Origin of the sequence: Nonomuraea sp. PA05, from assembly GCF_008086045.1 — a bacterium.
Lineage (GTDB): Bacteria > Actinomycetota > Actinomycetes > Streptosporangiales > Streptosporangiaceae > Nonomuraea > Nonomuraea monospora.
This window is the reverse complement of sequence record NZ_VSEY01000003.1, coordinates 323590-378720: the sequence shown is the minus strand read 5'-3', so window position 1 is coordinate 378720 and position 55131 is coordinate 323590. Positions and strand designations below refer to the sequence as shown.

Below are 55131 nucleotides of genomic sequence, written 5' to 3'. Positions count from 1 at the left end.
CGCACTCGACGGCGCGCGATCGCGTGATGGACCTGCTGACGGCGGCGCTCACCCGGTGCGCGGCGGTGGGCGCGTTGAAACTCGAGCCGCGAACCGCCGCTCAGTTGATCCTGGCGGCCAACGTCGGGACCGCGCTGGACCACATCGCCCGGCCCGCCCAGTTCGACGACCCCGCGCTGTCCCACCGCATGCGCGACGCTGTGTTCTCACACGTACTCGCCACCACGCCCGCTCAGCACGACACCGACCCTTTGCGGACCGCCGCGCTACGCCTGCGGGCGCAACTCCAACTCGGCGCTACCGACGCCCTCGAACCGGTCGAAACCGCGCTCCTCCAACGCTGGCTGGAGCGCATCACAAACCCCTGACCGGCGACGCACCGTGCGGACCCGGCTCCAGGTTCCGCCGTCTGCGCACCCGGATCTCCGGCTAGTGAGGCTCGATCAGCTTCGTCAGCCCGTCGAGCAGCGACTCCAGCCCGAAGGTGAAGAGCCGGTCGAGGTCCATGTCGAACTCGCCCAGCTCGTCGAGCACGCCGGCGAAGGCCGGGCTGGTGGCCTTGACGCCGCGCAGGAACTCCTCCTGCCCGGTCATCCACTCCTCGTCGGTGACCCCGGTGGCCGCCCTGGCCTGCTGCTCCAGCTCGATGTGGGCGGCGACCCCCTGGACGAAGCTGTAGATCAGGATCACCACGTACATGCGGGTGCCCGCGTCGAGCCCGGTCGCCTGCAGCGCCTCCAGGACGAACTCGGAGTGCTGCAGCAGCGCCGCCGACGGGACCGGCCTGGTCAGTGGCGTCGCCCCCGCCATCCACGGGTGCGCCCGGTAGGCGGCCCACTGCACCCGCGCCGAGGACTCCAGCCGCTCCCGCCACCCCTCGGGGCGCTCGGCGGGCAGCGGGAACTCGGCGAAGGCCGCGTCCACCATGAGCATGACCAGGTCGTCCTTGCCGCCCACGTGCCGGTAGAGGGACATGGTGGCCGCGCCGAGCCGCCCGGCCACGGCGCGCATCGTCAGCTCTGACAGCCCTTCCGCGTCGGCGATCTCGATGGCCGCCCCGATGACGCGCCGCCGCGTCAGCTCGTGCTCCGCCGTCGTGCCGGGGCGGGGCTTGGCCGGGGTGCCCGGCCGCTCGGCCACCACCGTGCCGACGCGCGGCTCCGCCACCACGACGCCCTCACGAGCCAGCAGCGTCAGCGCCTTGGCGGCGGTCGCCAGGGCGACGTTCCAGTCTCTGGCGAGTTGCCTGGTGGAGGGCACGCGCTCGCCGGGCCGGAGCCTGCCGTCGGCGACGCGCTGCTTGATGTCGGCCGTGATGCGGGCGTGGGGCGGGGTTTCCATGCGACCTCCTGTACTAGTACAGATCTTCTCACTATACCGTTGCCACTTGCTGTATGTACGACGTACATTCAGTCCTGCGTACAACGTCAACAACTCGGGAGAGTGACATGAAGGTTCTGGTTTCCGGCGCGAGCATCGGCGGCCCCGCCCTGGCGTACTGGCTGGAGCGGAACGGGTTCGACGTGACGGTGGTCGAGCGGGCGCCCGCGCCCCGCAAGGGCGGCCAGGCCGTCGACATCAGGGGCGCGGCGCTGACCGTGGTCGAGCGGATGGGCGTGCTGGAGCGGATCCGCGAGCTGCGCACCACCATGCGCGGCATGTCCATGGTCGACGCCGAGGGCAACGAGATCATGCGCAGCGAGGAGGAGACGCTCAGCGGCGGCCGGTTCGACAGTCCCGACATCGAGATCATGCGGGACGACCTCAACCGCGTCCTCCTGGACGCCTCCACCGCCCGCTACCTCTACGGCGACTCGATCGCCACCCTCGGCGAGGACGGCGAGGTGACGTTCGAGTCGGGCCTGCGCGAGCGCTACGACTACGTCATCGGCGCCGACGGCCTGCACTCCAACGTGCGCAGGCTCGCCTTCGGCCCCGAGGAGCAGTACCTGCACCACCTCGGCACCTACGTCTCCATCTACACCGCCGGGAACTTTCTCGGCCTCGACCACTGGCAGACCTGGTTCAACGCGGGCGAGGCGGGCGGCGCGCTGTTCAGCGACCGCGACCCGAACGAGATGCGGGTCAACCTCGGCTTCAGGTCCGACGTGATCGACTACGACTATCGCGACGTCGAGCAGCAGAAGCGGCTCATCCAGGAGCGCTGCACGGAGGTGTGGGAGGCGGACAGGCTGCTGGAGGCCATGTGGAAGGCCGACGACTTCTACTTCGACTCCATGGCGCAGGTGAAGATGGAGCGCTGGACGAAGGGGCGCGTCGCGCTCGTGGGCGACGCCGGCTACTGCGCCTCGCCGCTGTCCGGCCAGGGCACGAGCCTCGCGCTGGTGGGCGCGTACGTGCTGGCGCAGGAGCTCGGCGCCGGCGGCGCGGACGCCTTCGACCGGTACGAGGAGCGCATGCGCCCGTTCGTCGCCGCCAACCAGGCGCTCGCCCACGAGAACCCCGGCCAGGGCGCCTCGCCCGAGAGCGTCCAGCGGGCAGCGAACAGCATCACACTCACCTGACAGGTACGAACCGATACGATTTGCCGCCATGGGTATCAGACTCACGATGGCCGCCCTGGCGGCCACCGCTCTGACGTTGTCCGCAACCCCCGCCGCTCTCGCAGCGGAGGCCGGGCTGACGGACGAGGTCACGATGACCCTCGGCAAGGACGGCACCCTGCACGTGGTCGAGAAGATCAGCGGCGCGTCCGGGCAGCTCAAGCGGACGTTCATCACCCGGACGCGGTACGACGACAGCAACGACCGCCTCTACCGGATCTCGAACGTCAAGGGCGGCACCCTCTCGGGCGACGTGCTCACGGTCACGGGCCAGACCGTCGAGTACGACGTCAAGGGGGCGGTGACGACCTCGGGCGGCGTCGAGGAGCTGCGCTGGTTCGCGGTGAACGGCTGGAACCAGCCGGTCGCCAAGGCCACGGTCAAGGTGAACGGCCCCGGCCAGGTGCAGAACCTGTCCTGCTTCGCCGGCGCGCTCACCTCCGCCATCGGCTGCACCTCCGCCTCCATGGACCACGCCGCCACGCAGGCCGACTTCGAGCAGGAGAACATCGCCCCCGACCAGGCCCTCACGGTCGTCGTCGGATACCCGAAGGGCTCCAGCGAGGGCGAGCCCATTCTGGAGAAGCGCTTCTCCCTGTCGGCCGCGTTCACCCTCGACACCGTCACCGGCGGCGCCCTGGCCGGGCTGCTGGTGCTGCTGCTCGGCGGCGTCGGCCTGCTCTACTGGACGCGGGGCCGCGACGCCCGCGTCGCCGGTCACGAGGGCGGCAAGGTCGATCCTGTGCAGAACGGCCACTTCAGCCCGCCCGACGGGGTGCGTCCCGGCCAGATCGGCACGCTCGTGGACGAGCAGGCCGACGTGATCGACGTGACCGCCACCATCGTGGACCTGGCCGTGCGCGGATACCTGCGCATCGACGAGCAGCCCAGGCAGACCTACGACGCCCCCGACTGGCTGCTGGTCCGGCAGCCGAACGCGCCCGTCAACGCGCTGCTGCCGTACGAGCTGGCGCTCTACCAGGCCATCTTCGACGGGCGTGACATGGTGCTGTTGTCGCAGCTGTCCGGCTCGTTCGCGGCCCACCTCGGCAAGGTGCGCGACGCGCTCTACGCCGACGTCGTCAAGCAGGGCTGGTTCGCCCGCCGGCCCGACACCGAGCGCACCCGGTGGACCATCATCGGCGTGGTGCTCATCGGGGTGGGGCTGCTGGCCACGGTGGCGCTGGCCTGGTTCACCACGTACGGGCTGCTCGGTCTGGGCGTGGTCATCGCGGGCGGCGCGCTGGCCGTCGGCGGCCAGTACATGCCGGCCAAGACCGCCAAGGGGTCGGCGGCGCTCGCGCACACCATGGGGTTCAGGCAGTACCTGTTCTCCGGTGAGCTGGGCGACGTGCCCGAGCAGCACCGGGTGGAGCTGTTCTCCCGGTACCTGCCCTACGCCGTGATCTTCGACGGGGTGGAGCACTGGTCGCGGGTGGTGGCCTCCGTCACGGGCAACGGCCACCAGGCCGACAACCTGTACTGGTACCACGGGCCGGCGGAGTGGGACCTGTCCAAGTTCGCCGGGTCCATGCGGACGTTCACCACGACGACGTCCGGCGCCATCTCCGCCACCCGCCAGTTCCGCTCCCTCTAGCGTCTAGCCGCGCAGGCGGAAGCGCTCGGCGAACGCGCACAGCTCATCGGGCTCCGTGGTCGAAGGGCTGACGACCAGGCGGGTCACGCCCTGCGCGGCCAACTCCTCGACGCGCCCGTCCGGCATGTCGATCGCCCCGAACCTGGTGTACTCCAGCGCGTCCGGGTCGCGTCCCGCCCCGGCGGCCGTGGCCCGGGCCAGCTCCCACAGCTCCGCCACCTCCTCGGGGCGGAGCCTGCCGCCGGGATAGAAGCCGTCGCCGCGCAGGCCCGCCCTGCGCGCCGCCGCCCGGCTCGAACCGCCGACGTGGATCGGCAGCGTCGTCGCCCCGTGCGGCTTGGGATAGCTGCACAGGCGGTCCACGTCGAAGAACTCTCCCGCGTGGCTGACCCCGTCCTCGCCGCCCGCCCAGAGCAGCCGCAGCACGTCGATGGCCTCGTCGGCGCGCCTGCCCCTGGCGGCGAAGTCCACGCCCATCGCCCGCGCCTCGCCCGGCAGGGCGCCGAGGCCGACGGTGAGCAGCCGCATCCTGCCCCTGGACAGCACGTCGATCGTGGCCAGCCGCTTGGCGAGGGTCACCGGGTGGTGGTACGGCAGCAGCAGGACGCCGGTGCCGAGCAGGATGCGCTCCGTGTGGGCGGCGACGAAGGTGAGGGCGTCGAGCGGGTCGGCGTACGGCAGGGTCGGCGGCAGCTCGAAGGGGCCTATGGCGGCGCCCGGGTACAGCACGACGTGCTCGGGGACGTACAGCGACTCGAAGCCGCACTCCTCGGCCAGGCGGGCGAACGCGACGAGCTTGCCGGGGTCGACTCCGTGGTGGGGCGTGCTGTAACTGATTCCGAACTTCATGCGCCGCGATGTTAGAAGGTTGACGCTGGCGTCAAGCCATGAACAGGTTGTTTAAAACATGTTGTTGACAACGATGCGCGTTCTACAGCATCGTGATCCCATGACTTCCGACCCCTTCAACCCCCCGCAGCCCGAACAGGCCCGCGCGCAGCGCGTGTACGCGTCCCTGCACCGGATCGCCGAACGGCACGCGGCCACCGACGAGCAGCGCACACGCCAGATCCACCCGTCGGCGCTCGCGCCGCACGAGGCGGTCAGGCTCGTCACCTTCCTGCTCAGCGGGGCCGCGCGGCCGGACGACGGCGAGCCGGAGGTGGACGCCGCCGACATCACGGCGGCGCTCAGCCTCGTCCCGCTGGTCCGCGGGGAGATGGACGCGCTCGAAGCCACGCTGCTCCAGCTCGCCCGCGGGCGCGGCATGACCTGGCAGGAGATCGCCTTCGGGCTCGGCCTCGGCACGCCGCAGGCCGCCAGGCAGCGTTACGAGCGGCTCGCCGAGCGCGTACCCGACCAGGAAGACTGATCGCGGGCCTCAGCGGACCCGCAGCTCGCCCGGCCGCCACTCAGCGTGGGTTCAGCGGACCCGCAGCTCGCCGACGGGCCGCCCGCCGCCCAGCACCGCGCCTGAGGCCAGCTCGGTCAGCTCGGGGGCGTCCAGGCCCAGGGAGCGCAGCGCCGCCACGGTGACGGGCACGCGGGCGCGGGCGCCACCGTCCTCGATCTTGACCGTGCCCGCGCGCCCGTCCTCGAAGACGAACGCGTCGAACGCCTCGGCCCCCGCCTTCAGCATCAGCCCGGGCAGCGCCCGCATCAGCTTGGCCTCCGCCCTGTCGGTGCCCGAGGTCCACTCGGGGTAGGTGCGCATGGCGTCGAAGATCTTGCGCTCGTACGAGTCCTCCGACGACATCGGGAACGCCCGGAACGCCTTGGTCACGCCCAGCATCGACACGAAGAACAGCGGCGCCCCGCACCCGTCCACCCCGGAGGCCGCCACCCGCTCCCCGGTCAGCTCCTCCACCGTCTCGCGGATCGCCCGCTGCAACGGATGCGCCGGCTCCAGGTAGGTGGTCAGCGGCCAGTCGTTCGCCACGCAGGTGGCCAGCATCGCGGCGTGCTTGCCCGAGCAGTTCATGTAGACCCGCCCGCGCTCGGTCACGGCCCGGTCGAACGGATAGTCCTCGGGGCACCGCAGCGCCGACTCCTCCAGCCCGGCGCCCGCCAGGATCTTCCGCACGCCGTCCACGTGAAAGGGCTCACCGGAGTGCGAGGCGCAGGCCAGCGCCAGCAACTCCTCCTCAAGCCGCAGCCCGGCGCGCAGCATGCCGAGCGCCTGCAGCGGCTTCATCGACGACCGTGGCGAGGCCGGCACGTGCACCGCGCCCCTCGTCTCGACCGGGCGGCCTGCCGCGTCCACGGTCAGCATGCGAGCCTGATGCGTGGACTCCACGAACCCGGACCGGACAACTTCCACAACCAACGACATTTCACGTTCCCCTTTCGACATGAGTGTATGAAGCGTTTGGTCCTGGTCCAGAATGGGATGCCATGCGAGCAGTCGTACAGCGGGTCAGTTCGGCGTCCGTCGAGGTGGACGGGCAGGTGGTCGGGGCGATCAGCGAGCCCGGCCTGCTCGTCCTGGTGGGCGTCACGCACACGGATACGCGCGCCGAAGCGGCGCGGCTGGCGGCCAAACTGTGGGGGCTGCGCGTCCTGCACGGCGAGAAGTCCTGCTCGGACGTTTCCGCGCCGCTCCTGGTGATCAGCCAGTTCACCCTGTACGGGGACGCGCGCAAAGGACGTCGGCCCACGTGGCAGGCGGCCGCGCCCGGGGACGTCGCGGAGCCGTTGGTGGACGCCGTGGTGGCGGAGTTGCGGGGGTTGGGGGCCCGGGTGCAGACCGGGGTGTTCGGGGCCGACATGAAGGTCGCCCTGGTGAACGACGGCCCGATCACCCTCGTCCTGGACATGTGACACCCCGCCCTGGTCGCGGGCGGGGTGGCGGCTTCAGCGGATGCGGCGGCGAAGGGACGGGTCGATGCTGACGTTGCGGCCCGCGTCCGGCGGGACGATGACCTCCTGGGAGGCCGCCACGCCGCCGGCGAGCAGCGGCGCGTCCACCGGCACCGTGCGCTTGACCACGGCCAGCGCGATCGGCCCGAGCTCGTGGTGACGGGCGGCCGAGCCGACGACGCCCACCTCCTGGCTCTCGAAGATCACCGGAGCGCCGTGCACGGGCAGGGTGTCGACGCTGCCGTCGAGGTGCAGGAAGACCAGGCGCCGCGGCGGGTGCCCGAGGTTGTGGACGCGGGCCACCGTCTCCTGCCCGCGGTAGCAGCCCTTGGTGAGGTGCACCGCCCCGCCGATCCAGCCGACCTCGTGCGGGATGGTCTTGTGGTCGGTCTCGAAGCCGAGCCGGGGCCGGTGCGCCTCGATGCGCAGGGCCTCGTACGCCCACAGCCCCGCCAGCGGCTTGCCCAGGTGGTCGGCCAGCTCGGCCCGCGGCACCAGGAGGTCCTCCGTGGCCGTGGAGAGGACGGCGAGGTCGTCGGCGCGGGAGACCTCGACCCGGAGCATGAAGCGCATGCGGTCGAGGTAGTCGACGAGGCTCTGCGCGGTGCCCGGCTCGACGTGGGCCAGGATGCTCTCGCCGTCGTCGGTGAGCGTGAGGTGGTGCTGGACGCGGCCCTGGAGATCGAGGTCGAGCGTCTGGGTCCACTCGCCCGGTTGGAGCGTGTCGAGCTTCTGCGAGGTGAGGTCGTTGAGCCATTTCAGGCGGTCCACGCCGGAGACGCGGATCACCTCGCGGTTGCTGCGGTCGACGACCGCCTCTCCCTTGACCAGTGCGCGCTGTTCGGCGAACAGATCGCCGTAGTGCGCGGCTACGTCGGAGTCAGGGGCGTCCGCCGGAACGGCGCCGGGGAGGTCGAGCAGAGGGCTACGCATGTCTTCCAGGCTATCCGCACCGCCGCCGGCGATCGGCACAGGCCGGTGGTCAGCGGCAGTTGCGGCAGCGGCCGAAGACCGTCAGGTGGTGGACGTCGGCGACGAAGCCCAGCTCCTCGTCCAGCCCCTTGACCAGCCCCTCCGCCAGCTCCGGCCGCACCTCGAACACCTCGTCGCACCCCCGGCACACCAGGTGCACGTGGTCGGCCTCGGCGGCCAGGTGGTAGGTGGGGGCGCCGTGGCCGAGGTGAGTGTGGGTGACGAGGCCGAGCTCTTCGAGCAGCTCCAGCGTGCGGTAGACGGTCGAGATGTTGACGCCGCGCGCCGTCTGCCTGACCTTGACGCAGATCTCCTCGGGCGTGGCGTGCTCCAGCTCCTTGACCGCCTCCAGCACGAGCTGGCGCTGGGGGGTGACCCGGTAGCCCTTGGCGCGGAGTTCCTCATGCCACTGCGTCTCGGTCATGCCTTCGATACTACGGCCCGGCGATATTCACTTGCCCGTTTCGCGCGGGACCGCATAGCTTCTTGAGTACGCGGAAAGGAGGTGGTCCGAATAATGGTTAGTCATAGTCGGGCTAGCGAGGTGGTTGTCCGCTGACCTCGCGGACTGTTGTCTCGTGACGTGAAGCGACTACGAGGCAACCACCGGGGCCCCTGGCAGCCGGAGGGCGGGACGTCGATCCCGACCATGGTCCATCCGGCCCGTCTCCTACGGCGGAGTGTTGCCTGGGGCCCTTCTCAATTTCCTGGTCAGTGTTCGCCGCGCGCGGCGATGCCGAGCTTGTCGCACGCCTCGCGGTAGAGGAGCACGACGGCCTTGCGCACCTGGGCCCGCTCGGTGAGCGTCTGCCCCCAGGGCACGCGCACCCGCTCGCCGCCGTCGATCGTGAACGTGATCGCTTCGGCGTCGACGTCGCTGGTGAGCGCGGTCCGGGCGTCCGGCCGGCCGCCGAGCCCGCGGACGATGATCAGCCCGTCGTCGGCGTGGTCGTCATTCATGTGCCGCTTGATCGCCTCGACGGCGTCAGCGGTGAACGGCGTGCTCATACGATCAGGCCACCTTCTTCAGCTCTGCCGACATGTGGTCCGTGAGCGGGTGACCCACGGCCGCCATCTCGTACGCCCACATCAGATTGCCGTTGACCAGGCCGTACAGGCGGTGGCCCGCGGTGTACTCCTTGGCCGAGGCGGTGCGTGCCACCACGTCGGTGCGAAGCTCGATCTTGTGGAAGACGACTTCGCCGATGTAGATCTCGACGATGCCGGTGGGGTGCGAGAGCACGACCTCGATCTGCCGTTCGGGCAGGGAACGCCAGTAGCCGGACTCCGTCGCCAGCGGCCGGACGCGGTTGCCCGCGTCGTCGAGCAGCCAGGTGCGGCTCACGTAGGTCAGGAACGGTTTGCCGTTGTGGCCGAACTCGATCTCCTGGCCGAAGTTGAAGCTCTCGATCGTCGGGTAGCCGCCCACGCCGGCGCCTTCCCACCGCCCCAGCAGGAACGCGATCGGCTCCAGGTCGGGGTGCACCTCAGGTTCTTCCATGGTCCCCAAGCGTAGTGGCGTGCACCGCCCGTGCGGCCTCCCGCGCGGCTAGGGTGACGGACATGGCACGTTCACTGGTGATCAAGGTGACCGCCGGAGCCGACGCTCCCGAGCGCTGCAACCAGGCGTTCACGGTCGCCGCCGCCGCGCTCGCGAGCGGTGTTTCCGTCTCCCTGTGGCTGACCGGCGAGTCCTCGTGGTTCGCGCTGCCGGGCCGGGCCAAGGAGTTCGCCCTGCCGCACGCGGCGCCGCTCACCGACCTGCTGGACGCCGTGCTGGCGGCCGGGCGGGTGACGCTGTGCACGCAGTGCGCCGCCCGCAGGAACATCACCGTGGACGACCTCATCGAGGGGGTGCGCATCGCGGGCGCGCCGGCGTTCGTGGAGGAAGTGACCACGGAAGGCGTGCAGGCGCTGGTCTACTGACCCCGCTCAACGCGCCGGAGCCTCTTGAACAGGCCTCTGACCGCGGTGTACGCGGCCGAGCCGACCCGCCCCACGAAGGGTTCGCGCTCCTCCTCCGCCGTGGGCCCGGGGTCGGGGTGCGCGGGCTCCACGCAGCCGGCGCGGCACGCTTCGAGCTGCGCCGCGAACGCCAGGCCGAGGAAGAGCGCGATCGAGCTGAGGAACGACCACAGCAGCAGGGCCACGACGGCGGTCAGCGGCCCGTAGGTGTCGCCGAACGTGCTGTTGTACTCGGTGTAGAGCGCCAGGGCCAGCGTGAGCAGCGTCCATAACCCGAGCGCCACCAGCGCGCCCACGGCCAGCCACGTGTGGCCGGGCTGCCTGCGCCTGGGCGAGGCCCTGAAGAGGGTGACCGTGGAGGCGAGGGCGAGCAGGAAGCCGAGCGGCCAGCGGACGAAGGCGAACGCCTGGCGCGCCCCGTCGCCCCAGCGGAACGTCTCGGCCAGGGCTGCGCCGAGCTCGCCGCCGCCCACCAGGACCGTGAACCCGGTGATCATGCAGATGCCGGCGGTCAGCGCGAGCACGACCGCCCTGGCGTACTTGCGGTGGAACGGCCGGTCGCGCTCGACGCCGTAGATCCGGTTCGCGCCCCGTTCGAACTGCGCCATCGCGGTGGTGAGAGCGGCCAGCGTGGTCGCCAGACCGAGCCAGAGCGCCAGCTCGTCCCTGGTGCCGCGCCCGCCGTCGAGCACCTCGGCGACGGCCTGCGCGCCGCCGCCCGGCGACAGCGCGCTCAGCGTGAGCCGCAGCACCCGGCCCAGCTCCTCCTGGTGGGTGACCGCGCTCAGGCCGACCACGGCGATGGCGCCGGGGATGATGGCCAGGCAGATCTGGAACGCCAGGGCCCGCGAATGGCTCATGCCGTCGCCGTACCTGAACCTGACGAACGAGTCGCGCACGAAGTGCCAGACGCCGTACTTGCGCAGTGTCTCCCACGCGTCGTCGGCGGACAGCTCCTCGCCGCCCATCGTGCGCGTCTGGGGGACGGTCACCGTGGATCCCACGGCGGACTTTCTACCCCAAAGTGGTGCACTCCAGCCACCGGGGGTGGCCGGAGCGGACGTCAGGGCTGCAGCACCGTCGTCAGGCGCTCCTGGCGCAGCGCCTCGTAGCGGGAGTCGTCGAGCGGCGCCAGCTCGCCCGCCCGCCACGACAGCAGCAGGTCGGCCAGCGCGGGGTTGCGGGCCAGCGCGGGCCCGTGCAGGTAGGTGCCCACGACGTGGCCCGCGTAGCAGCCCTCGAACCCGTCGCCGTTGCCGACGCCCTTGACCGTCCGCGACAGCGGGCGGACGCCGGGGCCCAGGTGGGTGACGCCCATGTGGTTCTCGAAGCCGGTCAGCGTGGGCAGGTTGAGCGCGGCGTCCACCTCGGCCACCAGCTCGCCCACCGCGCGCGCGGGGCCGCGGACGCTGGAGATGTCGAGCAGGCCGATGCCGTCGACCGGCTGGCCCTCCTCACCGCCGAACGTGCTGCCCATGATCTGGTAACCGGCGCAGACCGCCAGCATGGCCGCGCCGCGCGCGATGGCGCGGTGCAGGCCGCCGTCCCTGCGCAGGCGCTGGGCGGCCAGGATCTGCGGGCGGTCCTCGCCGCCTCCGATCAGGTAGATGTCGCCGGTCTCTGGGACCGGGTCGGCCGAGCGTACGTGGATCGTCTCGGTCTCGATCCCCCTGCGCTGCGCCCGCTGCTCCAGGACCAGCACGTTGCCCTGGTCACCGTACGTGCTCAGCAGGTCGGGATAGATCCAGACGATGCGCAGGGCGCTGTCAGACGGCACGGCCGAACTCCGATCGGATCTGCTGGAAGGCGGTGTAGTTGGCGATCACGTCCACCCGGCCGGGCGGCTGCATGGCCAGCGCCTCCGAGAACGTGCCGCACTGCGTGAAGGGCACGTCCGCCACGTCGAGCCGCAGCGCCAGGTCGAGGCGGCGCTCGCCGGTGACGAACACGGGGCGCCCACGCAGGATGCGGTAGTCGACGTCCCACAACCACGAGGTGTCGCGCCCGTCGGGGCCCTGCGCATTGACCGAGAGAATGATCGGGAACTGCGGGTCGGCGACGTCGAACGCCTCCAGCCAGCCCGCCGGGTTCTTCGACAGCAGCAGCCGCGCGTACCGCCCGTCGCGCTCGACGGTGGTGTAACGGCCGGCCACCGAGGTGACCTCGCGCAGCCGGGGCAGCGCCCGCTCGACCGGCACCCCGAACGTGTCGGCCACCGCCAGCGCCATCACCGCGTTGGAGCGGTTGGCCTGGCCCGGGAGCTGGATGTCGAGCATCCAGCGCTGCCCGCGCGGGTCGATCGCCGAGTCACCGTCGACCACCCACTGCGGCTCGGGACGGTGAAACGTGCACTCCCGGCACGCCCAGTCGGCGTCCTTGCGGTCGAGCGGGCCGCCGCACTCGGGGCAGCACCAGGAGTCCTCCTTCCACCGCTGGCCACCGGCGACCCAGGTGACCGCGGCGGCCGTGGAGGCGCCCCAGGTGACGAGCGGGTCGTCACAGTTGGCGATGACGTGGGTGGGCTTGCCGGAAAGGGCCCTGCGCCACTTCTGCGCCAGCAGCCAGATCTCGGCGGCCCTGTCCATCTGGTCGCGGCTGAGGTTCATCAGGCAGACGACGCCGGCGCCGGTCGTGTCGAGCACCTCCGGCAGGTACTTCTCGTCCACCTCCAGCACGCCGTAGGGGGCGCGCTTCTGCTGGGAGAGCGCGGAGACGTGGCCGGCCGGCATGTTGGCGCCGAACGCGTTGGTGGCCACCTCGCCGAGCTCCAGCAGCGCCGACGTGATCAGCCGGGTGGTGGTGGTCTTGCCGTTGGTCGCGCTGACCAGGGCCAGCTTGCGGTCGCGGGCGAGCTGGCGCAGGAGGTCAGGCTCCAGCAGCAGGCCGACCCGACCGCCGATCACCGAGCCGTCGCCACGCCCGGTCATCCTGGACAGCGTGGCGGCGCTGCGGCCCAGGGCACTGGCGAGCTGGGCCCGCAGAGGAAGCTGGGTCATGTGCAAGGATCCTAGTCGGCGTTGGCCCCAAGTCTGGAGACACGCGCGAAAACGCACCCCTTTGCGATCACGTGCCCGACGGCTCGGAGAAAGCGATCTCCGGGGAGCCGCCCTGCTCGAACGGCAGCACGAAGCGGCGCGGCCACGACAACACGCTCTCCAGCCACCCCGCCCCCATCGTCTGCCCCACGTGCCTGATCCTGGACGCCGACTCGACGCCGATGGCGACGGTCGCGATGTCCCGCTGCACCCCCTCGTGCTCGTCGTCGCCGAGGATCACCCGCCAGGCCAGCGCCCGGTTGTGGTCCACCTCCATCGACAGCGGGTGGTGGCGCAGCGCCTTGGCGCGGTGGCCGAGCAGCTCGGGCTCGACGGAGCCGGTGCCGGTGCCGCCCGGCTGGCGGAACAGGGCGTACTCCATGGGCGGCGCGGGGCTGCGCAGGTTCGGGGCCGGCTGCCCGTACGGGAAGAGCCTGTCCACCTCGTGCAGCCAGCGCACCTGCGGGATGACCCACGAGGCGCCGGGACGCTCGCCGCCGCTGTCGGCGCCCGCCAGCAGCCGGGTGGCCGTCTCGGCCGCCTTCTCGGTCAGCAGGACGGGGTCGAACCACGTGCGCAGCGACCAGGCGCGCCGCTGCACCGAGCGTTCGACCAGGGTGGCGAGCAGGCACTCGCGGCGGCGCGCCGGCAGGTCGGCCCAGCCGGCCGCCAGGGCGCGCGGGACGCCGGGCAGCGGCCGGTTGCCGACGAAGGCCAGCACCACTGTGTCGCACCAGATGCGCAGCCACGCCCACTCGGGCGCGCCCGCCAGCACGTCGGCCTCGCGCAGCTCCACCAGCGTGCACGCCTGCCCGGTGCGGCACTGCGCGCCGCACGCCGCGGAGCGGCGGCCCCGGATGGGCGGCGGCGGGCCGGGCAGCGCCTTCTCCCTGGACTCCCCGAGCGGTACGCGCACCCGCAGCGGCCGGTCCATCCCGTCGGCGAACACCGCGGCCGAGCCCGGCTGCAGTGAGACGACGTGGCGGGACTGCTCGTCGCTGAGGTTCATGGCGGCCCCGACGAGCTGCCTGTCGTCCTCGGCGGGCAGCCGGTGCACGACCTTCAGCGCCGTGTTCTTGACGACGTCGGAGACGAGCTTGGTGGGGATCTGCTCGGCCACCACGATGCCCTCCCCGTACGCCCTGATCTCGGCGAGCATCCCGGCCAGCAGCTCGACGGCGTGCGTGGAGGCCCGGCCGTGGCCGCGGTCGCGCAGCAGCCGGTGCGCCTCCTCGATCACGATGACGTGGCGCAGCTCGGCGGAGCGCTCCCGCCTGGCGCGCATGCGCAGGTGCTCCACGATCCTGATGATCAGCGTGCCCATCAGGAACGCCTTGTCCTCGTCGTTGGCCACGTCCTCGATGGCCAGCACGACCTGGCGTTCGAGCAGGCCGCCGATGTCGGCTGGGTGGCCGCCCTCGAAGAAGCGCCCGGCGGAGCCGACGCGCAGCGAGCGCAGCCGCAGCGAGATGAAGCCCTCGACGTCGGCCTGCACCTCTCGGCCGTAGCCGATCTCCTTGATCACGTCCATGGCGTGCTGCTGGAGCTGTTCGAGGGTGGGCACGCTGGGCGGCACGTTCGAGCCCGGCACGGCGCCGCCGGTGACCACGTCCCAGCCGGTCGCCTCGTAGACGCGCTGCAGCGCCAGCGACATGATCTGCGGGAACGGCTCCTCGGCGTCGAAGGCCGCCATGAACAGCGCCCTGACCATGTCGATGTGCGCCTGGACGGGATAGCCGGGCTCGGGCTCCAGCGGGTTGACGCTGAACGGCACGCCGTCCGGGGCCGACGGGTTGATCACGGTGACGGGCTCGTCGACGCGGCCGGCCATCGCGGCGTACTCGGACTTGGCCGGCTCGATCGCCAGCCACGGGATGCGGGCCCTGCTGAGCTGCTCCAGCAGGTGCCGCACGGTCTGCGACTTGCCCGAGCCGGTCGCGCCGGTGACGAACGCGTGCCGGTTCAGCGTCGCCAGCGGCACCCGGAACGAGCCGACGCCGCGGTCCTGGCCGTCGAGGATCTCGCCCAGCTCCAGCTCGCCGCCCTCCGACTCCGACGTCACGTCGAAGAAGCCCGAGTCCAGCACCCGCACGCCGGGCACCTCCCGCCTGGGCAGCCCGGCCAGCGCGGCCAGCGCCCCGGCGGTGGCCGCGAACGGGGCGGCGGCGCCGTCCGCCGGGTCCTGCATGGTGATGGCCAGGGCCTCGGGCAGCGAGTACGCGGCACCGTGCGAGCTGCGCAGCCGGTACGGGTGATGGCTCATCTCGACGGACCCGACGAGCACGGGCGCGATCTGCCGCAGCTCGTCGGCCGTGGCCCCGCCGGCCAGCACGCGCACGTTCCACAGCCCCGCCTCGCGGAAGGCGTCCAGCTCCTGCATGCGGCGCTCGGCGCGCTCGGCGTCGAAGCGGGAGCGCTCGGAGGCGTCGCCGTACTGCCGCAGCACGTTGAGCTGCGTACGCAGGTGCGCCACCTCGGCGTCCAGCAGGTCGGTCGGCTCGGCCACCACCAGCCAGGCGAACGGCCGCGACATCAGCGTCACCAGCGTCGACTCGAACAGGGTGGGCCGCTTCAGCTCGTCGGGGTCGAACTCGCGCCCCCTGTTGCCCAGCGGCGGTGCCTGCCGCCCCGGGCACGGCGTCCACACCAGGTCCGCCAGGTCGGCCAGGTACTCCTCGTTCAGCCGCACCCCGCGCGCTCCCCCCGGGAACAGCAGCGGCTGCGGCCCGCTCGGGTCGTCGGGCACGTCCGTCGACCTGCGCGGCTGGCGCGGTGGCGACAACGGGCCCGCGTTCGTGATGAGTTCGATCGGCGCCCCCGAGCCCCGCGACAACCATCCGATGACAAATGGCCGGTCGCGCTGCGCCGCCGACAGCACCGCGGGAAGCACGGTGACGAAATCCCACTCCGCCGACGAGCTTCGCGAGGGTGCTGCGATCGACTGAATTCGATACCAGGGCCCGCTCAGCGAGACACTCGGCTGCATTTCAATCCCCCACAGACGGTTCTTTGTTAAATTCCGCCAACCGTCAGCTCGTCACGTTGACATTGACCATGTCATTGCCTGCCCTTGCGCCAGTCCAGGCGTGGCGGTGGTGGCCCGAGGTTCGGCGGCGGCTCACCGTTGCCGTCGCCGGCCGGCGGGTCTAGCGCCATGACGGCCTCGCGCACGTCCTCCAGCTCGCCGAGCGTCGTCTTGGGGAAGGTGAGGATCGCCGGGTTCGCGTCCGCGAGGCGGACGCGGCGGCCGTCCGCGGTCGCGTCGGTGACGATCACGGACGTCGTGGGGAGCTGCTGGAGCTGGTGCGGCTCGACGAGGAACTCGCGCGAGCGTTGCAGCACCCGCTCCTTCTCGGAGATCTTGTCGGCGGTCCTGCCCCACTCGGTGGACTCGGTGATGTCCTCCGCCAGGTCCGCGTGGTCGCCGTCGCGCGCCTCCCGCTCGTCCTCGACCTGGCAGATCGTGGAGGTGTAGCCGCCGTCGAGGCCCGGCAGCGACTCGCTGATCGTCTCGGTGAGCTGGGCCAGCTCCAGCCGGTGCTCGGTGCCGACGTGCTCGCTGGCGACCCGCGCGTCCTCGGCGTTGCCGAGCCGCATGAACGCGACCGCCGCGTGCCCCCTGCCCAGCCTCTCGCGCACGGTCGGGGTGAGCGAGCGGTAGGTCAGGACGAGCCCGGTGCGGGAGGTCTCGCAGGCGTCCATCAGGCGGTCCAGCACGTCGCCCCTGAGCTTGTCCGCGCCCGCCACGATGATCGTGTGGTACCAGGGCCGGTCGGAGGACGGCGACTGGCGCAGGATGTGGGTCAGGGCCGTGGCCACGTACGTGCCGAGCACCCGGTTGCCGAACACGCCGGCCTGCCGGTCCATGCTCACCACCCGCAGCCTGGCGGGCGGCAGCCGTACGGCCTGGGTGCCGAGCGTCTCCAGCTTGCGTAACTGCGACTCCAGCGCCCAGGCCCGCTCGATCACCACCCGGTCGCTCACGCCGCGCCCGAACAGCGTGCCGATGCGTTCGAGCTGGGTCGCGGTGATCAGCCCGAACCTCAGGTCGTCGCGCGGATCGCCGACCTGCGCCAGCGCCCGCAGCGCGGCGGTGACCTGGCTGATCGTGGCGTTCTCGCCGAGCACCTCCAGCACGCGCTCCAGGATCGCGTTGTCGAAGCTGAGGTCGCGGGTGCTGCGCTGCTCCTCGCTGACGCTCACCACGTGGGCCAGCACGTCCGCGAACGCCTCGGGCTTGAGCGTGGCGCCCAGGTCCAGCCGGGGCAGGTCGACGGGCAGCACCCAGACGAGCGGGTCGTCGCCGCCCTTGCGGGCCAGCTCGATGAGGTCCTTGGCGATCGCGCCCTCGGACAGGTCGAGCACGGTCAGGTGGCCGCCGCTGTAGAGCCGGGTGGCGCCGAGCAGCGTCACCAGCGCGGACCAGCCCGGCAGGGTGCCGCCGGCCACGTCGATGCGGTCGATCTCGTCGGGCACCGCCACGGCGTACCAGGTGAGCTGCCTGTCGTGGCGCTCCTTGGACTCCTGCCAGTCGCGGTAACGCTGGGCGTGCTCCTCCTGGGCGCGGAACAGGTCCTTGTCGCGTTCCCGCTGCTGCCGCTCGTCCCTGGCCTGCTGCTCCAGCACCCGGTACTTGACCGCCCTGTCGCCCTGGAGCAGCGCGTAGCTGAGGATGGCGGCCACGCCGCCGGCGGCGAGCAACGCGACCAGCGCGAACGACCACGCGAGGTAGCCGGCCAGGGCGGCGGCCAGGATCACCACGGACATGGCCAGCATGAGCAGGCGCAGGAAGCGGACCGGCCGGTTGAGCATGTCCTCCTGCATCCGCTCGCGGCGCATCAGCTCCTGCTCGGCGGGGTCGGGCTGCTCCGCCGCCGCCTCCTCGACGGGCGAGGGGCGTTTGGGCGGCGGGCCCGGGTCGGGATGCAGCAGGATGTACTGCCAGCCCAGGTAGATGCGGTCCGCCTGGAGCTGGGCATGCTCGGGATGCACGTCCGTCACGTGACCCTCCGGCCGCCGATATGTCATGAGGAGTAGGGGTCAGCCCTTTCCGCTCCGTGACAGCGTATGAGTTGCAAGCGCTATAGCGGCAGGGTTTCTCGGCAATTCGACCGGCCCGATGGGAGCATTGCGGCAGATGGGACAAGCGAGACCTATTACCATCCTTACCCATGACGGAACCCTCCGGCGGCAGCACTGACAAGCCCAGACGGCCGGTGGTGGTGCCCGCGTTGGCTCTGGTGACTTTCACCGCCGTCGGCATCACCGCTCTCCTCGGCGGCCTGAACGAGGCCCCCGAGCAACCGGACCCGCTCAGCGAGGGCGCCGTGCTCGATCAAGGCCTGTACTCCACCAAGTTCGTCGGCTCCCGCGTGAAGATCGAACCGGCCCAGAACGACTGGGACGAGGAGAAGCGGTTCGTGGAGCTGGTCTTCAACGTGACCAACAACTCCGACGAGACCCTCCTCGTCGGCCTGCCCCCCGAGAAGGTGGAGCAGGCCTTCTCCTCCACCTTCTTCGCCGGCTCACTCGTCAAGATCGACCCGGCCTTCACCCACGAGGACGCCGGACCGTTCGCCTACGCCCTGAGCAAGGGCGGCGAGACCCGGCAGCTCCACCCTGGCGTGCCCACCGAGGTCATCCTGCGCTACAAGCTGCAGAAGGGCCAGCAGCCGCCCGCGAAGATCACCCTTGACGTGGCCTCCTTCGAGTTCACGGCCCAGTTCAACAACAACGTCGAGGCCTGGCGGATGATCGCCAAAGAGGTGGGCGAGAAGCACCTGCCCGAGATCAAGGCACGGGTCACCATGTCGGTCAAGAAGGGCGACCCGGCGTGACCGCCACCGAGCAGAGATCAGCGGTCGCCGGGCCGGCGCGGCGCGGCAGAAGAGCCGCCAGGCCGCGCGGCGGCGGCTCGTGGCTGCTGAACGCCGTCGCCGGGCTGGTGCTGATCAGCGGCGCCATCGGGCTCCAGACCCTGCACATGACCGAGGGCGAGCTCTCCGACCCGCTCACCTACACCGGCGCCAAGGGCCAGGACGTGGACGCGCGGCGATTCACCGCACGGGTGGACTCGTTCTCGGTCGCCAAGGCCATCGAGAGCTCCAGCAGCACCATCGGCACCGACAACCTGTTCCTCATCGTCATGGTCTCCGCCAAGTCCAGCCTCAAGCCCTACCACCTCAGCGAGGCCGTGCTGCTGACCGCCGACGGCAAGAGGTTCGACAACACCGACCGGGTCGACAACTCCGTCCTGTTGTCCAACACCTGGGTGCAGCCGGACATCTGGGTCAGCGGACGGTACGTCTTCGAGGTGCCGGCCTCCGCGCTGCCGGGGGCGAGCATCGTCATCGGGCTGCCGGGGGAGGCCATTTCGGAGGCGTACCTGCCGGAGGTCGAGGTGGATCTCGGGCTGGACGATGAGGGGGCGCGGAAGCTGGCCGCCTCGCCGGAGGCTGTCTACTCGGTGAAGAAGTGAGCGGGATATGAGTGGCAACGACGAGCGTGACTGGTTCGCGCCTCGCAGCGATCAGCGGCCCGAGGAGTACCCGCCAGCGTCCCCTTCCGGTTCGGGTCCGGGTTCCGGTCACGGTTCCGGTTCGGGCTCCGGCTCTGGTTCCAGTTCGGGCTCCGGTTCGGGCTCCGGTTCGGGCTCGGGCTCCGGTTCGGGTGAGGCTCCCCCGCCACCGCCGCCGCCGAGTCCGGTTCCGCCGCCCGGCCTGGGGCCGGCTCCCCATCCGGGCGGTCCGGCGGCCGAGCGGGGCACAGGGCTGCCCCGCCGGGGGCGACACGGTCGTGCGGTGCCACCTCCTGGTCCGCCTTCTGGTCCGGAGGGTCCGTACGGGGGGCCGTACGGGCAGGAGGGACCGTACGGGCAGGGCGCGCCGCCACCCTCGTACGGGCAGGAGGGGCCGCGTGGGCCTCACCCGCAGGGCGCGCCGGGTCCTGCCGGGATGCCGCCCCGTCACGGGGGCCCGCCGCTTCCGGGCGCTGGGCCGCAGGGGTTCGGGACGCCCGCGCACCGTGGGCGGTATGCGCCTTCCGATCAGCAGGTCTGGCCTCCGGCGCAGCGTGAGACCGCCGGTGGTGCGACGCAGCCGATCCCGGCCGTGCGGCCGTCCGCTGGGCCACTGCCTGGCACGATTCCGTTCGGCGCACCGCAGCCACCCGGCCACCAGCCCCCTGGCGCCCAACCGCCCGGCGCGCATGGCATAGGCACGCAACCGCCCGGCCCGCAGCCCTCAGGCCCGCATGGCCTGGGCGCCCAGCCGCCCGGCCCGCAGCCCCCTGGCGCGCACGGCATAAGCGCGCAGCCGCCCGGCCCGCAGCCCCCTGGCGCGCGCGGCATAAGCGCGCAGCCGCCTGGCGCGCAGCCCTCGGGCGCGCACTCGCGGGGCGTGCATGGCATGGGCGCGGCCGCCCTGGGCGCACAGGTGGGCGCCCAGCCTCCCGGCGGCGCTCTGCCGCCCAGTGTGCAGCCCCCCGGCGCGCACTCGGCGGGCGCGCATGCCATGGGCGCACACCCGCTGGGCGCGCAGCCTCCCGGCGGCGCCCTGCCGCCCGGCGCCCTGCCGCCCGGCACCCAGCCGCCCGGCGCCCTGCCGCCCGGCACCCAGCCGCCCGGCGCCCTGCCGCCCGGCACCCTGCCGCCCGGCGCGCAGCCGCCCGGCGCGCAGCCGCCGGGCGCCCCCGAGCAGTCGCCCGCCACACCCGACGGCACCGCACCCGACAGCACCGCGCCCGGCAGCACCGCGTCCGGCAGGGCCGCGTCCCCGCGTCGTTCCAGGCGTCGCCGTACCGCCCTGATCGCCGCGGGCGCGATCCTCGCGTCGCTGCTCACCACCGCCGCCCAGAGCTACGACGGCTACCTCTTCTACGAGATGAAAACGGACAGCCGCAAGGACACCAGGCACACCATCGTCGCCGCCGGCCAGGCGGGCCAGGCGCACAACATCGAGTACAAGGCCACGATCACGAAGACCGAAGCCCCCGCGGGCAGCAAGCTGCGCGAGGGCGTGACCTGGCTGAAGATCGTGATCACGAAGAAGCTGCTGAACGAGTCCAGCGCCACCATGACGGGCATCCCGTCGGAGTTCAAGCTGACGGACACCAAGGGCCGCACCTGGGCGGTCGAGGCCCAGGCGGTCGGTGATCCGCCGCAGGACGACAAGCTTGAGCTGGGCAAGGAGTACAGGATCGAGGGGCTGGCGATCGTGCCGTCCCCGGTGGCGAACGAGGTGGAGCTGAGCTTCCGGCCGAGCACCTACCGCTCGGACACGCCCACGGAGGACCTGTTCGACCGGGAGGCGATGGAGAAGGCCGAGAAGGACGACGTGGTGCTGGTGTTCAGACGTCGTTGAGAGCGACGTCCGGACGAACGGTGAGGGCGGTGCTCAGACGTCGTTGAGGGGCTCTCCGCGCAGGCGGGCGCGGGTGGCGGCGAGGTCGTACGTGGCGGCCAGGAGCGCCATGGTGAGCACGGTCACTACCATCTTGTGCACGAAGGCGAGCGGCGGCCCCTGGTAGACCCACACCCACTCGGCCTCGCTGCCGATGAGGTAGCGCAGGCCGCGCTCGCCGTACTCGCCGGCCACCAGCACGCCCACGTAGCACAGGCACATCATGCCGAACAGCGGCGCGCCGGCCTTGAAGACCATGCGCAGCGAGTTGGCCAGCGGCAGCCAGCGGTCCCGGAACCCGCCGGTGACCTGGTCGAAGGACTTCTGCGTGATGTCGTGGCTGCTTTCGAGGCGGTCCACGCTCTTCTCCAGCTTGGTGCCCTTGAGCAGAGTGCGGGCCTCGTCGGAGTAGGCACCGAAGACGAGCATGGCGACGGTGAGCCAGGCCAGGGGGACGGCGACGGCGTCGAGGAACAGCGGCCAGACGTCGCCCAGCCAGCCGGTGATGCCGTCCCAGACCGGCACCTTCTGCTGTGCCTCGGCCCAGACCTCCTGCGTGCCCTCGACGACGCTGCGGTGCGACACCCATTCGGACCGCGCGTCGGCGAAGGCGACGGTGGCGTTCAGCCCGTAGAAGACGAAGGCGAACTCGGAGAAGGCGGCGGCGAAGCCGTAGAAGCCGCTCTTGCCCTTCTCGACGAGCTTGGCGAACAGCATCTTGAGCGCGAACATCACGGCCATCGCACCGAGCGACACCCGCCAGTCGAGGCCGGACAGGCCCTCGCCGAACTGGCTCTCCTCGCCGAACCAGGCGGCGGAGGTCAGGTCGTAGAAGTGATGGAAGATGTCCATCTGGTAGATGTCGCGGGCGTCCTCCACGTGGAAGCCCCACGCGAGATAGAGCACCGCGAAGGCGGGGGCGACGCGGTCGAGGGTGCGGAAGAAGCGTTCGTCGGCGACGCCCTCGTCGGCCCTGGCCCGCAGCTCCCAGAGGGCGCCGCGCAGGGTGTAGAGCATGCCGGTGGTGACCGTCATCGCCGCCATGATGATGAGCGTCAGCAGGGTCATGACGCCCACGAGGCGGATCTGCCGCCAGTCGCCGTACGCCACCTCGACGGCGCCGTACAGCAGCACGAAGCGTGCCAGCTCGCCGACGGCGAACCAGCAGATCAGGGGCAGGGCGCACTTGCCCGCCAGGCGGAGTGCGTGCAGGGGCAGCGAGTACGGCGACGGCAGCTCCTGAGCCGTCGCAGGCCCAGGTCGCGGGGGTGCCGTCACACCTGACGATCCGGACATCTGTGGAATCGTATCGGTCTGTCCCTTGGAGCGCAGCCGCAACCTGGCAAAAGCGCTACGCTCCGCAGATCGATCATGAGCAGGCGGCGATCATCGGCCCGAGCCCACACGTTGGTTGGATGTGCGGCAAAATGGCTCTATGGAGCCGCAGCCCGCACTCGACACCGATCCGCGCGTGGTGGGAGACCGATTGCGGCAACTGCGGCAGGCACGCGGCGTCTCGCTCTCCGAGCTCGCCAAGCGGGCCGGCATCGGCAAGGCCACCCTGTCGGGCGTGGAGACCGGCACCCGCAACCCGACCCTGGAGACGCTCTGGGCGATCACCGCGCAGCTCGGGGTGCCGATCGGGGCCATACTCGACGCGCCACCCGAGCCGCAGATCATGCGGGGGACGGCCATCGAGGCCGAACTGCTGGAAGTGTTCGAGGACGACCGGGTCACCTACGAGCTGTATCGGGTGCGGATACCGCCGGGGTTGACGCAGACCTCGCCCGCGCACCACGAAGGGGTCAGCGAGCACGTCACGGTCTTCACCGGCACGCTCAGCGCGGGGCCCATCAAGGAGCCGCTCACGGCACGGCCGGGGGATCACATCTCGTGGGTGTCGGACGTGCCGCACGGGTATCGGGCGCACGGGCCTGACGTGGTGCGGGCCACGCTGCTGATGCGTTACCCGACCAAGCCGATCTGACCCCGCCCCACCTCCTTCGGGCGCGCGCCGTACCCGCCGCTACGCCGGGACGTCCTCGGCCGCCGGGCGGCAGGTGCGGCAGGGCCGGTAGCCGGCCGCGCGAGCCTGGGACAGGCTGCGGAAGCCGTGCCGGTGCGCGGCCGTGATGCGCCGCGCGTTGTGGCAGGTCGGGAAGCACACCACGCCGGTCGTGTCGCTGGCCAGGTAGAACACCCGCTCCCCCGCCAGCGCCCGCAGCCGCTCCAGATCCACCCCCTCGGCCACCAGCAGCCGCTCCTTGGCCGCCGGGCCGAACACGTACTCGCCCGCCGCCCCGTCCGACCGGATGACCCGGTGGCAGGGGATGAGCAGCGGCACCGGGTTGTGCCCGAGCGCGGTCCCGACGGCGCGCACGGCCTTGGGCCGGCCGATGCGGGCGGCGATCCATGCGTACGGGCGGACCTCCCCGCGCGGGATGTCCCGTGTCGCCTCCAGGACCGAGCGCTGGAAGGGGCTGAGCCCGCGCAGGTCGAGCCGCAGCCCCGACAGCCGCCCGGTGCGCAGCGCGGGCACCAGGCCCGCGGGCGGGCGGGCGGCGGGCAGCAGGGGACGGCCGAAGCGTTCCCTGAAGGCCCGCGTGAAGCCGTCTCCCTCGTGCACGTAGGCCACACCTTGGTCGGTGTAGGCCACGGACAGCTCCCCGATGGGCACCGGCACGCGGATCCAGCGGGCCGCGATCCGGTCGAGCAACGCTTCCGGCGGCTCCACGGCGAGTGCCGCGAGTCCGGTGAGCAGGGGATCCTGAGTCATCGGGCACCTCCTAGTGCGCGTAGCCGCCTCAACCCCCGGGACACGTGCGACTTGACCGTACCCTGGGGGATCTTCAGCACCGTGGCGATCTCACTGACCGGCAGGTCCACGACGTGCCTGAGCACGACGGCGGCCCGCTGCTCGTCGGGGAGCCGCCCCAGCAGCGCGGCCAGCTCGTCGCCGGTCTCGCGGCGGACGGCTGCCGCCTCGACGTCCTGGCCGGGGTCGGCGCTGTCCAGCGGCTCGTCGACGAGGTCGGTGGGCGGCCTGCGGGACTTGGCGCGGGCGCAGTTGCGCCAGACGTTCATCAGGATCGTCATCAGCCAGGCGCGCGGTTGCAGCCCCGCGATGCGTTCGGGCGAGTAGCCGGACAGGGCCCGGTACGCCCGCAGGAACGCCTCCGCCGTGTAGTCCTCGGCGTCGGCCCAGCGCCCGGTCAGCCGCAGCGCGGCCGAGAAGACCAGGCCGCGGTAGGCGCCGTACAGCTCGGCGAAGCCCGTGTCGAGGTCGTCGAGCAGCGCCTTGAGCACCGGTTCTGGACAGTCGGTTACAGCCACGTTCTCTACAACACCGCGCGGCGGGGATCGGTTGCACGCGAAGGGCCCGCGTCTCCGTGCGAGGAGAACGCGGGCCCTGAAGGCGAACAGGTGCTCAGACGGCGACCGCGAGCTGGGCGACCTCACCCAGCTTGGCCTCGACCTGCACGTCCCTGGTGACGCCGCCGCCCGCGATGATGCGGACGGTCCAGTCGCCGGGCGCGGCGAAGAAGCGGAAGACGCCGTCCTCGGAGACGACGACCTCGCCGGTGAACTCACCGGAGTGGTCGAGCAGCCGCGCGTACGCGGTGCCGGCGCCGGTCACGACGCCCTGGATGACGGCCTGGTTGCTGAGGTCGATCCCGGCGGGCAGCGCGACGGTCTGCTCCGGCGCGCCGCAACCCTGTGCTGCAGCCGACATTAGCGGGCCTCCCCCAGCTCGATCGGCACGCCCACGAGCGAGCCGTACTCGGTCCACGAACCGTCGTAGTTCTTCACGTTGGACTGCTCGAGCAGCTCGTGCAGCACGAACCAGGTGTGCGCGGAGCGCTCGCCGATGCGGCAGTAGGCGATGGTGTCCTTGCCGAAGTCGACGCCGGCCTCCTGGTAGAGGGTGCGCAGGTCGTCGTCGGACTTGAAGGTGCCGTCGTCGTTCGCGGCCTTGGACCACGGGATGTTGCGGGCGGTGGGCACGTGGCCGCCGCGCTGGGCCTGCTCCTGCGGGAGGTGGGCCGGAGCGAGCAGCTTGCCGGTGAACTCGTCGGGCGAGCGCACGTCGACCAGGTTGAGCTTGCCGATGGCGGACACCACGTCGTCGCGGAAGGCGCGGATGGCGCTGTCCTGCTCCTGGGCCACGTACTGGGTCTTGGCGCGCTGCGGCACGTCCTTGACCAGCTCACGCGAGTCGAGCTCCCACTTCTTGCGCCCGCCGTCGAGCAGCTTCACGTCCTGGTGGCCGTACAGCTTGAAGTACCAGTACGCGTAGGCGGCGAACCAGTTGTTGTTGCCGCCGTACAGCACGACGGTGTCATCGTTGCCGATGCCGCGGTCGGACAGCAGCGCCTCGAAACCCGTCTTGTCCACGAAGTCGCGGCGCACAGGGTCCTGCAGGTCGTTACGCCAGTCGACCTTCACAGCACCACGGATGTGGCCCTTGTCGTAGGCGCTGACATCTTCGTCGACCTCGACGAGGACGACTCCAGGGTTGTCGAGGTTGGCCTCGACCCAGTCGGCGTCCACCAGGGCGGCGGAGCGGCTCATTTGGATACCTCCATGTTGGCGGCGGGCAGTAGTCGGCGAATGAGCAGGTACGTTTCGCAGCCGAGGCAGAATCCGAAGGCTGCGTTGAGGAAGGCGGCGAGGAGAGCCGCGGCCGTGGCCCCGAGGGCCAGCGGTGTGATCCCGGTGGCGAACCCGGCCAGGCCGACGACCGCGAAGGCCAGCCCTACCCCCTGGGCGAAGCGGGGCGGACGGGCGTCCTCGGTCTCCGTTGGATCGCTCCTGACGAACACCTTGAAGAGCACCGCGTACGGCGAGCGCCGATGCGCGCCGAGCGCGAACACCACCGCCTGGGCGGCGAGCAGCCAGAAGCTCTCCGTCACCAGGACGGAGGCGAGGACCAGGGTGGTGATGGCCGCGCCGAAGCGCAGCGCTCTAGGATCGGCACGCATCGAAGGATGCTCCTGAAGGGGTCGATTTGGGGCGGATCACAGGTCCGCGCGAGATCGTCCTCAGGCAGCGCGACAGAGCGCTGTGGCTACGCGGCAGAAATCAACCGCGCGCCGCTTCGTGAGCAGCTCTGTCGATGGGTTCATGGCGACGACACTACTCGGCGTCTCGGCATCTGTCACATCTCGTCCGGTTGCTGAGACGACTTGTGAGACGGCTCACAGTCAGGTTTCCGGTACGGCCTGTGCCAGCGCGGCCAGCACGTCGGCCTTGCGCGGCTGCCCGGACGCCTTCTTGACGACGCCGCCCGCCGCGTCGAGGACGAGCACGGTGGGCGTGCGCGTGATGTCCAGCCTGCGGACGAGGTCGAGCCGGGACTCGGCGTCGATCTCGACGTGGCCGACGCCTGGCACGAGCGCGCTCACGTCGGCCAGGACGCGCCGGGTGGCCCGGCACGGCTGGCAGAACGCGGTCGAGAACTGCACCAGAGTGGCCCTCTCCCCGAGCGCGGCGCCGAGGTCGTCGGCGGACAGCCGCTCGCCGCCCGCGTCGTTCACGCGTCCGTCGCGGCGCAAGCGCGTCACCCCGATCACCGTTCCGAGCGCCAGCGTCGCCAGCGCCACCCACAAGCCCGTCATCCTCCGTGCAACCGCGCGGCGGGACCGCTTACTTCCCGCGGTCCTTCACGGGCACGTTGACGAGCAGTTTCCCGGCGGTGTCCACGACCTCGAACCTGGCGATCTCGCCGAGCGACATGGTCGTCCCGAAGCGGAAGATCTTCCCGGTCTCGTAGTCGCGCTGCTTGACGATCCAGCTCTGCGAACGCTCCTCGCGCCCGTCCACGCCGACCACCACGACCAGGCAGTCGGTGCCCACGGGCACCCCTGTGACCTGCACGCCGAGCGCGGAGCCCGCCGCCGTGGGCCGGACGAGCACGGTGGCGTAGTACTCGGCGTCCTCGTTCTCGTCGCTGAAGGCGACCTCGTCCGCCGCGGTCGGGACCGGGGTGGCCCGGGTCGCGCTCTCGGGCGCCGCGGGGCTCTGCGAGGCCTCACCGGCACCGCGGGAGTCGGAGGCCGCGTCCCTCGGCTGGGCCTTCTGCGCGTAGCCCTCCTCGCTGCTCTGGTCACTGCTCTGGTCGCTGAGCACCTGGGGAGCCTCCGAGGCGGCGGGCGCGGGGGCCTGGGCCGCCGTCGTCTCGCCACCGGAGCCGGTCTGGATCGTCGTCCACACCGTGCCGCCCACCACCAGGACCGCCGCCGCCGCGATCAGCGACATCACGGCGCGCCCGCGCCTGGTCCGCTTGACGCGGTCGTTCAGCAGCCGGTCGAGCACCTGGCGCGGAGGGCTGGCGACCAGCTCCACGTCACGCTCGGACACCTTGCCCAGGAACGCGCCGACCCCCTCCAGCTCCATCAGCTCGGCGCCGCACGCCTCGCAGGTCGCCAGGTGGTGGTCGATCTCCAGCTCCTCCTCGGGCTCGAGCGCGCCGAGCGCGTGCGCGCCCAGCGAGATGCGAACCTCCTCGCACGTCATCACGGTGCCAGCCCCCGTTCCTCGAGCGCCAGCTTGAGCGCGCGCAACGCGTAGTACGTGCGGGACTTCACCGTGCCCGGCGGAATGCCCAGCGTCGCCGACGCCTCCTTCACCGATCGCCCCCGGTAGTAGACCTCCAGCAGCACCTCCCGGTGCTCGGGCCGCAGCGCGGCCAGCGCCTCGGCCACGGCCCACGACTCGACCGCCCGCTCCAGCTCGTCGTCGGCCGGCAGGACCGCCAGCGCCTCGTCGCCGGTCTCCGGCGGCCTGGCCTTCTTGGCGCGATGCTGGTCCACGACGAGATTACGGGCCACTGTGAACAGCCACGCGCGGATGGGCCTGCCGGACATCGCCTCGGGATGCCGCCAGGCCCGCAGCAGCGTCTCCTGGACGACGTCCTCGGCCCGCCCGGAGTCACCGGTCAGTCGCAGAACGTAGCCGTAGAGGGGCCCGGCGTGCTCGTCGAAGAGGGTCTTCACGAGTTCCTCGTCGGCGGTCCCGGCTGTGCTCACACCCTCTTCACGTACGGCGGGCGTGAGTGGTTCAGTCTCATCCACGGATCGGCACGTCAGACGCCTCGGCCGAGATCTCCAGGCCCTCCGCCACGCTTCTGACCCCGGTCACCTTCACGTCGAAGGGCAGCTTGCCCTGGAACGGGATGGTGTAGGAGATGAGCCGGGCGACCTGGTCGGGCACCCCCTGGATCTTCTCGGCCTGCACCCTGATCGCCCCGTCGGCCAGCTCGACCCGCATCTCGGCGTTGAACCGCACCTTGCTCACCCCCACCGTGACCTCGCCCGACGCCGTGAGCCGCCGCCCGTTGCCGCCGATCTTGACGCCCTGGGGGGCGTACTTGTCGATCGTCTCCCTGGTGAGGGTGCCACTGATGTTCACACGGCCGGCCCGGATGTCGGGTCTGTTCTGGATGATGTCCGCCAGGGGCGCCGTCACGTCGTAGGCGGCGCCCCGCAGGTTCTTGATCGGCACGTCTCCGTACGTGAACGTGCCGAGATTGAACCGTACCTCCGGATAGCGCCCGGAGATGGCCTGAGTGAGAAATGGGATGCCCTCAATGGTGACGGTCGGCGTGCCGGAGAGGTCGGCCGACGCCGCGATGCGGTTCGCCAGATCCCGCTGCACGCCTGCCACGGCGACGCGGTCCACGGCGACAAGGAGGACGACCAGCACGATCAGAAAAACGATCAGCTTGCGCATGGGGCTCCCATGTCTCGAGCGGGGGTCAAGAGACTACCGATTGGAATCTCCCATTCCCCCGCGAAGCACCCCCTCACCTGACGGCTCAACCGCCTGCGAAGGGCGGGAGGACCTCCACGGTCGCGCCGTCGGCGAGGATCACCTCTCCGTGGGGGCGCTTGCCGACCGGCGAGCCGTCCACGAGGAACGAGCATCGTCGCACGACGCGTGCGAGGTCTGACCGATTTTGTGTGATTTTCGTCATGAGTTCACCAAGCGTGACCGCTTCGAACGGTTCCTCGGCGACTCCCGCCGCTTCCTTGGCAGCCGCCCAATAACGCACTTTTCCCGTGGCCATGCCTTGCCTCACAATCTTTTCCACACTATTGTGCGTCGCCCTTAACGAGCTTGTTCCAGGAGACGCGCTGTTCATCTGCCGGACGCGCAATGGACGCGACTTACTCGTGGGATATCCTCACTCACAGGACCTGGGCGACGTAGCCCCCGGGTCCTTGCGTGTTTGAGGAGGCCGTAATGAGCAACCTGCTCCTGCTGACCAACGCCCTCGAGCCGTCCGCCGAGGTGCTACCGGCGCTGGGGTTGCTGCTCCACTCGGTCCGCGTCGCCCCGGCGGAGGCATCCGCCCTCATCGACACCCCTCCCGCCGACGCTGTCCTCGTTGACGCGCGCAAGGAGCTCGTCCAGGCCAAGAGCCTGTGCCGGTTGATCCGCACCACCGGCATCGACTGCCCGCTCCTGGTGATCGTGACCGAGGGCGGGCTGGCCGCGATGACCTCCGAATGGGGGGTGGACGACGTGCTGCTCGACAGCGCCGGCCCCGCCGAGGTGGAGGCCCGGCTGCGGATGGCCACCGGCCGCATCTCGCAGGCCTCGACGGAGGACGTGCCGGACGAGATCCGCAGCGGCGACCTGTCGATCGACGAGGCCACCTACACCGCGCGGCTGCGCGGCCGCGTGCTCGACCTCACGTTCAAGGAGTTCGAGCTGCTCAAGTACCTCGCCCAGCACCCCGGCAGGGTCTTCACCCGCGCCCAGCTCCTCCAGGAGGTCTGGGGCTACGACTACTTCGGCGGCACCAGGACGGTCGACGTGCACGTGCGGCGGCTGCGCGCCAAGCTCGGCACCGAGTACGAGTCGCTGATCGGCACGGTGCGCAACGTCGGTTACCGCTTCGTGCCCGACCGCGCCGACGCGGCCAACGTCTGACCGAAAGTTCCCGAAGATTGACAGCGGGTTCCCGCTGCGCTCCACTGATGTGACAGGTCGTCGTACGAACTGTTTCGCGTCTGTCATGTCGAGGACACCGCCGTCCTTAAGGGGGTGGTGTCCGGGTGGGCCTCTTCGGATCGCTGATCGACGAGGGCGCCCGCCCGCGTGTCTACCACCGTGACGAGATGATGTGCTCGCCGTTGCGGGCCGACCACAACGTCTACGTGATCGACTCGGGCTACGCCCGCGAGTACACCCCGGCGGGCGGGCGCGAGGCCGTGCACGACCTGCGGGGCGCGGGCGACCTCGTCGGCGAGCTGGCCTTCTGGAGCCCCGCCGACCGGGTCAGGGTGGACGCGCTGACCGAGGTCCGCGCCTGGCCCATCGACCTGCGGCGGCTGCGCGAGCACGCCTCCGGCAGCCCCGCCGTGGCGAACGCGCTGGTGCAGGAGCTGTTCGCGCGGAACATGGCCGCGCGCAGGCACGAGGCGCTGTCCCGCGCGCCCGTCGCCGCCCGGCTGGCCGTGTGGCTGCTGCACCTGGACGAGCGTTACGAGCTGGGCTCCGAGGACGCGCCGCCGCTGACCATGGAGACGCTGGCCGGGCTGGTCGGCAGCTCCGCCGACGTGGTGCAGCGCCAGATCACCCGGTGGACGCAGCGGGGCTGGCTGGTCCGGGTCCGGTACCGGCGGCTGCGCGTCGCCGACCCGTCCGCGCTGCGCGTCGCCGCCGGGAGCTGGGAGCACCTGTCGGCGCCGTGGGCCGGGCGGGTGCCGCCGTTCCTGGCCCGCCCGGCCGGGCCGGCCGAGCCGCTGCCGGTGGGCGAGGTGCCCAAGCCGCGCCAGCTCCCCGCCGACATGCCGGACTTCATCGGCCGCCAGCAGAGCCTCGACCTGCTCACCGGCTGGCTGGAACGGCCACGGCGGACCAACACCATGGTCGTGCAGGGCCTGCCGGGCGTGGGCAAGACCGCGCTGGTGACGCACTGGGGCCACCTGCACGCCGACCGGTTCCCCGACGGGCAGATCGTGATCGACCTGCGCGGGCAGTCGCCGAGCCAGCCGCCGATGAGCACCATCGAGGCACTGGGACAGATCCTGCGCTCGCTCGGCATCGGCGAGCCCGCCTCCGACGAGGCCGAGCTGATGCTGCTGTACCGCAGCAGGATCGCCGGGCGGCGGCTGCTGCTCATCCTGGACAACGCCGCCGACCCCGCGCAGGTGCGGGCGCTGCTGCCGGGCAGCAGGGACTGCGTGGCGCTGGTCACCAGCAGGACCAGGATGGCGCCGCTGCGCGCCACCGGGCACGCCGACCTGATGGACCTGCCGGTGCTCGACCCGGGCAACGCCGTGGCGCTGCTCGTCGCGGTGCTCGGCGAGGGCTCGCCCAGGGCCGCCGACCGCGACGCGCTGGCCGAGCTGGCCCGGGTGTGCTCCTACCATCCCTTCGCGCTGCGCATCTCGGCGGCCAAGCTGGCCGAGAACCCCGGGCTCAGCGTCCAGTCCAGGGCGCAGGAGCTGCGCAGGCCCGATCGGCTGCTGGTGGGCGATCCGGAGGAGGCGTTCACCAAGGCGCTCAACCTGGCGTACGAGTCGCTGAGCCCCGCGCAACGGCGGGCGTTCCGGCACGTCGGGCTGCTGCCGGGGCGGGACTTCACGCCCGAGGTGCTGGCGGCGGCTCTCGGCGTGCCGGTGAACGAGGCGGTGGTCGCGGTGGAAGGCTTGCACAGGGCGTACCTGGTGGAGCCGCTGCCGGGGCCGCGCTACCGGGTGCACGACCTGGTCAAGCGGCTGGCCAAGGAGCTGGGCAGGCACGCGGAGGCGGGCGTGCGGGAGGCCAGGGTGCGGCTGCTCGACCACTACCTGGCGATGGCGACCGACCCGGCGACGCCGCGCGAGTGGTTCGAGGCCGAGCGGCGCTCGCTGGTGTCGGCCGTGCGGCTGGCCGGGGAGAACGGCGCGCACGGCATGGCCTGGCGGCTGGCCGAGGCCGTGTTCGAGCCGTTCAGGCGGCTGCGCTTCTACGAGAACAACCTGGAGGTCCAGCAGGGCGGGCTCACCTCGGCCATGCAGGTCAGCAACCGGCGGGCGATCGCGCTCATGCGCAGCCGCCTGGGCAGCCTGCACCGCGACATCGGCCCGTCCACGCTGGCCGCCAGGCTGATCGGCGAGGCGCTGGCGGACTTCGCCGAGCTGGGCGACCGCGAGGGCCAGGCGCGGGCGCTGAACGAGCTGGCCGAGGTGCACGGCATCGCAGGCAACAGCGAGGACGCGCTGCGCTACGCCGCCGAGGCGCTCGACCTGTACCGGGAGATCGACGACCCGGCCGGGGTGGCGAGCTGCCTGCACACGCTGTCGCGGCTGCACCTGTCGCAGGAGCGCTACGAGCTGGCACTGCACCACGCCGGCCAGGCCCTGGACGTGCGGGAGGAGCTGGGCGACCGGCGCGGCACCGCGCAGAGCCTGATCATCCTGGCCACCGTGCAGCGCAACCTGGGCGAGCCGAACGCCGCCCTGTCGGAGGGCCTGGAGGCGCTGTCGATCTGTCACGAGCTGGGCGACGAGCACGCAGAAGCCGAGACGCTGCTGTGCCTGGCCGAGATCTACGACCTGCTGCGGCTGCCGCACGACGCCCAGCGCGACGCCGAACGGGCGCTGGCCGGCTACACCGCGACCGGCGACCAGTACGGCTGCGGCCGGGCCCTTGGCGCGCTGGGCCGCATCGCCCGCAACGGCTCCCGCTACGACGAGGCGCTCGCCTCCTACGAGCAGGCCCTGGCCGTGCAGATCGAGCTGCACCACGAGCAGGGCAAGGCCGAGACGCTCGGCGACATCGGCCTGGTGTACTGGCGGCTGTCCGACTACCTGCGCGCCGACGACTACCTCAGCCAGGCGCTCTCGATCAGCAGGGTGATCCGCGACGAGCCCGTCGAGGCACGCATGCTCAACCGGCTCGCCCGGGTGCGCCGCCGCCAGGGCCGTCCGCAGGTGGCCTTCGTGTACGCGCTCGAAGCCCTGGACATCGTGCAGGGCCTGGGTAACCGGCGGGTCGAGGGCGACGTGCAGGAGACGCTGACGTACACGTACCTGTCGCTGGGGCAGCCCAAGGCGGCGCTGCGGGCGGCCAGGGCGGCGCTGGCGATCAGGGAGGAGCTGCGCGACAACCGGGGCAGCGCGCTGCTGTCGATGGCGCAGGCGCTGCTCGCGGCGGGCCGGTCGGCGCAGGCGCTGACGCCCGCCAGGGAGGCGGCCGAGCTGCAGCACGAGACCGGCACCCGCGACCGGTGGGCGGCGGCGCTCACCACCCTCGCCCTGGTGCTGCTGGACCTCGACAGGACGGACGAGGCGGCGGTGTACGCGCGGCAGGCCATGGACGTGCACAGGGAGTGCGGGACGCGGCGCGACCTCGGCTGCGCGCTGCGGGCACTCGGCCTGGTCTCGGCCCGGCTGGGGCACCGGTGGGCCGCCGTGACCCATTTGCGGGAGGCCGTGCGGGTTCTGGAAGAGGTGGGTGACGTCTTCGAGGCGAAGCACGTGGCAGAAGAACTGCGGCTTATCCATGAAATGCCGACAAAAGTCGTGAAATCCCGGATCTAAGGTCGCAGATCTTTTCCGGACACTCCCGTTAGCTGGTGATCCGGCTACCGATAAACGGAGGTGATCCGGATGCTCAAGAACCATCTGCGTCGAGACCTCAACTGGCTGAAAAGTCAGGCGCGCAAGGACAGACGGATCACCGTCGGGCTGCTCGCCGGTCTCCTGGGAGCCTGGGTGCACCAGGCTCCCGCCGCCGGGGAGGTCTCCTCCTCGCCGCTGCTGCTGGCCATCTCGGCCGCTCTCGCCGTGGGGTCGGGAGCTGCCTGGCTGGTGGCGACGTACCTCGTGTCGCGGACCCTGCGGGCGCGGCGCGAGCCGGCGGAGGAGCTGCGGTGGATCTCGCGGATCAGCAGGGGCAAGGAGTGGGCGTTCTGCTCGCTGAGCGCCTACGTGGCCTGGCACCTGCTGCAGTTCGTGACGGCGCTGCTGCTGGGCTGAAGCCCGCCGCCTCCGTCCAGAACCGCGCGCTCCAAGGAGTTCACGCGGATGCCGCCGCCGGTGTGCACGTACTGGACGATCTCCGCCGTGCGCAGCTCGGCCGTCCCGAAGTCGGCGTCCGCGTGCGCGTCGCACCACGCGACCAGCTCGCCGGCGTTCGTGAGCGGAGCCGCGAAGTGCACGAGGCTGACGTACCAGCGGTCGCGGACCCGGCCGCGCTCCACGTCGCGGATGCCGCGCGACTCCAGCACGTGGGCGAAGCGCTTGCGGATCGTGTCCAGGGTGTCGTCCTCCGGGTGGGCGCCCACCACGACGCCGCCCGGGTGCGGGTGCACGCCCGCCAGGCGCACCCGCGCCGGCGGCAGGCCCGCCACCGCCTCGGCCAGCGCGCTCCCGTACGCGCGGCGCAGCGGATCGTCCTGCGGGATGTGCGTGCGGTACCGCTCCAGCGTCCTGAGCGTGACATGCAGGGCCCTGGCGCCGTGCACCCAGTGGCCGGTGGCGCCGGCGGTGGCGGACAGCTCCGCCATCCGGTCCGCGATCTCGTCCTGCGGGCGGAACGCGGCCGTGGTGCCCCAGCGGGTGCCGCCGTCCACGAAGGGGACGTCATGAGTGGCCCGGCCGGCCAGCAGCGCCGCGCGCCCTCTCGCTCGAAACTCGGCGAAATCGGACATCCGTGCAGTATGTCATGATCAACGTCAGCGGTGCGTGCGGGCGAGGATGAGCAGGGCGGGCACCCAGTGCTCGCCGTAGCGCTCCAGCAGGTCGGGACGGCGATGGTCGCCGCCGGTCACGCGGCCCCGGCAGAGCGGGGTGGCGCAGCGGCAGTCCAGGACGAAGCCGGGGTCGGCGGTGCTGGTGGCGTAGTCGCTGGTGACCTCCTCCCCCGGGCTCAGGTCGCGGCGGGCGGCCAGCGTGTACGGCCCGGTCCACCACAGGTTCGGGTCGCAACTGTGGTTGGCCTTGCCGATGGGGCGGCCCGGCGGCAGGACCAGGTGGCGGTCGGCGGTCACCGTGATGGTGTCGACGTAGGGCACGGCGGGGTCGGCGAACAGGGCCTGGAGGTCGTCCCAGGTCACCAGGCGCCCACCAAGGCGGGAGACGACGGTGCCCGCGGAGATGGCCGCGGTGGCGAACAGGCCCTCGCCCGCGATGGCCGAGGGGCGCACCTCCAGGCCGGGGTGGAGCCAGCAGTCGGGTTCAGGAGGTTCCGGCACCCGTCAATCCTGCCTCGGGAAGGCCGCCCTGTGCGGGCCGGTGTCGGGGTCGAACTCGTGGCGGATCCGCGCGCAGTCGTCCAGCAGCGCCCCCTGCAGCGAGCGCAGCTCGGTGTGCCTGGTGTGGTGGAACTCGGTGGCCAGCCGCCGCTGCTGGCGTTCGCCGTCGTCGAGGGCGGCGCACAGGTCGTCCAGGTCCTCGCGCCGCCCGTGGCCGACCTGCAGCATGCCGAAGTCCCTGAACACGCGTGACAGCGCGGCCAGCTCGTCCGCCAGCGGCTCTGGCAGGTCGGCGCCGCGCGCGCCGGGCAGCCCGCGGACGCCGGCGACGAGGTCGACCAGGCCTCTGGCGATGCCTCTGAGCTGGTGGCAGGCGTGGTCGAGGCAGGTGGCGGCCTCGGCCACCTGGCGCAGGCGGCGGTCGTAGCGGCGGCGGCGCAGCGACAGCCGTACGGACTCGGCCGCCTGGTCGGCGGCCTGCTCGGTGTCCTCCAGGCGCTGGGACAGGGCACGCGCCCGGTCCAGCCAGTCGCCGGCCATCTCCCTGTCCCAGTCGCCGCGCAGGCCCTTCGACATGTCCTCGGCCAGGTCGGCCAGCTCAGCGGACAGGCCGCACAGCTCCTTGCCGGCCTTGTCCACGAAGCGGGGCGGCAGGACGAGGAGGTTCGCGGCGATGCCGATGGCGGCGCCGAGGAGCACGTCGGCGAGGCGGGCGAAGCCGTACGTGCTGCCCAGCGCCAGCACCAGCAGCGCCGTGATGGGGATCTGCACGTTCTGGGCGGGCAGGTTGAGCAGGCGCGTCAGGACGAGGCCCGCCACCACCAGCACGGCCAGCGTCACCACGTTGGCGCCGATCAGCCAGATCAGCGCGGTGGCCGCGCCCACGCCGACCACCACGGCGAGGATCTGCTGGCCGCCGCGGACGAGCGTGCTGTACGCCGTCGCGGAGACGGTCAGCAGCACGCCGATGGGCACGAGCACCGGCAGGTCGACCTTGAGCACGTACGCGGCCAGCCACCAGGCCAGCGCGCACGCCACCGTCACCTTGACCGTCTGGGCCAGCGCCTCCCGCTCCATCCGCAGCCAGCGGCCGAGGCCCATGCTGTGCGCGCGTGCGAGCGCGGCGGCCCCGCCCGACACGATGCGTTCGAGCGGGGAGCCGACCACCTCGCGACCGCGCCCCGTTTCACCCTCCATGTCCATTTTTCCTGCCCAGTAACGCCGCGGATAGAGCCGCCGCTGAGCGGGTAGCGGCAGATGAGGGAGGGTGACACATGGCCGGCGACCTGATCGTTCCTGACGCCGCTCACGGCTTGGTGGTGTTCGTGCACGGCAGCGGCAGCGGCCGGCACAGCCCGCGCAACCGTTACGTGGCGGGCGCGCTCAACGAGGCGGGCCTGGGCACGCTGCTGTTCGACCTGCTCACGCCCGAGGAGGAGGCCGACAGGGCGAACGTCTTCGACATCCCGCTGCTGGCCGGGCGGCTGCTGGAGCACACCGCCTGGGTACGCGCGCAGCCCGAGGCCAAGGGCCTGCCGATCGGCTACTTCGGCGCCAGCACCGGCGCGGCGGCGGCTCTGTGGGCGGCAGCCGAGCCGGACAACGCGATCACCGCGATCGTCTCCCGCGGCGGCCGTCCCGACCTGGCCGGGGAGCGGCTGGCGGCGGTACGCGCGCCGACCCTGCTCATCGTGGGCGGGCGCGACCCGGTGGTCGTGGAGCTGAACGAGGAGGCGCAGCGGCGCCTGAGCGCGGAGAGCCGGATCACGGTGGTGCCGGGGGCGACGCACCTGTTCGAGGAGCCGGGCGCGCTGGAGGCCGTGGCCGGGCACGCAAGAGACTGGTTCACCACCTGCTTCACCGGACCGAGGGAGCCGATGTGAGACTGGCCGCCACCGTCCTGGAGACGCCCGACGCGAACGCGCTGGCCGCCTTCTACCGCGCCCTGCTGGGCTGGGACGTCAAGGAGGAGGAGCCCGGCTGGGTGATGCTCAGGCCGCCGGACGGCGGGGCCGGGCTGTCGTTCTCCAGCGACCCCCAGTACGTGCGGCCGACCTGGCCGGCCCGGCCCGGGGCCCAGCAGATGATGGCGCACCTGGACATCAAGGTGGACGACCTCGACGAGAGCAGCGCCAGGGCCGTCGAGCTGGGCGCGACGGTGGCCGACTTCCAGCCCCAGCAGGACGTGCGCGTGCACCTCGACCCGGACGGCCACCCCTTCTGCCTCTTCCTGAACACGTAGGGGAATCGATCAATCACGTTGCCGCGCGGCCCGGTTTGTGCGAACGTCGGGGCGGATGACATCCCGACTTGACGGCGGTTGTGGACGTGCCACTTCTGGAGATCGACGGTCTCACCTGGGAGACGCGTGGAGCCCGGCGCCGCCTGTCACCCGACCCGCTGCTGCTCGCCCCCGGGCAGACCGCCGTGGTGGTGGCCGAGGGGCCGGCCGAGGCCGACGCGTTCACCGACCTGCTGCTCGGCCTGGAGATGCCCGTCGGCGGCCGGATCGGGATCGGCGGCCACGAGATCACCATGCGGCTGCCCGCGGAGCGCGAGATCGGGCTGGTCCCGGCGGGCGCGGGGCTGCTGCCGCACCTGACCGTCGAGCGGAACCTGGCGCTGGCCGCGCGTGACGACCTGGCGCCGTCGTTCGTGCGGGGCCGGATCGCGTTCATGGCCAGGCGGATGGACATCCAGGGCTTCCTGCGCTCGCGGCCGCACGAGCTGGCCCACGACGAACGGCTGAGCGTCGCGCTGGCGCGCGTCCTGTGCCGCCCGCTGCCCGTCAAGGTGGTGGTGATCGAGGACCGGACGGGCTGCGGGCCGTGCCACGCGGCCGTGAGCGGGGCGCTGCGCGCCGACCCGGGGCTGGCCGTGCTCGTCGTCACCGACGACGGCACCAGGGTGGCCAGCCTCGCCTCCCCTTCCTGCATCTGGGAGGTCGCCGATGTCGATGAGCCGTAGGGCGTTCCTGGCCGCCGTCCCGGCCGTCACGGTGGCGGGCTGCTCAGGGCAGGCGCCGTTACGCGTCGCGGTGGTGTGGAGCGGCGAGGAGTTACGCCGCTTCCTGCGCGTGGTGGACGCGTACGTGGCGCGGCACCGGCGGCCCGTCAGCGTCTACTCGGCGGGCGACAACATCAGCGCGCTGCTGCGCGGCCCCGCCGAGGACGTCATCCCCGACGTGGCGGTCATCCCCCGCCTCGGGCTGCTCTTCGACCCCGTGGTGCGGCCCCGCATCCGGCCCAGGAGCGGCGGGCACGAGCAGCCGGAGTTCTGGCGGCGGCTGGTGACCCCGTACGACAGCGAGGAGGAGCTGGGCGCCTGGTTCAAGATCGCGAACAAGTCGCTCGTGTGGCACCGCGCGGGCGAGCGGTGGGCGCCCGCGAGCCTGACCCACTGGCAGCCCCGCCCCGGCACGCTGGCGATCGGCGCGGCCGACGGCTGGGTGCTCAGCGACTGGTTCGAGAACGTGCTGCTCGCCTACGCCCCCGAGGTCTACACCGGGCTCTACCCGCCCGAGGAACGCGGCAGCCAGGCGTGGTGGGGGGTGGCCAGGGTCACCGAGGCGCTCACGCTGCTCGCCACGATCTGGCGTGAGGCGTTCACCCAGGAGCAGGGCAGGCGGGCGCTGACCATGCAGTTCCACGACTCGATGCTGGACGTCTTCAGCTACCGCACCGCTGACGTGGTGGCCGCGCCCGACTTCGCGCTGCCCGTCATCGAGCGGTACGGCGGCGGCGACGTGGCCCGGCACTTCCCCTTCCCCGGCCTCGACGGCGGGAAAGCCCCGCTGGTCGTCGGCGGTGACGTGGCGGTGGCGATGCGCGGCGGCGGGCAGGACGCACTCGACTTCGTGAACTGGCTGACCAGGCCGCGCGCGAGCGGCGAGCGCGACGCGCTGACCGACTGGGTGGACGAGGGCGGCTTCCTGACCCCGTACAGTGCGCCGTCGCACCCGCTGCTGCAGATGCCCGCGCAGATGCTGAACAAGGCGGAAAGCCGCCATTACGACCTGTCGGACCGGCTCATCGGCCGGTTGGAGGGCGGCGACGGGCGCGGGCTGTGGCGGGTGCTCACCGAGCTGTTCACCGACGTCACCGCGGGCACGGTTCCCCCTCCGACGGCGGCCGCCGCCGCCCGCGAGAAGATCGTGGAGGCCGTCGCCGCATGAGCGAGCAGAACGCCTTCCTGTTCGAGGTGGCCCCGCACCACGACGTCCGGGTGCCGGCCGCCGCGTCCGGGCTGAGCCGCTGGCGGGCCGCGCTCTACCTGCTGCTGGCTGTGCTGCTGTCGGCGGGCGTGATCCTGGCGCCGTTCCTGGTGACCGTGGTCATCAGCTTCTCCAGGCCCGGCGCCTGGTCCGGCGTGCTGAGCGACGGCCAGGCCTGGCAGGCGGTCGGCAACTCGCTGATCTGGTGGGTGCTGGTCGTGATCGTGTGCGCGGTCGGGCTCGGCCTGGCCTGGCTGGTCAGGAACGCCGGCCTCGCGCTGGGCCTGGTCATGCGGGTCATCCTGGTGCTGCCCGCCGTGGTCTCCCCGCTCACCACCGGAGCGATCTTCCGGCTGCTGTTCGACACCAGCCGCGAGCGCGGCATGGCCGCCGCCCTGCTCGGCAGGGACCTGGCCTTCCTCGGGCCCGGCTGGATCTGGCTGGTGCTCGGGCTGGCCTTCGTCTGGCAGTACGCCGGGGTCGCGTTCCTGGTCTTCCACGAGGCTCTGGCCCGGATGCCGTCGAGCCTGCTGCGGATGGCCAGGGCGTTCGGCGTGGGGCGGCGGCGCCGGCTCTGGTCCGTGGTGCTGCCCGCGCTGGCCGGGCCCGCCGCGCTGGCGTACCTGTTCGCGCTGGTGGCGGCGGCCCGGGTGTTCGACCTGGTGCTGATGGGGGTGCCCGGCTCGACGCAGGCGCTGGTGGAGGGCGGCGGGCTGTACTGGTGGCGGCACAACGACGACCTGGGCGACGCGGGGGCCGCCGCGCTGGCCGTGCTGATGTCCCTGCTGGTGGCCGGGCTGGCCTCGCTGGCGCTGCTCGGCCTGCGCGGCCGGGTGAACTGGGCGGACCCGCCCGCGCAGCCGTCACCTGACGGGAGCGACGGACGGGCCCGCACGGCTCAGGCGGGGCGCGCCCGCGCCGGGAGCGGGCGGCGGTTGTGGCCGCTGGGCGGGGCGGTGGCCGTGCTGTGGCTGCTGCCGTTCGCGGCGCTGCTGCTCACGTCGCTGCGCGAGCCGGTCGCCGCCGCGCGCACCGGGTGGTGGAACGGCGAGCCGTGGACGCTCGGCTCGTACGCGGAGGCGCTGTCCGACAGCGCGTTCACCGGGGCGCTGGGCACCACGGCGCTGCGGGCCGTGTCGGTGGTGTGCGTGGTGCTGCTGGCCGCGGTGCCGGCGGCGTACGTGCTGGCGCACGAGCACCTGCTGCCGCGCCGCGCCTGGCGGCCCGTCCTGCTGGTCTCGGTGGCCCTGGCGGCGCTGCCGCCGCAGGCGTTCGCCGTGCCGTTGCAGCGCTGGCTGAGCCCCGTGGGCACCGCGCTCGCGCTGACCATCGTGCACGCGGCGCTGGTGATCCCGCTGGCGGTGCTGGTGCTGCACAACGCGTTCGTCCGGGTGCCCGCGCCGATGCTCGCCCGCGACCGGTGGGAGCTGTTCCACGTCGTCCGCGAGGCGCGCCCGGCCGTGGTGCTGGCCGGGGTGCTGGCGTTCGTCCTGGTGTGGAACGACGCGGTCGTCGGGCTGCTGCTCAATTGGCCGTCGGGCGACCACCTGCCGCTGATCCTGCTGGAGCAGGCCCGCCACTTCATGAGCGCCGCGAGCCCGCTGGCGGCGCAGGCGGTGATCGCCACCGCGGTGCCGGTGCTGGTGGTGGCCGTGACCGCGCGCCGGCTCCACCGGGGGCTGACCCGGGGGGTGCGCCGGTGACGGACATCTCGCGCGGGGAACGGCTGAGCTTCCGGCTGTCGCGCCTGTACCGGCGGGCCGTGGCGCACCTGCCCGAGCTGGGCGTCGGCGGCGCGCTGACGGTGGGCGGCACCCTCCTGATCCTCCAGGAGGAGCTGATCAAGCAGCTCATCGGCGGCTGGCCGGCCTGGCTGCTGATCGTCCTCGTGGTGCTGGTGCCGATCGCGGCCGGCTCGCTGACCTACCTGATCCGCCGCCGCCACCGCGAGCCTCCGCCCCGGCCGGCCATGGGCGCCATGCCGTTCCCCGACAGGATCGACGGCTTCACCGGCCGCGACGCCGAGCTGCAGCGGATCAAGGACGAGGCGCTGGAGCACGGCGTCGTCGTGGTGCACGGCGGCATCGGGATGGGCACGTCCACGCTGGCCATCCAGGCGGCGTGGGAGCTGGCGGGCGAGGCTCGCAAGCAGCGCTACGCCGACCTGCGCGGCCCCGACAGGGACCGGCCCGAGACGCCGCTGAGCGTCGCGCAGCGGGTGCTGCGCACGCTGAACCGCCCGCCGGGCGCGATCCAGGAGCCCCAGGACGCGACCGCGCAGGTGATCGAGGCGCTCACCGGCACCGGGCACGTGCTCCTGCTGGACAACGTCAGCTCGTGGAGCCAGGTCGACTGGCTGCCGACCCGGGTGCCGGGCGCGCACGTCGTGCTGGCGGGCACGCTCACGGACGCGCCGCCGCAGCACGTCGAGCCGATCCACCTCGGCCCGCTCGCCCCCGAGGCGGGCCAGGCGCTGCTGGCCAGGCACATCGGGCCGGCGCGGGTGGCCCGCGACCCGAAGGCGCTGGAGCTGCTGGTGGACGTCTGCCTGGGCAGCCCGCTGGAGATCGTCAGGGTCGGCCGCTGGCTGGCGCGCAATCCGGGCGTCTCACTCCAGTCGCTGGTGGACGACCTGCGCGGCCAGCCCGTCGCCGACACGCTCGACTTCGTGGTCAACCTCAGCGTCAAGCAGCTCAGACCGACGGCCAAGCAGCTCTTCGTGCTGCTCGCCGGGCTGCCCATCGCGGAGGTGGACCACCAGGCCGCCGCCGCCCTGCTCGGCGTGCCGTCCGCGACGGACGCGATCGGGGAGCTGGCCGATCTCGGGCTGGTGGAGAACGTGCGGATGACGCGCGTCCGGGTGTCGAGCGCGTTCCGCGGCGGCGGCGCCGGGGACTCGCCCCGGGAGATCGCCGCCTGGCGCCGGCTGGTCGAGCACTTCGCCGGGCAGGCCGGCTCGTACGCCGGGCGGCTGCCCGCCGAGGAGGCCAGGACCTGGTTCGCGATGGAGGACCGGGTGCTGCTGCAGGTGCTGGCCCGCAGGGCGCCCGCGCCCGGGACGGGCCGCGCGCTCGCGCGGATCGCCGACGCGCTGGAGAGCTGGTTCCGGCTCGAACAGCGGCACGAGGACCGGCTGCGCGCGGCGGCCGAGCTGGGCAGGGCGGCCGAGGCGCTCGGGGACGAGCAGGTGCAGGCCACGGCCGAGCTGCGCCAGTGCGCGATCCTGCTCACCTCGGGGGACCCGCGCGAGGCGCGCAGGCACTTCAACCACGCGGCGGCGCTGCGCGTCAGGGTCGAGTCGTGGCCCGCCGACCTGCACCTCGCGCACGCGGCGATCCTGCTGTCCGGCGGCGACGAGTTCCCCGCCGTCGAGTCGGCCCTCGTCAGGTACGGGCAGGCGCTGGCGGGCGGCGACGTGCTCGGGCAGGCCGTCCGGCTGGCGAACGTGGCGGCGCTGCTGATGCGCAGGGGCCAGACGCTCGACCACGACGGCCGCGGCCCCGAGGCGCGCAGGCTGCACACCAACGCCAGGGTCGTGCTGTTCCAGGCGCTCGACCTGGCGCGGCGGGCCGGCGACGCCGGGGCGGAGGCGCACACCCGCGAGCTGCTCGCGCTGGTCCACCACTACCTGGGCCAGAGCCACGACGCCGGCCTTCACCTGGACGAGGCCGAGCGGCTCTACACCGGGGCCGCGGACGAGATCGGGCGGGCGCGCTGCCTGGTGCACCTGGCCGGGATCATGCTGGAGGACCCGGGGCACGCGCCGGACGCGGTGGTGGCGCTGCTGGAGGAGGCCGAGTCGCGGCTGCCCCCGGCCGGGGTGAGCACCGCGCTCGTCCACCTGCACCTGGCCAGGCTGCGGCGGGAGCGGGCCGCCGAGCACCAGGAGGCCGGGCTGGCGGCCCTGTCTCCCTGGGACGGGATCGCGGAGCCGAAGCAGGTCAGCGAGCTGCGGTCGTTGTTGCTCGCCCTGTGAGAGCCGTCAGACCGCCACGGTCGCCAGGGTCCTCCCGTCGAAGGTCTGGACGGTGAAGTGGTTCAGCTCGGACTGCGGGAGGCTGGTGCCGCCGTGCAGGACGAGCGGATCGGGCGAGCCCGGCACGCCGTACCCCTTCTCCGGCACGCCCCAGCTCGCGACCACCTCGGAGCGCCCGTCGTCGCCCACCGCCATGAGCCGGCACTGCAACGGCCCCTTGACGCCCTTGAGCTCCAGCGCGACGTGTGTGCCCCACCCCTTGTCCTCCAGGCCGACGAGCCCGGACACGCCGGTGGCCGGGTCGGTGATGGAGTACGTGCGGCCGGTCATGAGCAGCTCGCGGGCCGGGCCGTGGATGCTGTCGGGGTTCGGATCGCCGGTCATCGAGCTGACGCCGAGAAACACGCCGGCCGCGACCACGAGGCACGCGGCGGCGGTCATGAAGCCGCGGTGCAGGCTGCGGCGGCGGCGCTCCTTGGCGGCACGGTGCACCAGCAGGGACTCCACCTGCGGGTCGGGGGTGTGGGGCAGCAGGTCGTCCGGGTGGACGCCCTTGATCAGCTCGCCCATGGCGGCGAACGACCCCACTTCCGACGCGCAACTTCCGCAGCCGTCGAGATGGCGCTCGAAGGCGGCCCGCTCCTCCTCGCTGAGCAGGCCGAGCGCGTACGCGGCCACGTCCTCGTGGTGTACCTCTGTCATGGCGCCACCCCCCTGTCATCGTGACGCACCAGAATCACGGCAGCGTCACCCCCCTTTCCTCCAGCGCGACCCGTAAGGCGCGCATGGCGTAGTACACGCGGGACTTCACCGTGCCCACGGGCACGCCGATCGTCTCCGCCGCCTCCTGGACGGTGCGGTCCAGGAGGAACGTCTGGGTGAGCACCTGCCGGTGCGCGGGGGAGAGCGACAGCATCGCGTCGGTGACGACGATCTCCCGTAAGAGCCGCTCGTCCTCTTCCGCTACGGGCATGACGCGTTCGGGGATGTCCTCGACCGTGTCGAGGGGGCGGGAGCCGGAGCGGCGGCGGTTGTCGATGACGACGCGCCGCGCGACCGTGGCCAGCCAGGGCATCAGGGAGCCGGACTCCGTGCGGAGGTCGTGCAGGTTGCGCCAGGCCCGTACGAGGGTTTCCTGGACGACGTCCTCGGCCCAGCGGCGATCGCCGCCCGTCAGCCTGACGGCGAAGGCCATCAGGGGGGCGCCGTATTCGCGGTAGAGGGCTCTGACCATGGCCTCGTCGGTTACGCGGTGCGACACTCCGCGGCTCCCTGCGCTGCGGATATCATGAAATATCGCGCTCGGTAGGCTGATATTGAGAATTATCACTCTAGCCACGAGACGGGGCCAAGGGCGGGTAGTTTGCCCTTCTCGCTGTATAGCTAGATTTATCTGTTAAATCGTGCTTCAGTCCCCTGGAGAGGGGATTATGATCATTCGGTTGACGATCCGCGATCCGGCGGCCTCCACCGCCGCCGACGCCGAGGTGACGGCCGAGCCGGAGACCCTCGTCGGCTCGCTGCTGCGGGCGCTGCCCTTCCCCGTCAGAGGCCGCGCCTGTTACGTCGGCGGCGACAAACTCGACCCCGACGCCCGTGTGGCGGACAGCCCGCTGGTGCCCGGGGTGACGATCAGCGTGGGCGAGCCCGAGCGTACCCAGCCGTGGAGGCCCCTGGCGGCGGCGGGCGCCGTCCGCGTGTTCGCCGGCCCCGACGCGGGCCGGGTGATCTGGCTCAGCCCCGGCAGCCACGTCATCGGCCGCGAGTGGACCGACATCAGCCTGCTGCGGGACCAGAAGGTGTCCAGGCGGCACGCGCGCATCGACGTGTCGTGGACCGGCGAGGCGACGGTCGTCGATCTCGGCTCGCGCAACGGCACCCTCGTGGACGAGCTGGGCGTCCAGGGGCCCGTGGCGCTGCGTCCCGACGGGGTGCTCCAGGTGGGCGACGACCGGCTGCGGTGGGCGCCGCTGCCGCCCAGCCGGCTCAGGACCACCCGCGCCAGGGATGGCCGCATCGACTTCGACCGGGCCTTCTCCCCCGCCCCCGCGGTCGCGGGCGCCCGGCTCACCATGCCGCGCAACGAGATCCCGCAGCGCAATATCGCGGTCGCGCTGATTTCGTCGCTGTTGCCACTCCCGATATCGGTCGCGATGGCCGTTCTGTTGAAAAGTCCGTATTTTCTGCTGTTCGGAATTCTGACGCCGATCACGTTCTTCGGCACGCAGTGGGTGGAAGGGCGGCAGCGCAAGAAGAAAGAGCGCGAGTTCGACCAGCGCAAACGCGACACGATGGAACGCATCAGGCAACACGTCGTGCACGAGCAGTGGCTGCGGCACGTCGTCGCCCCCGACGAGGTGGACCTCACCTTCGCCGCCACCCACGAGGGGCCGGGCCTGTGGCCGCGCAACGCCGACTCGCCCGACGGGCTGACCCTGCGCGTCGGCGTCGCGGACGAGCCCGCCACCATCACGCTCGACGGCGAGCCATGGCCCGACTTCACGCCGCCCGTGCTGCGCGGCGTGCCGGTCACGGTGGACCTGCGCGAGATCGGCGTGCTGGGCGTCATCGGCCCGCCCGACCCCGTGGACGCGCTGCTGCGCTGGCTGCTCGTCCAGCTCGGCACCCTGCGCGCCCCCGACGAGCTGCGGCTGGTCCTCATCACCGCGTCCGGCGGCGAACACCTGGCCTGGACGCGCTGGCTGCCGCACCTGAACGTGGACGCGCCCGTCCCCTGCCTGGTCGGCAACACGCCCGAGACCCGCACCGAACGCGTCGAGGAGCTCAAGGACCTGGTCACCGAGCGGCTCAAGGCCAAGGAACGGCGCGTCACCTTCGGCGAGGAGGTCGTCGTCGTCCTCGACGGCGCGCGGGCCTTACGCGACATCCCCGGCATGAAGGAGGTGCTGCGTGAGGGCCCCACGGTCGGCGTGTACGTGATCTGCGCCGACCAGCGCAGCCTCAACGAGTGCCGCGGCGTCTGCGAGCTGGACGGCACCGGCATGCAGCTCACCAGGGGCCGCCAGGGGCTGCCCGTCGCCGTGCAGCCCGAGAGCCTCGGCGAGCAGGCCGCGGAACGCATCGCCCGCGCCGTCGCCCCCATGCGCGACCGCCTCACCCTCGCCAGGGCCGAGAGCGTCATCCCCGACGCGGTGCGCCTGCTCGACACGCTCGGCCTCGGCGTCCCCGAGGCGGAGGCCGTACTGGCGCGGTGGGCCGCCGACCCGGGCCCGACCACCAAGGTGTGCGTCGGCGCCGACGGCACAGGACCCGTCACCGTGGACCTCGCCGCCGACGGCCCGCACACGATGCTCGGCGGGGCGACGGGGGCCGGCAAGAGCATCCTGCTGCAGACCCTCGTCACCTCGCTGCTGCTGGCCAACCGCCCCGACGAGCTGAACCTGGTGCTCGTCGACTTCAAGGGCGGCAGCGCGTTCCTGCCGTTCGAGCACTGCCCCCACGTCGTCGGCCTGATCCGCTCGACCGGCGACACGGCGGCCGACGTCTTCGACGAGAGCGCGGCACGCCGCGTGCTCGCCTCCGTGCGGGCCGAGGTGCGGCGGCGGGAGGCCGTCCTGGCCAGGTACGGCGGCGAGATCGACGTCTACTGGAACGCAGGCGGGCGGCTGCCCAGGCTCGTCATGGTGTTCGACGAGTTCGCCCGCGTCCTGGAGACCTCACCCGACTTCCTGCGCGAGCTGGTCAACGTGGCGGCCAAGGGACGCTCCCTCGGCATGCACCTGGTGCTGGCCACCCAGTCGCTGCAGGGCAAGCTGTCGCCCGAGCTGAAGAACAACATCTCCCTGCGCATCACGCTGCGCCAGAACGAGCCGTCCGACAGCACCGAGGTGCTCGGCGTGCCCGACGCCGCCACGATCCCCTCACGGCTGCGCGGCCGGGGCATGATCATGCGGGTGGGCGGCGAGCAACGCACCCCCCAGCTCTTCCAGACCGGCTACCTGGGCGACCCGCCGCCCACCGGCTCCGCCCCCGCCACCGCCCGGCTGTCGCCCTGGCCGGCGCTCGGGCTGCCCCGCCCCGGGCTCAGGGACGCGCCCCGCGCCAGCCGCACCGACCAGGACCTGGCCATCGCCGCCGTGCTGGAGGCCGCGCCCCGCCTGTCCACCGAACCGCCGTTCCGCCCCCTCCTGCCGCCCCTGCCCGCCGCGCTGCCGCTCGACAACCTGTCAGGAGCCGGCGGGGTGCCGTTCGCGCTGCTGGACGACCCCGCCAACCAGGCGCAGCCCGCCATGGGGCTCGACCTGACCGGCACCGAACGGCTCATGGTCGCGGGCGGGCCGCAGTCGGGGCGCACCACGTTCTGCCGGACCCTCGTCTCCAGCCTGGCGGCGCGCTGCTCACCCGCCCAGGTGTGGCTGTACGTCGTGGAGAACCAGCCGGGCGGGCTGGGCGCGTACGCGTCGCTGCCGCTGTGCGGCGCCGTCATCGGCGGCGGCGAGCCCGACCGGATCAGGCGGCTCGTGACGTGGCTCGCGGAGGAGGTGGACCGGCGGCGGCTGACCCGCCTGACGCCCGGCGGGCCGTCCGCGCCCGTCGTCGTGCTGGTGATCGACGGGTGGGAGTACTTCGAGGATCGCGGCAGCCCCGACTTCTTCGAGACCCCGCTGCTCGTCACCCTGCGCGCGATCGTCGCCGGCGGGCCGCCCGTCGGCATCCACGTCGTGGCCGTGGGCGGGCACGACATGCTGCGCGGCAAGACCCCCGACCTGTTCTCCCGCCGCCTGTTCCTGCCCTTCGCCCGCGAGGAGACCCGGCGGTCCTACCTCACCTCCGGCATGGTCTCGCCGCCCGTCCTCGCGGGGCGGGCCATCGAGGCGGCCACCGGCCTGCACGCCCAGATCTGCCTCCCACCCTCCGCCGTCCCCGCTCCACCCTCCGCCCGCCACAGCCGCACCTCATCCTCCGGCCCCAAACCCTTCCCCCCGCTCCCCGCCACCATCCCCCTCCGCGACCTCCCGCATCCGGCCATCGCCATCGGCGGCCCCGACGTCACCCCCATCGACCTGGACCTCTTCGACCTCGGCCCGCACCTCGCCCTCGTCTCCGGCCCCGCCGGCTCCGGACGCAGCAACGCGGCCCTCGTCATCGCCGGCGTGCTGCTGCGCGCGGGCATCCGGGTCCTCGCCATCGCGCCGCCCCGGTCGCCGCTCGTCCGCACCCTGCCGGAGGCGCGGGCGCTGGCCGGAACCTCCTTCACCGACGCCGTGTTGCGGGAGGCCGTGGAGTCCTTCGAAGGGGAGCGGTATGCCGTGGTGGTGGACGACTTCGACCAGGTGACGGTCACGCCACGGGAGCAGGGGTTCGACACGCTGCCCACGTTGCTGCAGGACATCCTGGCGCCGTCCGAGCTGGGGAGGCGGGCGTTGGTGTTGTGCGGGGACGCCACGCCGTTGCTGGAAGGGCATCGGCGGGCGTTGAGCGGGGAGGTGGGGGAGGTTTTACGGTCGGGGGTGCGGTTCTTGCTGACGCCGACGAGCCGGGTGCATGCTCGGGAGCATGGGGTGAATCTGGAGCCGGATCAGTTTTTCGGGGGGCCGGTGGGGCGGGCTTATATGGGGGTGGGGCGGCGGTTGGAGCTGGTGCAGTTCGCGGAGCTTTAGGGCCGGCCGGTGCGCAGGAGGCGGACGGCGGCCTCGGGCTCCAGCGGCGCCTCGCGCAGGGCCTGGCTCAGCAGCTCGTCGGCGGTGTGGCCGGCCCGCTCCAAGGGGTGGTTGTCGTCGTCGAGCGTGCCGCCGGTCGATCGAGCGCATGGCGAAACCGGCTACGCGCGATGGACATGTCTCACTCCGGTAACCGGTCTTCCAGGCGCCAGCCCGCGGGGCGCTCCGGACTCTTCGAACCAAGGGCAGCCGTTGACGATCCAGCCCAGATCGCCCAGGTCGGGCTCTTGCCGTCTTCGCCCCAGGGCGGGTCGGGCTGGGGCAGGCCGCAGACCCGGCACTCGCTCATGGCAGGCGGCCGGTCACGAGCAGGTGGATCGCGGGCTCCACCTCCAGCGGCGCCGCCCTGAGCACTTGGGCGAGCATGGCCTCGGCGGTGTGGTCGGCCCGCTGGAAGGGGTAGTTGTCGTCGATGAGCGTCCCGTCGCTGAGCAGCGCGGCAACCGCAGCCAGGACGATCATGAACAGCTCCGGTACGGATCGGCCCCGAAGACCAGGATTGAAGTTCAGGTACCAGGGCCCGTCGACCCCGTACTCGCCGGGCGCCGTGAAGAACATGATGACATGTCCCGCACCGCCCCAGTGGAACGTCCAGTCCGTCTCCCCTTCCTCGAAGATCACCTCGACGTTCGACACGCCGAGGATCGTTCGCATGGCGAAGCCGGCCACGCGAGTGAGCGTGTGCGGGTCCGGCCGCTGCCTGCACCTGACTTCGATCTCCACGGACATTCGTCACCCCGGGAACACGATCCAGCCGTCGGCTGAGTTGACGTAGATGCTGCTGACGGTCCCCTTGCGTGGCAACTGCGCCAGCGGCCCGTTGAGGCCGAAGTCGATCACGTCTCGGCCTGGCACGTTCTTCGCGTCGACGTAGACCTCCACGCCTGTGTACCCCTCCTTGCGCGCGGACTTCTCAGCGTCACCCGCCCTCTTGAGTACCATGAACGGCCCGTCGGCCTCGATCTGCTTGAGGCTGACCGGTGTTCCGTCGAGCCAGCCGTCGATGCCGGGGAAGTTGTCGGTCGGCGCTCCTTCGAAGTGCCCGCCACGTAGTTCTGCGATCTCCCGGGCCTGGGCGACCTCCTTCGGCGCCAACTTGCCGGGGGAGACGGATGACGGCTTGCCCGCGGGCAGTTCCTTCGGACAGGCCGATAGCCCCAGCGGGTCCGTCCACACCTGTGGATTGCGCACGTACGCGTGCGGATCCCACCCACCCCGCAACCCGATCGGATCCGCCGCCACATAAACCCCGGCCTCAGGATCGTAATACCGCAGGAAGTTGTAGCAGAGCCCCGACTCCGCATCCTCGTACTGACCGGGAAATCGCAGTGGGCAGTCCGCCCCGGAGGTGATGGGGCCGGGTGAAGTCCCCCAGAGGGTGCGGCGGGTGCGCCAGGCGATCTCGCCTTCCGCCGACACCAGCTCGGCCGGCGTCCCCACGAGGTCCGTGGCGATGGCGTAGAAGCGCTCGTCCACCCACTCCTGGGACCGCTCGGTCTGAGTGAGGGGGCGGAAGGAGCCGGGTGCCCAGTCCCAGGAGGTGGTTCGCTCGTCGGTGGACTGTTCGGCGAGGGTGAAGCCGTCCCAGGTGAAGTCGGTGCGGTGCGCGCCGTCGGCGCGTTGTTTGGCGATGCGGCGGCCGAGCGGGTCGTAGAGGTAGCGCCAGCGGGTGCCGTCGGGGGTGGTGACGGCGGTGAGGCGGTCGTCGGCGTCCCAGGTGTAGTGCCAGGTGCGGGGTTTGGTGGACAGGCCCTTGCGCTGGCGGAGGATGGTGCGGCCCTGGCGGTCGTACTCGTAGCGGGTGCGGCCGGCTTGGCGGACCATGGTGCCGGTGTAGGCGCGCGGGCCTTGGATGTCGGTGTGGGCGCGTGAGCCTTGGATGTCGGTGTGGGCGCGTGGATTTTGGGGGTCGGGGTGGGCGCGTGGGTTCTGGGGGTCGGACGGGGCGGCGGGCCAGGTGGCGTCGGTGATCTGGCCGGCGGTGTTGTAGTGGTAGGTCTCCGACCAGCCGGTGGCGTGGACGGCGGTGACGCGGCCGGCCGGGTCGAGGTCGAAGCGGCGGCGGCCGGACAGGAGGTCGTCGATCTCCGTCAGCTCGCCGTCCCTGCGGTAGCCGTAGGTGCGGCGCTGGATCGTGCGGCGGGCCGGGCCGCTGGTGAGGGTCTGGGAGTGGAGGCGGCCGTCGTCGTCCCAGTCGTGCAGGAGGGCGAGGTCGGCGCCGAAGGTTCTGACGGTTTCGCGGCCCGCGAGGTCGTGGGTGAAGTGGAGGGTCTGGCCGGCGGTTTCGAGGGTGAGGGGGAGGTCGCGGGCGTCGTACGTCCAGACGGTCTCCGCGCCGGACGGGGTGCGGCGCAGGACTCTGCGGCCGAGCGCGTCGTAGGCGGAGGTGAGGGTGCGGCCGTTGCAGGTCTCGCGGACGACGCGGCCGTGCGCGTCGCGGACGAGGGTGAGGTCGGCGTCCGGGTTGGCGGCGTGCACGAGACGGCCGAGCGGGTCGTAGTCGAACGTGGTGAGTCGGTCGCCGGCGCGGCGGCCGATGAGCCGGTCGAGCACGTCGTAGACGAAGCTGGTGGACTGGCCCGCGCCGTTGACGCGTTCGGTGAGGTTGCCCACCGGGTTGTGCAGGTAGCTCAGGACGCGCCGGTCGTAGTCGCTCTCCTCGACCAGGTTGCCCGCAGGGTCGTAGGTGTAGTGCCAGGTCAGGCCCTGCGGGTTGGTCACCTTGGTGAGGCGCAGCTCGGTGTCGTAGGTGAATTCGAGGCGGGCGCCGTCCGGGGTGGTGCGGGCGGTGGGGACGTCGAAGGGGCCGATCTCGACGCGGGTGGCCTCGCCCATCGGGTCCACGTGCTCGATGAGGTTGTTCTCGGCGTCGTAGGCCCAGCGTTCTGCGGCGCCGCCGGGGAGGGTGCGGGTGGCAGGCCGGCCTTCGACCGTCCAGGTGTGGCGGGTGGTGGCGCCCAGGGGGTCGGTGACGGCGGTGACGCGGCCGAAGGGGTCGCGTTCGTAGCGGGTGGTGGCGCCGGTGGGGTCGGTGATCGTGAGGGGCAGGCCGGCCGGGTCCGTGGTGACGGTGTGGGTGTGGCCGAGCGTGTTGGTGATGGTAATCAGGTGACCGCGATCGTCGTACGCGTAGGTGGCGGACGAGGTGGTGGTCAGGTTGCCACGCTCGTCGTGGCGCAGGGTGGTCGTGGTGCCGTCGAAGTCGGTGACGGTGAGCGGCAGGTGGCGGGCGTCGCGGGTGCAGCGGCGGGTGGCGCCGTCCGGGCGGGTGACCGTCAGCACGGCGCCCGCCTCGTCGTAGGTGTAGCGGGTGGTGCGGGCCAGCGCGTCCGTGCGGGCGAGCAGCCGGTCGTGGCGGTCCCAGCGGTAGCGGGTGGTGTGGCCGAGCGGGTCGGTCTCCGCCGTGACCTGGAGCAGGTCGTTGTGGTGGTACGTGGTGAGGTGGCCGAGCGAGTCGGCGGCCCGGGTGACGCCGTCGCCGTAGGACAGCTCGGTGTTGAAGACGCCCGCCGACCCGGTGCCGTAGACGCAGCGGCCCTCCAGGTCGTAGGTGTAGGCGTACCAGGTGCCGATGCGGTCCTGCCAGCGGGTCATCCGGCCGTCGTCGTCGTAGGCGAAGCGCAGCGGCAGGCCGGAGGAGTTGGTCACCTCGGTGAGGTCGCCGGCCTCGTCGTAGGCGTACGACACCAGCCGCTGCCCGGCGCCGCGCAGCCGGATCTCCACGACGCGGCCCTGGGACGTCTCGATGTCCAGGTGGTAGCCACCGGAGTGGACGATCTCGGACGGCAGGCCGTCGGTGTAGCGCACCTCGACGCGGTTGCCGTTGCGGTCGGTGACGGCCGCGAGGGGCAGCACGCCGGCCTCGGTCGTCTCGGCGAAGTGCACGGTACGGCCGGTGAGCGGGTCGGTGACGGCGTAACCGTCGTCGGTCTCGCGCAGGGCCAGGCGGGGGCCGTCGTCCGGGTAGGCCGGGCGGTCCTGCTCGGGGTAGGGGAAGGTGAGCAGCGCCCCGGTCTCCGTAGCCAGGCAGAGCCCGCCGACGTCGGCCTCCAGCCGCTGGTCCAGCGTGGAGGCCCAGGAGCGGCCGAAGCAGCGGCCGGTACGGTACGTGGACAGATGGGTGCGTTCCAGCCGCAGCGGCAGCACGCCAGGCAGCTCGACGTCGGTCTGCGGCAGCAGCACGGTGCCGGTCGGGAAGTGCACCGGGTCCTGGCTGAAGAACTGGCGGCCGCGCTGCCACGACGCGGTGGCCGCCGTCCCCTGGCGGGCGCCGCCGCTCTGGATCGCCGTGCGCAGCGAGGGGGCTCCCAGCGCGTTGCGGCCGCCGCGCACGGCCATGGCGCCGGTGCCGAGCAGGGTGCCTCCACCGGCTCGTACGACGCCCGCCGCCCCGTTCAGCCCCATGACGGCCTTGGCGCCGCGGCCCAGCAGAGCGATCCCCTTGCCGACGGGCAGCACGCCCAGCGCGGCCAGCCCGACCTGGCCCAGCGAGCCTTTGCCCTGCCGGTACTTGTTGAGCGCGTCTCCCAGCACCACCGCCCCGGCGGCCACCGCCACCCCGGCCAGGATCACCCCGGCCAGCCCGCCGGTGCCGATGACCAGCACCACCAGCCCGGCCACCGCTCCGACGGTCCCGGCGAAGGCCACGAAGTCGTCCCATGACCTGAACGGCGTGGTGATCGTCTCCCAGGCCTGCTCCAGCCACGACTTGTCCTTGATGCCGCTGCCTTCGAGCGCCCGCTCGATCTCCCGCGTGGCCCGGTTCTCGGCGTCGCCGCGCAGGCCGGCCGCCTCGTCGGCGATCCGGCGCGCCCGCGCGCGGTCCTCCTCGGCCTGGCGGGCCCGCTGCATCGCGCCGCGGGTGGCCTCCCGTGTCGCCGGGTCGGCGTTGGACAGGGCGGACTCCGCGCCGGGCACGTCCAGGATCGGACCGCCGCCGGGGAGCTGCGCCTGCACCTCGCGCAGCGCCCCCTGTGACGCGGCCGCGGCGCTCTGGCCCTGCCGCAGCGCAGCGCCGGCCCGCGTCTTGGCCTGTTCCAGGCTGCCCGCGTACGTCAGCAGCGCCTCGCCGGCGCCCCGGTACGCCTTGCCCAGCTTGGCCAGCTCGCCGGGCAGCTCGCCCAGCGCCTCGGCGTAGCGGGCCGCGTAGTCGCCGCGCATCCCCAGCGCCGAGCTGTTGCCCGACACGGTGCTCAGCCTGGCCGTGTTGTCCTCGGCCAGCCGCGCTTCCTTGAGCAGCCGGTCGGCTAGTCCTCTGACCTGTCCGGGGTCCCCCGGCGCGGGGTCGCCGGCCAGTCCCAGTACGTCCCATCCGCCCGGCATGACGTCACGCTCCCGCGCCGCCGCTGAGCGAGGCGTCCAGCTCGCGGTGCTTGGCGATGGCGGTCTTGAGGAACTGGCTCATGCCCTCCAGGCCCTGCATGACCTGCTTGGCGCCGTTGTTCCACTGGTCGTAGTCCTGCTGGAACTTGCCGGAGGCCCGCTCGGTGACGAAGTCGCTGCTGACGAGCTGGTCGATCATCGCCTTGAGCTGGGTCAGCCGGCTCTCGATGTCCTCTTTCTCCTTGTTCAGCCGGGTGGCGCTGTTCTCCACCTGCGGGAAGCTGAGGTGATGGGTCCCACCTGCCATGACGGTTCACTCTCCTTGGGGGCCGGACCAGGCCAGGGTGGCGCTGATCG

General features: G+C 72.1%; 54 protein-coding genes (2 of these 54 cut by a window edge). 20 read left to right on the top strand and 34 right to left on the bottom strand.

Annotated features, from left to right (window positions below):
- Window positions 1-368 carry the 3' portion of a TetR/AcrR family transcriptional regulator gene (locus tag FXF51_RS07255; RefSeq protein ID WP_148433471.1) on the top strand. Its footprint begins 328 nt before the window's first position, so the window shows 368 of its 696 coding nt (coding positions 329-696); the start codon falls outside the window, past its left edge; the stop codon is at window positions 366-368.
- A gap of 61 nt (window positions 369-429) precedes the next feature.
- Here FXF51_RS07255 and FXF51_RS07250 read toward each other — a convergent pair whose 3' ends face one another.
- Window positions 430-1341 (bottom strand): TetR/AcrR family transcriptional regulator C-terminal domain-containing protein, encoded by a 912-nt coding sequence (locus FXF51_RS07250; protein ID WP_148433470.1) that lies wholly within the window; start codon window positions 1339-1341, stop codon window positions 430-432.
- Between the two features lie 107 nt (window positions 1342-1448).
- Here FXF51_RS07250 and FXF51_RS07245 point away from each other — a divergent pair, with 107 nt between their 5' ends.
- Together FXF51_RS07245 and FXF51_RS07240 are read left to right on the top strand one after the other, a co-directional pair.
- Window positions 1449-2525, top strand: coding sequence for an FAD-dependent monooxygenase (locus FXF51_RS07245; RefSeq protein ID WP_148433469.1), 1077 nt, complete (start codon window positions 1449-1451; stop codon window positions 2523-2525).
- Between the two features lie 28 nt (window positions 2526-2553).
- Window positions 2554-4161: a DUF2207 domain-containing protein gene (locus tag FXF51_RS07240; RefSeq protein ID WP_262379328.1), complete on the top strand. Its 1608-nt coding sequence runs from the start codon at window positions 2554-2556 to the stop codon at window positions 4159-4161.
- A gap of 3 nt (window positions 4162-4164) precedes the next feature.
- On the opposite strand, the gene FXF51_RS07235 is transcribed toward FXF51_RS07240, so the two are convergent.
- The gene (locus FXF51_RS07235; RefSeq protein ID WP_148433468.1) at window positions 4165-5010 is read right to left on the bottom strand and encodes a TIGR03619 family F420-dependent LLM class oxidoreductase; all 846 of its coding nucleotides are present in this window, start codon (window positions 5008-5010) and stop codon (window positions 4165-4167) included.
- 100 nt (window positions 5011-5110) lie between these two features.
- Between FXF51_RS07235 and FXF51_RS07230 the strand changes: the two genes are divergently transcribed.
- Window positions 5111-5533 carry a DNA-binding protein gene (locus FXF51_RS07230; protein ID WP_148433467.1) on the top strand — a complete coding sequence of 141 codons (423 nt, stop codon included), beginning with the start codon at window positions 5111-5113 and terminating at the stop codon, window positions 5531-5533.
- Between the two features lie 51 nt (window positions 5534-5584).
- Here the strand turns inward: FXF51_RS07230 and FXF51_RS07225 are convergent, their stop codons facing one another.
- Entirely contained in the window at window positions 5585-6493 is a 909-nt protein-coding gene (locus FXF51_RS07225; protein ID WP_148433466.1) for an asparaginase, read from the bottom strand.
- Between the two features lie 62 nt (window positions 6494-6555).
- On the opposite strand from FXF51_RS07225, the gene dtd reads away from it, so the two are divergent.
- Window positions 6556-6981, top strand: coding sequence for a D-aminoacyl-tRNA deacylase (gene dtd / locus FXF51_RS07220; protein ID WP_148433465.1), 426 nt, complete (start codon window positions 6556-6558; stop codon window positions 6979-6981).
- A 33-nt stretch (window positions 6982-7014) separates the two neighbouring features.
- Here the strand turns inward: dtd and FXF51_RS07215 are convergent, their stop codons facing one another.
- From FXF51_RS07215 to FXF51_RS07200, 4 genes are all read right to left on the bottom strand, one after another.
- Entirely contained in the window at window positions 7015-7953 is a 939-nt protein-coding gene (locus FXF51_RS07215) for a YgfZ/GcvT domain-containing protein (protein WP_148433464.1), read from the bottom strand.
- 49 nt (window positions 7954-8002) lie between these two features.
- Window positions 8003-8416, bottom strand: coding sequence for a Fur family transcriptional regulator (locus tag FXF51_RS07210; RefSeq protein ID WP_148433463.1), 414 nt, complete (start codon window positions 8414-8416; stop codon window positions 8003-8005).
- Between the two features lie 287 nt (window positions 8417-8703).
- Entirely contained in the window at window positions 8704-9000 is a 297-nt protein-coding gene (locus FXF51_RS07205) for a DUF2470 domain-containing protein (protein ID WP_148433462.1), read from the bottom strand.
- Between the two features lie 4 nt (window positions 9001-9004).
- On the bottom strand, window positions 9005-9493 hold the full coding sequence (locus FXF51_RS07200) for an FABP family protein (RefSeq protein WP_148433461.1): 489 nt from the start codon (window positions 9491-9493) through the stop codon (window positions 9005-9007).
- 62 nt (window positions 9494-9555) lie between these two features.
- Between FXF51_RS07200 and FXF51_RS07195 the strand changes: the two genes are divergently transcribed.
- Window positions 9556-9918: a DsrE family protein gene (locus tag FXF51_RS07195; protein ID WP_148433460.1), complete on the top strand. Its 363-nt coding sequence runs from the start codon at window positions 9556-9558 to the stop codon at window positions 9916-9918.
- On the opposite strand, the gene FXF51_RS07190 is transcribed toward FXF51_RS07195, so the two are convergent.
- From FXF51_RS07190 to FXF51_RS07170, 5 genes are all read right to left on the bottom strand, one after another.
- A complete protein-coding gene (locus FXF51_RS07190; RefSeq protein ID WP_148433459.1) occupies window positions 9912-10961 on the bottom strand; it encodes a YihY/virulence factor BrkB family protein in 1050 nt (349 codons plus the stop codon). The genes FXF51_RS07195 and FXF51_RS07190 overlap by 7 nt on opposite strands.
- Before the next feature lie 59 nt (window positions 10962-11020).
- On the bottom strand, window positions 11021-11734 hold the full coding sequence (locus FXF51_RS07185; protein WP_148433458.1) for a type 1 glutamine amidotransferase: 714 nt from the start codon (window positions 11732-11734) through the stop codon (window positions 11021-11023).
- The gene (locus FXF51_RS07180; protein ID WP_148433457.1) at window positions 11724-12953 is read right to left on the bottom strand and encodes a Mur ligase family protein; all 1230 of its coding nucleotides are present in this window, start codon (window positions 12951-12953) and stop codon (window positions 11724-11726) included. The genes FXF51_RS07185 and FXF51_RS07180 overlap by 11 nt, the downstream gene beginning before the upstream one ends.
- A gap of 67 nt (window positions 12954-13020) precedes the next feature.
- Window positions 13021-15882 carry an ATP-binding protein gene (locus tag FXF51_RS07175; protein ID WP_262379327.1) on the bottom strand — a complete coding sequence of 954 codons (2862 nt, stop codon included), beginning with the start codon at window positions 15880-15882 and terminating at the stop codon, window positions 13021-13023.
- A gap of 167 nt (window positions 15883-16049) precedes the next feature.
- A complete protein-coding gene (locus FXF51_RS07170) occupies window positions 16050-17993 on the bottom strand; it encodes a hypothetical protein (RefSeq protein ID WP_187414234.1) in 1944 nt (647 codons plus the stop codon).
- Between the two features lie 170 nt (window positions 17994-18163).
- Here FXF51_RS07170 and FXF51_RS07165 point away from each other — a divergent pair, with 170 nt between their 5' ends.
- Together FXF51_RS07165 and FXF51_RS07160 are read left to right on the top strand one after the other, a co-directional pair.
- Complete coding sequence (locus FXF51_RS07165) at window positions 18164-18829, top strand: hypothetical protein (protein ID WP_148433455.1); 666 nt, start codon at window positions 18164-18166, stop codon at window positions 18827-18829.
- The gene (locus FXF51_RS07160; protein WP_148433454.1) at window positions 18826-19470 is read left to right on the top strand and encodes a hypothetical protein; all 645 of its coding nucleotides are present in this window, start codon (window positions 18826-18828) and stop codon (window positions 19468-19470) included. Before FXF51_RS07165 ends, FXF51_RS07160 begins: the two co-directional genes overlap by 4 nt.
- 763 nt (window positions 19471-20233) lie before the next feature.
- On the opposite strand, the gene FXF51_RS60630 is transcribed toward FXF51_RS07160, so the two are convergent.
- Window positions 20234-20500: a hypothetical protein gene (locus FXF51_RS60630; protein WP_187414233.1), complete on the bottom strand. Its 267-nt coding sequence runs from the start codon at window positions 20498-20500 to the stop codon at window positions 20234-20236.
- A gap of 3 nt (window positions 20501-20503) precedes the next feature.
- Here FXF51_RS60630 and FXF51_RS60625 point away from each other — a divergent pair, with 3 nt between their 5' ends.
- Entirely contained in the window at window positions 20504-21352 is an 849-nt protein-coding gene (locus tag FXF51_RS60625; protein ID WP_187414232.1) for a hypothetical protein, read from the top strand.
- Between the two features lie 33 nt (window positions 21353-21385).
- Here the strand turns inward: FXF51_RS60625 and FXF51_RS07140 are convergent, their stop codons facing one another.
- Window positions 21386-22687 (bottom strand): hypothetical protein, encoded by a 1302-nt coding sequence (locus FXF51_RS07140; protein ID WP_148433451.1) that lies wholly within the window; start codon window positions 22685-22687, stop codon window positions 21386-21388.
- A gap of 139 nt (window positions 22688-22826) precedes the next feature.
- Between FXF51_RS07140 and FXF51_RS07135 the strand changes: the two genes are divergently transcribed.
- Window positions 22827-23378, top strand: coding sequence for a helix-turn-helix domain-containing protein (locus FXF51_RS07135; protein ID WP_148433450.1), 552 nt, complete (start codon window positions 22827-22829; stop codon window positions 23376-23378).
- Window positions 23379-23417: 39 nt separating this feature from the next.
- Here FXF51_RS07135 and FXF51_RS07130 read toward each other — a convergent pair whose 3' ends face one another.
- The 11 genes from FXF51_RS07130 to FXF51_RS07085 form a co-directional block, all read right to left on the bottom strand.
- Window positions 23418-24167, bottom strand: coding sequence for a methylated-DNA--[protein]-cysteine S-methyltransferase (locus tag FXF51_RS07130; protein ID WP_148433449.1), 750 nt, complete (start codon window positions 24165-24167; stop codon window positions 23418-23420).
- On the bottom strand, window positions 24164-24724 hold the full coding sequence (locus FXF51_RS07125; RefSeq protein ID WP_262379326.1) for an RNA polymerase sigma factor: 561 nt from the start codon (window positions 24722-24724) through the stop codon (window positions 24164-24166). The genes FXF51_RS07130 and FXF51_RS07125 overlap by 4 nt, the downstream gene beginning before the upstream one ends.
- 94 nt (window positions 24725-24818) lie before the next feature.
- Window positions 24819-25124: a DUF1416 domain-containing protein gene (locus FXF51_RS07120; RefSeq protein WP_148433448.1), complete on the bottom strand. Its 306-nt coding sequence runs from the start codon at window positions 25122-25124 to the stop codon at window positions 24819-24821.
- Window positions 25124-25963 (bottom strand): sulfurtransferase, encoded by an 840-nt coding sequence (locus FXF51_RS07115; protein ID WP_148433447.1) that lies wholly within the window; start codon window positions 25961-25963, stop codon window positions 25124-25126. The genes FXF51_RS07120 and FXF51_RS07115 overlap by 1 nt, the downstream gene beginning before the upstream one ends.
- Complete coding sequence (locus FXF51_RS07110; protein WP_148433446.1) at window positions 25960-26373, bottom strand: DUF4395 domain-containing protein; 414 nt, start codon at window positions 26371-26373, stop codon at window positions 25960-25962. The genes FXF51_RS07115 and FXF51_RS07110 overlap by 4 nt, the downstream gene beginning before the upstream one ends.
- Before the next feature lie 60 nt (window positions 26374-26433).
- Entirely contained in the window at window positions 26434-26517 is an 84-nt protein-coding gene (locus FXF51_RS63675) for a putative leader peptide (RefSeq protein ID WP_350668905.1), read from the bottom strand.
- Between the two features lie 78 nt (window positions 26518-26595).
- Window positions 26596-27009, bottom strand: coding sequence for a thioredoxin family protein (locus tag FXF51_RS07105; protein WP_148433445.1), 414 nt, complete (start codon window positions 27007-27009; stop codon window positions 26596-26598).
- A gap of 28 nt (window positions 27010-27037) precedes the next feature.
- A complete protein-coding gene (locus FXF51_RS07100; RefSeq protein WP_262379343.1) occupies window positions 27038-27907 on the bottom strand; it encodes an anti-sigma factor family protein in 870 nt (289 codons plus the stop codon).
- Window positions 27907-28419, bottom strand: coding sequence for a sigma-70 family RNA polymerase sigma factor (locus tag FXF51_RS07095; protein WP_148433443.1), 513 nt, complete (start codon window positions 28417-28419; stop codon window positions 27907-27909). Before FXF51_RS07095 ends, FXF51_RS07100 begins: the two co-directional genes overlap by 1 nt.
- A gap of 37 nt (window positions 28420-28456) precedes the next feature.
- Window positions 28457-29122 carry a DUF2993 domain-containing protein gene (locus FXF51_RS07090; protein ID WP_148433442.1) on the bottom strand — a complete coding sequence of 222 codons (666 nt, stop codon included), beginning with the start codon at window positions 29120-29122 and terminating at the stop codon, window positions 28457-28459.
- Window positions 29123-29207: 85 nt separating this feature from the next.
- Window positions 29208-29459 carry a MoaD/ThiS family protein gene (locus FXF51_RS07085; RefSeq protein WP_148433531.1) on the bottom strand — a complete coding sequence of 84 codons (252 nt, stop codon included), beginning with the start codon at window positions 29457-29459 and terminating at the stop codon, window positions 29208-29210.
- Between the two features lie 176 nt (window positions 29460-29635).
- Between FXF51_RS07085 and FXF51_RS07080 the strand changes: the two genes are divergently transcribed.
- From FXF51_RS07080 to FXF51_RS07070, 3 genes are all read left to right on the top strand, one after another.
- Window positions 29636-30328 carry a response regulator transcription factor gene (locus FXF51_RS07080; protein ID WP_148433441.1) on the top strand — a complete coding sequence of 231 codons (693 nt, stop codon included), beginning with the start codon at window positions 29636-29638 and terminating at the stop codon, window positions 30326-30328.
- Between the two features lie 125 nt (window positions 30329-30453).
- A complete protein-coding gene (locus FXF51_RS07075; protein ID WP_148433440.1) occupies window positions 30454-33927 on the top strand; it encodes a tetratricopeptide repeat protein in 3474 nt (1157 codons plus the stop codon).
- Between the two features lie 69 nt (window positions 33928-33996).
- Window positions 33997-34365, top strand: coding sequence for a hypothetical protein (locus FXF51_RS07070; RefSeq protein WP_148433439.1), 369 nt, complete (start codon window positions 33997-33999; stop codon window positions 34363-34365).
- Here the strand turns inward: FXF51_RS07070 and FXF51_RS60620 are convergent.
- Genes FXF51_RS60620 through FXF51_RS07055 form a run of 3 tightly spaced genes read right to left on the bottom strand, consistent with a single transcriptional unit; the run spans window position 34314 to window position 36779 of the window.
- Window positions 34314-35039: a 2'-5' RNA ligase family protein gene (locus tag FXF51_RS60620; protein WP_187414231.1), complete on the bottom strand. Its 726-nt coding sequence runs from the start codon at window positions 35037-35039 to the stop codon at window positions 34314-34316. The genes FXF51_RS07070 and FXF51_RS60620 overlap by 52 nt on opposite strands.
- A 24-nt stretch (window positions 35040-35063) precedes the next feature.
- Window positions 35064-35582 (bottom strand): SET domain-containing protein, encoded by a 519-nt coding sequence (locus FXF51_RS07060; protein ID WP_148433438.1) that lies wholly within the window; start codon window positions 35580-35582, stop codon window positions 35064-35066.
- A 3-nt stretch (window positions 35583-35585) separates the two neighbouring features.
- A complete protein-coding gene (locus FXF51_RS07055; RefSeq protein ID WP_187414230.1) occupies window positions 35586-36779 on the bottom strand; it encodes an FUSC family protein in 1194 nt (397 codons plus the stop codon).
- A gap of 77 nt (window positions 36780-36856) precedes the next feature.
- Here FXF51_RS07055 and FXF51_RS07050 point away from each other — a divergent pair, with 77 nt between their 5' ends.
- From FXF51_RS07050 to FXF51_RS07025, 6 genes are all read left to right on the top strand, one after another.
- Window positions 36857-37465: a dienelactone hydrolase family protein gene (locus FXF51_RS07050; RefSeq protein ID WP_148433436.1), complete on the top strand. Its 609-nt coding sequence runs from the start codon at window positions 36857-36859 to the stop codon at window positions 37463-37465.
- Complete coding sequence (locus FXF51_RS07045; RefSeq protein ID WP_148433435.1) at window positions 37462-37824, top strand: VOC family protein; 363 nt, start codon at window positions 37462-37464, stop codon at window positions 37822-37824. Before FXF51_RS07050 ends, FXF51_RS07045 begins: the two co-directional genes overlap by 4 nt.
- Before the next feature lie 68 nt (window positions 37825-37892).
- Window positions 37893-38549, top strand: coding sequence for an ATP-binding cassette domain-containing protein (locus FXF51_RS07040; protein WP_148433434.1), 657 nt, complete (start codon window positions 37893-37895; stop codon window positions 38547-38549).
- Window positions 38533-39756 carry a hypothetical protein gene (locus FXF51_RS07035; protein WP_148433433.1) on the top strand — a complete coding sequence of 408 codons (1224 nt, stop codon included), beginning with the start codon at window positions 38533-38535 and terminating at the stop codon, window positions 39754-39756. Before FXF51_RS07040 ends, FXF51_RS07035 begins: the two co-directional genes overlap by 17 nt.
- On the top strand, window positions 39753-41498 hold the full coding sequence (locus FXF51_RS07030) for an ABC transporter permease subunit (RefSeq protein WP_148433432.1): 1746 nt from the start codon (window positions 39753-39755) through the stop codon (window positions 41496-41498). The genes FXF51_RS07035 and FXF51_RS07030 overlap by 4 nt, the downstream gene beginning before the upstream one ends.
- Window positions 41495-43771 carry an NB-ARC domain-containing protein gene (locus FXF51_RS07025; protein WP_148433431.1) on the top strand — a complete coding sequence of 759 codons (2277 nt, stop codon included), beginning with the start codon at window positions 41495-41497 and terminating at the stop codon, window positions 43769-43771. Before FXF51_RS07030 ends, FXF51_RS07025 begins: the two co-directional genes overlap by 4 nt.
- A 6-nt stretch (window positions 43772-43777) precedes the next feature.
- Here FXF51_RS07025 and FXF51_RS07020 read toward each other — a convergent pair whose 3' ends face one another.
- Window positions 43778-44473: a zf-HC2 domain-containing protein gene (locus FXF51_RS07020; protein WP_148433430.1), complete on the bottom strand. Its 696-nt coding sequence runs from the start codon at window positions 44471-44473 to the stop codon at window positions 43778-43780.
- Window positions 44474-44507: 34 nt separating this feature from the next.
- On the bottom strand, window positions 44508-45005 hold the full coding sequence (locus tag FXF51_RS07015; RefSeq protein ID WP_148433530.1) for a sigma-70 family RNA polymerase sigma factor: 498 nt from the start codon (window positions 45003-45005) through the stop codon (window positions 44508-44510).
- A gap of 196 nt (window positions 45006-45201) precedes the next feature.
- Here FXF51_RS07015 and FXF51_RS07010 point away from each other — a divergent pair, with 196 nt between their 5' ends.
- Window positions 45202-49392: an FtsK/SpoIIIE domain-containing protein gene (locus FXF51_RS07010; protein ID WP_148433429.1), complete on the top strand. Its 4191-nt coding sequence runs from the start codon at window positions 45202-45204 to the stop codon at window positions 49390-49392.
- Between the two features lie 345 nt (window positions 49393-49737).
- On the opposite strand, the gene FXF51_RS07005 is transcribed toward FXF51_RS07010, so the two are convergent.
- The 4 genes in view from FXF51_RS07005 to FXF51_RS06990 are tightly spaced (at most 9 nt apart) and all read right to left on the bottom strand, a layout consistent with a single transcriptional unit that may run on beyond the window.
- Window positions 49738-50175 carry a hypothetical protein gene (locus tag FXF51_RS07005; RefSeq protein ID WP_148433428.1) on the bottom strand — a complete coding sequence of 146 codons (438 nt, stop codon included), beginning with the start codon at window positions 50173-50175 and terminating at the stop codon, window positions 49738-49740.
- A gap of 9 nt (window positions 50176-50184) precedes the next feature.
- A complete protein-coding gene (locus FXF51_RS07000; RefSeq protein WP_148433427.1) occupies window positions 50185-54774 on the bottom strand; it encodes an RHS repeat-associated core domain-containing protein in 4590 nt (1529 codons plus the stop codon).
- Window positions 54775-54778: 4 nt separating this feature from the next.
- Window positions 54779-55081, bottom strand: a complete 303-nt coding sequence (locus FXF51_RS06995; protein ID WP_148433426.1) for a WXG100 family type VII secretion target — start codon at window positions 55079-55081, stop codon at window positions 54779-54781.
- Between the two features lie 6 nt (window positions 55082-55087).
- Window positions 55088-55131, bottom strand: the end of a protein-coding gene (locus FXF51_RS06990) for a hypothetical protein (RefSeq protein ID WP_148433425.1). Its footprint extends 553 nt past the window's final position; 44 of the gene's 597 nt are visible here — the last part of the coding sequence; its start codon lies beyond the right edge, outside the window; it ends in the stop codon at window positions 55088-55090.

Coding starts and splice junctions, on each gene's coding strand:
- FXF51_RS07085 (WP_148433531.1), bottom strand. CDS start 29,459: ATGGCCACGGGAAAAGTGCGTTATTGGGCGGCTGCCAAGGAAGCGGCG.
- FXF51_RS07245 (WP_148433469.1), top strand. CDS start 1,449: ATGAAGGTTCTGGTTTCCGGCGCGAGCATCGGCGGCCCCGCCCTGGCG.
- FXF51_RS07140 (WP_148433451.1), bottom strand. CDS start 22,687: ATGTCCGGATCGTCAGGTGTGACGGCACCCCCGCGACCTGGGCCTGCG.
- FXF51_RS07230 (WP_148433467.1), top strand. CDS start 5,111: ATGACTTCCGACCCCTTCAACCCCCCGCAGCCCGAACAGGCCCGCGCG.
- FXF51_RS07090 (WP_148433442.1), bottom strand. CDS start 29,122: ATGCGCAAGCTGATCGTTTTTCTGATCGTGCTGGTCGTCCTCCTTGTC.
- FXF51_RS07135 (WP_148433450.1), top strand. CDS start 22,827: ATGGAGCCGCAGCCCGCACTCGACACCGATCCGCGCGTGGTGGGAGAC.
- FXF51_RS07225 (WP_148433466.1), bottom strand. CDS start 6,493: ATGTCGTTGGTTGTGGAAGTTGTCCGGTCCGGGTTCGTGGAGTCCACG.
- FXF51_RS07050 (WP_148433436.1), top strand. CDS start 36,857: ATGGCCGGCGACCTGATCGTTCCTGACGCCGCTCACGGCTTGGTGGTG.
- FXF51_RS07130 (WP_148433449.1), bottom strand. CDS start 24,167: ATGACTCAGGATCCCCTGCTCACCGGACTCGCGGCACTCGCCGTGGAG.
- FXF51_RS07205 (WP_148433462.1), bottom strand. CDS start 9,000: ATGAGCACGCCGTTCACCGCTGACGCCGTCGAGGCGATCAAGCGGCAC.
- FXF51_RS06995 (WP_148433426.1), bottom strand. CDS start 55,081: ATGGCAGGTGGGACCCATCACCTCAGCTTCCCGCAGGTGGAGAACAGC.
- FXF51_RS07210 (WP_148433463.1), bottom strand. CDS start 8,416: ATGACCGAGACGCAGTGGCATGAGGAACTCCGCGCCAAGGGCTACCGG.
- FXF51_RS07080 (WP_148433441.1), top strand. CDS start 29,636: ATGAGCAACCTGCTCCTGCTGACCAACGCCCTCGAGCCGTCCGCCGAG.
- FXF51_RS07015 (WP_148433530.1), bottom strand. CDS start 45,005: ATGGTCAGAGCCCTCTACCGCGAATACGGCGCCCCCCTGATGGCCTTC.
- FXF51_RS07110 (WP_148433446.1), bottom strand. CDS start 26,373: ATGCGTGCCGATCCTAGAGCGCTGCGCTTCGGCGCGGCCATCACCACC.
- FXF51_RS07195 (WP_148433460.1), top strand. CDS start 9,556: ATGGCACGTTCACTGGTGATCAAGGTGACCGCCGGAGCCGACGCTCCC.
- FXF51_RS60630 (WP_187414233.1), bottom strand. CDS start 20,500: ATGCGCGCCCGCCGAGTGCGCGCCGGGGGGCTGCACACTGGGCGGCAG.
- FXF51_RS07240 (WP_262379328.1), top strand. CDS start 2,554: ATGGGTATCAGACTCACGATGGCCGCCCTGGCGGCCACCGCTCTGACG.
- FXF51_RS63675 (WP_350668905.1), bottom strand. CDS start 26,517: ATGAACCCATCGACAGAGCTGCTCACGAAGCGGCGCGCGGTTGATTTC.
- FXF51_RS07055 (WP_187414230.1), bottom strand. CDS start 36,779: ATGGAGGGTGAAACGGGGCGCGGTCGCGAGGTGGTCGGCTCCCCGCTC.
- FXF51_RS07070 (WP_148433439.1), top strand. CDS start 33,997: ATGCTCAAGAACCATCTGCGTCGAGACCTCAACTGGCTGAAAAGTCAG.
- FXF51_RS07000 (WP_148433427.1), bottom strand. CDS start 54,774: ATGCCGGGCGGATGGGACGTACTGGGACTGGCCGGCGACCCCGCGCCG.
- FXF51_RS60620 (WP_187414231.1), bottom strand. CDS start 35,039: ATGTCCGATTTCGCCGAGTTTCGAGCGAGAGGGCGCGCGGCGCTGCTG.
- FXF51_RS07020 (WP_148433430.1), bottom strand. CDS start 44,473: ATGACAGAGGTACACCACGAGGACGTGGCCGCGTACGCGCTCGGCCTG.
- FXF51_RS07235 (WP_148433468.1), bottom strand. CDS start 5,010: ATGAAGTTCGGAATCAGTTACAGCACGCCCCACCACGGAGTCGACCCC.
- FXF51_RS60625 (WP_187414232.1), top strand. CDS start 20,504: ATGGGCGCACACCCGCTGGGCGCGCAGCCTCCCGGCGGCGCCCTGCCG.
- dtd (WP_148433465.1), top strand. CDS start 6,556: ATGCGAGCAGTCGTACAGCGGGTCAGTTCGGCGTCCGTCGAGGTGGAC.
- FXF51_RS07200 (WP_148433461.1), bottom strand. CDS start 9,493: ATGGAAGAACCTGAGGTGCACCCCGACCTGGAGCCGATCGCGTTCCTG.
- FXF51_RS07100 (WP_262379343.1), bottom strand. CDS start 27,907: ATGACGTGCGAGGAGGTTCGCATCTCGCTGGGCGCGCACGCGCTCGGC.
- FXF51_RS07115 (WP_148433447.1), bottom strand. CDS start 25,963: ATGAGCCGCTCCGCCGCCCTGGTGGACGCCGACTGGGTCGAGGCCAAC.
- FXF51_RS07250 (WP_148433470.1), bottom strand. CDS start 1,341: ATGGAAACCCCGCCCCACGCCCGCATCACGGCCGACATCAAGCAGCGC.
- FXF51_RS07030 (WP_148433432.1), top strand. CDS start 39,753: ATGAGCGAGCAGAACGCCTTCCTGTTCGAGGTGGCCCCGCACCACGAC.
- FXF51_RS07215 (WP_148433464.1), bottom strand. CDS start 7,953: ATGCGTAGCCCTCTGCTCGACCTCCCCGGCGCCGTTCCGGCGGACGCC.
- FXF51_RS07180 (WP_148433457.1), bottom strand. CDS start 12,953: ATGACCCAGCTTCCTCTGCGGGCCCAGCTCGCCAGTGCCCTGGGCCGC.
- FXF51_RS07105 (WP_148433445.1), bottom strand. CDS start 27,009: ATGACGGGCTTGTGGGTGGCGCTGGCGACGCTGGCGCTCGGAACGGTG.
- FXF51_RS07120 (WP_148433448.1), bottom strand. CDS start 25,124: ATGTCGGCTGCAGCACAGGGTTGCGGCGCGCCGGAGCAGACCGTCGCG.
- FXF51_RS07035 (WP_148433433.1), top strand. CDS start 38,533: ATGTCGATGAGCCGTAGGGCGTTCCTGGCCGCCGTCCCGGCCGTCACG.
- FXF51_RS07165 (WP_148433455.1), top strand. CDS start 18,164: ATGACGGAACCCTCCGGCGGCAGCACTGACAAGCCCAGACGGCCGGTG.
- FXF51_RS07010 (WP_148433429.1), top strand. CDS start 45,202: ATGATCATTCGGTTGACGATCCGCGATCCGGCGGCCTCCACCGCCGCC.